General features: G+C 71.6%; 44 protein-coding genes and 3 pseudogenes (2 of these 47 cut by a window edge). 19 read left to right on the top strand and 28 right to left on the bottom strand.

The annotated features are described in order from the left end of the window. Positions 1 to 1,386: pseudogene (locus tag SGFS_RS15765) on the top strand (hypothetical protein); it begins 135 nt to the left of the window's first position. Here the strand turns inward: SGFS_RS15765 and SGFS_RS15760 are convergent. From SGFS_RS15760 to SGFS_RS15750, 3 genes are all read right to left on the bottom strand, one after another. After that, complete coding sequence (locus tag SGFS_RS15760; protein ID WP_286250869.1) at positions 1,332 to 2,873, bottom strand: serine/threonine-protein kinase; 1,542 nt, start codon at positions 2,871 to 2,873, stop codon at positions 1,332 to 1,334. The pseudogene SGFS_RS15765 and the gene SGFS_RS15760 sit on opposite strands and share 55 nt — an antisense overlap. 264 nt (positions 2,874 to 3,137) lie before the next feature. Beyond that, the gene (locus SGFS_RS15755; protein WP_286250867.1) at positions 3,138 to 3,941 is read right to left on the bottom strand and encodes an SDR family NAD(P)-dependent oxidoreductase; all 804 of its coding nucleotides are present in this window, start codon (positions 3,939 to 3,941) and stop codon (positions 3,138 to 3,140) included. A 3-nt stretch (positions 3,942 to 3,944) separates the two neighbouring features. Further along, positions 3,945 to 4,529 carry an AMP-binding enzyme gene (locus SGFS_RS15750; RefSeq protein ID WP_286250866.1) on the bottom strand — a complete coding sequence of 195 codons (585 nt, stop codon included), beginning with the start codon at positions 4,527 to 4,529 and terminating at the stop codon, positions 3,945 to 3,947. A gap of 111 nt (positions 4,530 to 4,640) precedes the next feature. Between SGFS_RS15750 and SGFS_RS15745 the strand changes: the two genes are divergently transcribed. Both SGFS_RS15745 and SGFS_RS15740 read left to right on the top strand, forming a co-directional pair. Beyond that, positions 4,641 to 5,558, top strand: coding sequence for a LysR family transcriptional regulator (locus SGFS_RS15745; protein WP_286250864.1), 918 nt, complete (start codon positions 4,641 to 4,643; stop codon positions 5,556 to 5,558). A gap of 255 nt (positions 5,559 to 5,813) precedes the next feature. After that, positions 5,814 to 7,028: an MFS transporter gene (locus SGFS_RS15740; RefSeq protein WP_286250862.1), complete on the top strand. Its 1,215-nt coding sequence runs from the start codon at positions 5,814 to 5,816 to the stop codon at positions 7,026 to 7,028. Between the two features lie 103 nt (positions 7,029 to 7,131). Here SGFS_RS15740 and SGFS_RS15735 read toward each other — a convergent pair whose 3' ends face one another. Further along, on the bottom strand, positions 7,132 to 8,643 hold the full coding sequence (locus tag SGFS_RS15735) for an alpha/beta hydrolase (RefSeq protein ID WP_286250860.1): 1,512 nt from the start codon (positions 8,641 to 8,643) through the stop codon (positions 7,132 to 7,134). A gap of 260 nt (positions 8,644 to 8,903) precedes the next feature. On the opposite strand from SGFS_RS15735, the gene SGFS_RS15730 reads away from it, so the two are divergent. After that, on the top strand, positions 8,904 to 11,135 hold the full coding sequence (locus SGFS_RS15730) for an ATP-binding SpoIIE family protein phosphatase (protein WP_286250859.1): 2,232 nt from the start codon (positions 8,904 to 8,906) through the stop codon (positions 11,133 to 11,135). A gap of 60 nt (positions 11,136 to 11,195) precedes the next feature. On the opposite strand, the gene SGFS_RS15725 is transcribed toward SGFS_RS15730, so the two are convergent. From SGFS_RS15725 to SGFS_RS15715, 3 genes are all read right to left on the bottom strand, one after another. Then, positions 11,196 to 11,441, bottom strand: a complete 246-nt coding sequence (locus tag SGFS_RS15725; protein WP_286250856.1) for a hypothetical protein — start codon at positions 11,439 to 11,441, stop codon at positions 11,196 to 11,198. Between the two features lie 322 nt (positions 11,442 to 11,763). Continuing rightward, on the bottom strand, positions 11,764 to 13,392 hold the full coding sequence (locus SGFS_RS15720) for an MFS transporter (protein ID WP_286250854.1): 1,629 nt from the start codon (positions 13,390 to 13,392) through the stop codon (positions 11,764 to 11,766). Positions 13,393 to 13,494: 102 nt separating this feature from the next. Next, entirely contained in the window at positions 13,495 to 14,391 is an 897-nt protein-coding gene (locus tag SGFS_RS15715) for an AraC family transcriptional regulator (protein WP_286250851.1), read from the bottom strand. Positions 14,392 to 14,489: 98 nt separating this feature from the next. Between SGFS_RS15715 and SGFS_RS15710 the strand changes: the two genes are divergently transcribed. Then, positions 14,490 to 15,248, top strand: coding sequence for a nuclear transport factor 2 family protein (locus SGFS_RS15710; protein ID WP_286250848.1), 759 nt, complete (start codon positions 14,490 to 14,492; stop codon positions 15,246 to 15,248). 13 nt (positions 15,249 to 15,261) lie between these two features. After that, positions 15,262 to 15,585, top strand: a complete 324-nt coding sequence (locus SGFS_RS15705; RefSeq protein ID WP_286250846.1) for a MoaF-related domain-containing protein — start codon at positions 15,262 to 15,264, stop codon at positions 15,583 to 15,585. A gap of 120 nt (positions 15,586 to 15,705) precedes the next feature. On the opposite strand, the gene SGFS_RS15700 is transcribed toward SGFS_RS15705, so the two are convergent. Both SGFS_RS15700 and SGFS_RS15695 read right to left on the bottom strand, forming a co-directional pair. Beyond that, a complete protein-coding gene (locus SGFS_RS15700) occupies positions 15,706 to 17,220 on the bottom strand; it encodes an MFS transporter (protein WP_286250844.1) in 1,515 nt (504 codons plus the stop codon). Positions 17,221 to 17,357: 137 nt separating this feature from the next. Further along, positions 17,358 to 18,521, bottom strand: a complete 1,164-nt coding sequence (locus SGFS_RS15695; RefSeq protein WP_286250843.1) for an oxygenase MpaB family protein — start codon at positions 18,519 to 18,521, stop codon at positions 17,358 to 17,360. A gap of 271 nt (positions 18,522 to 18,792) precedes the next feature. Here SGFS_RS15695 and SGFS_RS15690 point away from each other — a divergent pair, with 271 nt between their 5' ends. Further along, the gene (locus tag SGFS_RS15690; RefSeq protein ID WP_286250841.1) at positions 18,793 to 19,416 is read left to right on the top strand and encodes a TetR/AcrR family transcriptional regulator; all 624 of its coding nucleotides are present in this window, start codon (positions 18,793 to 18,795) and stop codon (positions 19,414 to 19,416) included. A 124-nt stretch (positions 19,417 to 19,540) separates the two neighbouring features. On the opposite strand, the gene SGFS_RS15685 is transcribed toward SGFS_RS15690, so the two are convergent. Continuing rightward, positions 19,541 to 20,398, bottom strand: a complete 858-nt coding sequence (locus tag SGFS_RS15685) for a PaaX family transcriptional regulator (protein ID WP_286250840.1) — start codon at positions 20,396 to 20,398, stop codon at positions 19,541 to 19,543. Between the two features lie 52 nt (positions 20,399 to 20,450). Next, entirely contained in the window at positions 20,451 to 21,860 is a 1,410-nt protein-coding gene (locus SGFS_RS15680) for an alpha/beta hydrolase family protein (protein ID WP_286250839.1), read from the bottom strand. Between the two features lie 310 nt (positions 21,861 to 22,170). Here SGFS_RS15680 and SGFS_RS15675 point away from each other — a divergent pair, with 310 nt between their 5' ends. Next, the gene (locus SGFS_RS15675; protein WP_286250838.1) at positions 22,171 to 22,836 is read left to right on the top strand and encodes an SDR family NAD(P)-dependent oxidoreductase; all 666 of its coding nucleotides are present in this window, start codon (positions 22,171 to 22,173) and stop codon (positions 22,834 to 22,836) included. 248 nt (positions 22,837 to 23,084) lie between these two features. Continuing rightward, on the top strand, positions 23,085 to 23,894 hold the full coding sequence (locus SGFS_RS15670) for a VOC family protein (protein ID WP_286250837.1): 810 nt from the start codon (positions 23,085 to 23,087) through the stop codon (positions 23,892 to 23,894). A 99-nt stretch (positions 23,895 to 23,993) separates the two neighbouring features. On the opposite strand, the gene SGFS_RS15665 is transcribed toward SGFS_RS15670, so the two are convergent. The 3 genes and pseudogenes from SGFS_RS15665 to SGFS_RS15655 all read right to left on the bottom strand — a co-directional run. After that, positions 23,994 to 25,352: a DUF3500 domain-containing protein gene (locus SGFS_RS15665; protein ID WP_286250836.1), complete on the bottom strand. Its 1,359-nt coding sequence runs from the start codon at positions 25,350 to 25,352 to the stop codon at positions 23,994 to 23,996. Continuing rightward, positions 25,349 to 26,051: pseudogene (locus SGFS_RS15660) on the bottom strand (sensor histidine kinase); the annotation flags it as partial. The pseudogene SGFS_RS15660 and the gene SGFS_RS15665, both read right to left, overlap by 4 nt. After that, positions 26,051 to 26,343: pseudogene (locus SGFS_RS15655) on the bottom strand (response regulator); the annotation flags it as partial. The pseudogenes SGFS_RS15660 and SGFS_RS15655, both read right to left, overlap by 1 nt. A 227-nt stretch (positions 26,344 to 26,570) precedes the next feature. Between SGFS_RS15655 and SGFS_RS15650 the strand changes: the two are divergent. Continuing rightward, positions 26,571 to 27,926, top strand: a complete 1,356-nt coding sequence (locus tag SGFS_RS15650) for a phosphatase PAP2 family protein (RefSeq protein WP_286250835.1) — start codon at positions 26,571 to 26,573, stop codon at positions 27,924 to 27,926. A 10-nt stretch (positions 27,927 to 27,936) separates the two neighbouring features. On the opposite strand, the gene SGFS_RS15645 is transcribed toward SGFS_RS15650, so the two are convergent. Continuing rightward, positions 27,937 to 29,271: an MFS transporter gene (locus SGFS_RS15645; protein ID WP_286250834.1), complete on the bottom strand. Its 1,335-nt coding sequence runs from the start codon at positions 29,269 to 29,271 to the stop codon at positions 27,937 to 27,939. A gap of 206 nt (positions 29,272 to 29,477) precedes the next feature. On the opposite strand from SGFS_RS15645, the gene SGFS_RS15640 reads away from it, so the two are divergent. Genes SGFS_RS15640 through SGFS_RS15630 form a run of 3 tightly spaced genes read left to right on the top strand, consistent with a single transcriptional unit; the run spans position 29,478 to position 33,396 of the window. Further along, a complete protein-coding gene (locus SGFS_RS15640) occupies positions 29,478 to 30,575 on the top strand; it encodes an acyl-CoA synthetase family protein (RefSeq protein WP_286250833.1) in 1,098 nt (365 codons plus the stop codon). Further along, positions 30,575 to 31,954, top strand: a complete 1,380-nt coding sequence (locus SGFS_RS15635) for an aldehyde dehydrogenase family protein (protein ID WP_286250832.1) — start codon at positions 30,575 to 30,577, stop codon at positions 31,952 to 31,954. The genes SGFS_RS15640 and SGFS_RS15635 overlap by 1 nt, the downstream gene beginning before the upstream one ends. 17 nt (positions 31,955 to 31,971) lie before the next feature. Next, a complete protein-coding gene (locus tag SGFS_RS15630) occupies positions 31,972 to 33,396 on the top strand; it encodes an aldehyde dehydrogenase family protein (RefSeq protein WP_286250831.1) in 1,425 nt (474 codons plus the stop codon). Positions 33,397 to 33,652: 256 nt separating this feature from the next. Here SGFS_RS15630 and SGFS_RS15620 read toward each other — a convergent pair whose 3' ends face one another. The 11 genes from SGFS_RS15620 to SGFS_RS15570 all read right to left on the bottom strand — a co-directional run bounded on the left by SGFS_RS15620 (position 33,653) and on the right by SGFS_RS15570 (position 43,943). After that, positions 33,653 to 34,465 (bottom strand): 2-keto-4-pentenoate hydratase, encoded by an 813-nt coding sequence (locus SGFS_RS15620; RefSeq protein WP_286250830.1) that lies wholly within the window; start codon positions 34,463 to 34,465, stop codon positions 33,653 to 33,655. A 5-nt stretch (positions 34,466 to 34,470) separates the two neighbouring features. Then, positions 34,471 to 35,409 carry a 3-carboxyethylcatechol 2,3-dioxygenase gene (locus tag SGFS_RS15615; RefSeq protein WP_286250829.1) on the bottom strand — a complete coding sequence of 313 codons (939 nt, stop codon included), beginning with the start codon at positions 35,407 to 35,409 and terminating at the stop codon, positions 34,471 to 34,473. A 9-nt stretch (positions 35,410 to 35,418) separates the two neighbouring features. Next, a complete protein-coding gene (locus SGFS_RS15610; protein ID WP_286250828.1) occupies positions 35,419 to 36,408 on the bottom strand; it encodes a zinc-binding dehydrogenase in 990 nt (329 codons plus the stop codon). Between the two features lie 137 nt (positions 36,409 to 36,545). Further along, the gene (locus tag SGFS_RS15605; protein WP_286250827.1) at positions 36,546 to 36,926 is read right to left on the bottom strand and encodes a GNAT family N-acetyltransferase; all 381 of its coding nucleotides are present in this window, start codon (positions 36,924 to 36,926) and stop codon (positions 36,546 to 36,548) included. Continuing rightward, positions 36,923 to 38,503 carry an acyl-CoA synthetase gene (locus tag SGFS_RS15600; protein ID WP_286250826.1) on the bottom strand — a complete coding sequence of 527 codons (1,581 nt, stop codon included), beginning with the start codon at positions 38,501 to 38,503 and terminating at the stop codon, positions 36,923 to 36,925. Before SGFS_RS15600 ends, SGFS_RS15605 begins: the two co-directional genes overlap by 4 nt. A 106-nt stretch (positions 38,504 to 38,609) precedes the next feature. Then, entirely contained in the window at positions 38,610 to 39,431 is an 822-nt protein-coding gene (hcaB, locus tag SGFS_RS15595) for a 3-(cis-5,6-dihydroxycyclohexa-1,3-dien-1-yl)propanoate dehydrogenase (protein ID WP_286250825.1), read from the bottom strand. Then, entirely contained in the window at positions 39,431 to 40,297 is an 867-nt protein-coding gene (locus SGFS_RS15590; RefSeq protein ID WP_286250824.1) for an alpha/beta fold hydrolase, read from the bottom strand. The genes hcaB and SGFS_RS15590 overlap by 1 nt, the downstream gene beginning before the upstream one ends. Positions 40,298 to 40,315: 18 nt before the next feature. Beyond that, positions 40,316 to 40,873 carry a 3-phenylpropionate/cinnamic acid dioxygenase subunit beta gene (locus tag SGFS_RS15585; RefSeq protein WP_286250823.1) on the bottom strand — a complete coding sequence of 186 codons (558 nt, stop codon included), beginning with the start codon at positions 40,871 to 40,873 and terminating at the stop codon, positions 40,316 to 40,318. 213 nt (positions 40,874 to 41,086) lie between these two features. After that, positions 41,087 to 42,298 (bottom strand): NAD(P)/FAD-dependent oxidoreductase, encoded by a 1,212-nt coding sequence (locus SGFS_RS15580; RefSeq protein WP_286250822.1) that lies wholly within the window; start codon positions 42,296 to 42,298, stop codon positions 41,087 to 41,089. Continuing rightward, positions 42,295 to 42,642 (bottom strand): bifunctional 3-phenylpropionate/cinnamic acid dioxygenase ferredoxin subunit, encoded by a 348-nt coding sequence (locus tag SGFS_RS15575; RefSeq protein ID WP_286250821.1) that lies wholly within the window; start codon positions 42,640 to 42,642, stop codon positions 42,295 to 42,297. The genes SGFS_RS15580 and SGFS_RS15575 overlap by 4 nt, the downstream gene beginning before the upstream one ends. Next, the gene (locus tag SGFS_RS15570; RefSeq protein WP_286250820.1) at positions 42,639 to 43,943 is read right to left on the bottom strand and encodes an aromatic ring-hydroxylating dioxygenase subunit alpha; all 1,305 of its coding nucleotides are present in this window, start codon (positions 43,941 to 43,943) and stop codon (positions 42,639 to 42,641) included. The genes SGFS_RS15575 and SGFS_RS15570 overlap by 4 nt, the downstream gene beginning before the upstream one ends. A gap of 197 nt (positions 43,944 to 44,140) precedes the next feature. Here SGFS_RS15570 and SGFS_RS15565 point away from each other — a divergent pair, with 197 nt between their 5' ends. Next, complete coding sequence (locus SGFS_RS15565) at positions 44,141 to 44,983, top strand: IclR family transcriptional regulator (protein ID WP_286250819.1); 843 nt, start codon at positions 44,141 to 44,143, stop codon at positions 44,981 to 44,983. A gap of 41 nt (positions 44,984 to 45,024) precedes the next feature. Here the strand turns inward: SGFS_RS15565 and SGFS_RS15560 are convergent, their stop codons facing one another. Further along, complete coding sequence (locus SGFS_RS15560) at positions 45,025 to 45,594, bottom strand: helix-turn-helix domain-containing protein (protein WP_286250818.1); 570 nt, start codon at positions 45,592 to 45,594, stop codon at positions 45,025 to 45,027. Positions 45,595 to 45,842: 248 nt separating this feature from the next. Between SGFS_RS15560 and SGFS_RS15555 the strand changes: the two genes are divergently transcribed. Further along, positions 45,843 to 47,177: an MFS transporter gene (locus SGFS_RS15555; protein WP_286250817.1), complete on the top strand. Its 1,335-nt coding sequence runs from the start codon at positions 45,843 to 45,845 to the stop codon at positions 47,175 to 47,177. An 86-nt stretch (positions 47,178 to 47,263) separates the two neighbouring features. Here SGFS_RS15555 and SGFS_RS15550 read toward each other — a convergent pair whose 3' ends face one another. After that, the gene (locus SGFS_RS15550; protein WP_286250816.1) at positions 47,264 to 48,520 is read right to left on the bottom strand and encodes a cytochrome P450; all 1,257 of its coding nucleotides are present in this window, start codon (positions 48,518 to 48,520) and stop codon (positions 47,264 to 47,266) included. Positions 48,521 to 48,822: 302 nt separating this feature from the next. Here SGFS_RS15550 and ccrA point away from each other — a divergent pair, with 302 nt between their 5' ends. The 4 genes from ccrA to SGFS_RS15530 form a co-directional block, all read left to right on the top strand. Next, a complete protein-coding gene (ccrA, locus tag SGFS_RS15545; RefSeq protein ID WP_286250814.1) occupies positions 48,823 to 50,178 on the top strand; it encodes a crotonyl-CoA carboxylase/reductase in 1,356 nt (451 codons plus the stop codon). After that, positions 50,175 to 51,995, top strand: coding sequence for a 3-hydroxyacyl-CoA dehydrogenase family protein (locus SGFS_RS15540; protein WP_286250812.1), 1,821 nt, complete (start codon positions 50,175 to 50,177; stop codon positions 51,993 to 51,995). Before ccrA ends, SGFS_RS15540 begins: the two co-directional genes overlap by 4 nt. Positions 51,996 to 52,291: 296 nt before the next feature. Further along, entirely contained in the window at positions 52,292 to 53,842 is a 1,551-nt protein-coding gene (gene hutH, locus SGFS_RS15535; RefSeq protein ID WP_286259944.1) for a histidine ammonia-lyase, read from the top strand. Between the two features lie 23 nt (positions 53,843 to 53,865). Beyond that, positions 53,866 to 57,671 carry the 5' portion of a type I polyketide synthase gene (locus SGFS_RS15530; RefSeq protein ID WP_286250810.1) on the top strand. The gene runs 3,508 nt beyond the window's last position, so only the first 3,806 of its 7,314 coding nucleotides appear in the window; its start codon is at positions 53,866 to 53,868; its stop codon lies beyond the right edge, outside the window.

The raw sequence follows: 57,671 nt of genomic DNA, 5'->3' as shown, positions 1-57,671 counted from the left end.
AGCCAGGTCAGCCCGCACGCGCCCGCCGCCTTCTTCAGCGCACCGCGCGCCCGTGGGGTCCCGCTGCTGGTCGCGCCCGTCGCTGCATGGTCGTCGTCCACCGTGCTGCTGCGCGTGTACCTGGCCCTGCTGGCCGGATTGGGCTTGTACCTTGCCCTGCGTGCCTGCCGGGGACTGTTCCTGGTACGGGTCCTCGCCCTAGCGGGTGCGCTGTTCACCACCCTCTGGGTGACTCTCTTCTACGGCCCGCAAGCCATGCCCAACTAATGGGTCGCGATCGGCGCCCTGATCTGCGTGGGTTGCTTCCTGCGGGCCCGGGCCGATCTCGGGGACCGGGGTGCGCTGTGGGGTGTAGCCGCCGGGGCCGCCATGATGGCCTGGATGCGGCCTGGCGACGCGGTGTGGGTGACCCTACCGCTGCTGGTCCTGTCGGCGGTCGTACGGCGATGGCGGAGCCCTCGGCTGTTCGTGGCATTGGCGGCGGGGCTCGGCACGGGGGCCGGGGCCTGGGTGTTCGAGTCGCATGCCTCCTACGGCGGTCTGGGGCAGCGTCTGTCCGATGCCTCCCGGATCCAGGGCGGGCGGGGCTGGAACTTCGCCGTCGACGACCAACTGCGCAGCCTCGTGGGACGTACCTTGTGCCGCCCCTGCACCGGAGATCTGCCACACGTGGCGGTCATGGCGTGGTGGTTCGCCCTGCCGGTGCTCGCCGGGTTGGGGCTGGCTGTCGCGATCAGGGCCGGTCGTGGTGCGCCGACGCTCGCGTTGCTGGCTTGCGCCGTGTCGGCCGCCGCCCCGTATCTCTTCCTCATCGGCTACGCTGCGCCGCGCTTCCTGCTGCCCGCCTACGCGCTGCTCGCGATTCCGGTCGGCGACGCGCTCGTCTGTCTGGTGACCGGGCCGAATGGGGCCTGGCGGCCGGTGGTTGGGACGGTGGTGGTGCTCGGGCTGGTCGGGCATGTGTCGGTGCAGTATGTGGTGCTGGCGCACACCGTCAAGGGGACCGTCGCCGTGCGGGATGGCTGGAGCCGTACGGTGATGGAGCTGAGTCGGTTGGGGGTGCGGCCGCCGTGCCTTCTCACCGGGCACAATGCCATTCCCATCGCGTTCTATGCCGGGTGCGCCTCCGCGCACACCAGCGGTAACAACGCCAACGTGACCCGTGAGGGGATTCTGCGTGGTGCTGAGCGCATGCCGGCGGCTGTGCTTGTGGCGCCGGGAGGTGGGCCGCCCGAGTTCGCGCGTGGGTGGCCGTCCCATGTGTTCGGGGAGCTGCGGGTGCATGTGGCGCCGGGGCGAGAAAGCCCTTGGCGTCCGCCCCCCGCAGTCGGTCAGGAGGCGCTCGTGATGAAGCCGTCTCTGACGCTGTCGAAGATGGGGCGGTAGGTGTCCCAGTCGGCGCTGGGAGCCGAGACGGAGATGTCGTACTCGCGTTCGCCCTCACGGCCGAAGCCGAGGTCGATGGAGCGGAATGCACGGGCCCGGCCCTGGAAGGTGAACTCCCAGATCGCCGCCGACTGCCCCCGGAAGGTGGTCTTCTGCATACGAAGCTTCCGGTACGTGTTGGGGTAGTTGACCTTCGTGTTCGCCTCGATGTCGGCGAGGTGGGCAATGGGGTGCGAGCCCGCAGGATCCACGACGCCGATCCTGATTTCGGCCAAGCGGGTCGGGTCGACGTAGGTGACCTGCTCAGCCGTCCGCCTGTTCGGCTTCCAGCTGTCCGGCACGGGGAAGGAGACCCCGAGGCTCTCCTCCGTGACCAGGTGGAAGCCGTCGGGGAGGGGGGAGGGGGAGTACGAGGGGGTCGCGGCACCCGTGTTCTGCCGGGCGGCGGAGTCGTTCGTGGTGTTGTCCGCCCGCAGGTAGAGCGTAGCCCCGACGACCGTGGCCACGACGGCGAGCGCGACGCCGAGCGGCACCAAAACCCGCTTGCTGCGCGCCGGGCCTTGTCTCCCCCATCGTCCGCGCCCCCGCCCCGCCTCCGGCGGCTCGGCGCCCGAACCCTTCACGGACGGCTTCGGCAGCGAGATCGTCGACACCCCGGACCGGACGGTCCGCAGGGCCTCCTCCGTCTGCTCCGCAGAGGGCCGCTCCTCGGGCTCCTTGGACAGCAGCGCCTCGACCAGCGGTTCCAGCGCGCCCCCCTGCTTCAGAGGCTCCAGGGGGTCCACCGCGATGGCGTACGCGGCCTCCATCGCGGTCAGGCGGCGGAACGGGGGCCGTCCCTCCACCGCCTGGTACAGCGTCGCGCCCAGCGCCCACAGGTCCGAGGCCGGGCCCGGCTTCTGGCCGCGGATGCGCTCGGGGGCCATGTAGTGGATGGAGCCGACCATCTCGCCGGTCTTGGTCAGCGTGGAGGCGTCGGCGGTCATCGCGATGCCGAAGTCGGTGAGGACGATCCGGCCGTCCGCGCCCAGCAGCACGTTCCCGGGCTTGACGTCACGGTGCAGTACGCCGGCGGCGTGGGCGGCGCGCAGCGCGGCGACCATGCCGAGGCCGATCCGGGCCGCCTCCTCCGGCGGCAGGGTCTGCCCGTCCTTGAGGAGATCGGCGAGCGTGGGCGCCGGGACGTACTCCATGACGATGCAGGGCCGCCCGTCGCCGTCCCCGTCGACGTCGTCCACGACATCGTGGACGACGATCACGTTCGGATGCGCGATACGGGCGGCGCTGCGGGCCTCGCGGCGCGTGCGCTCGTACAGCGTGGCCAGCTCGTCCGGGGAGAGGTGGGGCTGGACATGCAGTTGCTTCAGCGCGACCTGGCGGCCGAGGACCTCGTCCTCCGCGCGCCACACCGTACCCATGCCGCCCCGGCCGATCCGCTCCGTGAGCCGGTAGCGCCCGGCGACGAGCCGCCCTTCGTCCGACACCACGTGCCCTCCGCCAGCCCCGCCTGTGTTCGATTCGCCCGGCCACAATAACCGGCTTCGGGGCCTCGCCCGTGCGGGGTGGATCACTGTTGGCGGCGGCCGCGGCGGCGGCCGCGAAAGTCGGCTGTTCCACTTGAGCCGTCGGCACCGAATCCCGAAGCACGCCGAGAGCACGCTCCCCCACTCTCGGCTCCGCGCGAGCGGGAGGTACCCCCACGCCGCCGCGCGGCCGCCCTTCGGGCGGACGACGGGATGTGACGACAGGTCCTAGCGGGCGGTCCACCCCCCGTCCACGGTGAGGGTGGTGCCGGTGACGAAGCGTGCCGCGTCCGAGGCGAGGAACACCGCCGCGCCGCCCAGTTCCTCGACGGCACCCACCCGGCCCAGGGGAGTGCCGCCCACGATCCGTTCGCCCCAGCGGCTGGCCAGCAGGCCCGAGCTGAGGTCGGTGTGGAAGTAGCCGGGGGCGAGGGCGTTGACCCGTACACCACGGTCGGCCCACTCCACGGCCAGGGCCTTGGTGAGCGCCTCGACACCGCCCTTGCTGGCGGCGTACGCGGCGATCCGCTCGAAGCCGGTGCGCGCGTGCACGGACGAGACGTTGACGATCGAGCCGGAGCGCTGCGCCAGCATGACCTTCCCGGCCTCGCGGCAGCAGTAGAAGGTGCCCTGCAGATTGATGTCGAGCACCCGCTGCCAGTCCTCGTCATCGACGAACTCGCTGCGGGTGAAGTGCGGGCTGACCCCGGCGCAGTTGACGGCCACGTCCAGTCGTCCCGTCGTGCCGGTGATCCGCTCGACCATGGTCCGTACGGCGTCCGAGTCGGCGACGGAACCGGGAAGGACGAGGACCTTGCCGCCGTGCGCGGCGAGTTCGGCCTCCAGTTCCTCCAGGTCGGACGCCGTGCGGGCCGTCACCGCCACGGTCGCGCCGGCCTGGGAGAGGGCGACCGCGATCGCGCGGCCCAGTCCCTTGCCGGCGCCGGTCACCCAGGCGGTCTTGCCGTCCAGCCGGAGATCGCTGCTCACATCGGAGGCACGCGCCATCCCGGTTTCCTTTTCCTCGCTCATGTCTCAGCCCTCCGCCGGGATGGCGCGCAGGGTGCGCTTGAGGACCTTGCCCGAGGGGGTGCGGGGCAGTTCGTCGACGATGTCGAAGCGGACCGGCACCTTGAACTTGGCCAGCCGTGTCCGGCAGAACTCGCGTAGTTCGTCGGCTCCGGCGTTCTCGTCGGGGCGGAAGACGACGAAGGCCCGCGGGACCTCGCCCCAGCGGGGGTGCTGGAGGCCCACGACGGCGGCTTCCAGGATGGCGGGGTGCTCGTACAGCACGCGTTCGACCTCGGGTGTGGCGATGTTCTCGCCGCCGGAGACGATCATGTCCTTCTTGCGGTCGTCGATGTAGAGGAAGCCGTCCTCGTCGACTATGCGGACGCGGGTGTGCGGGACCGGGCGGCCGACCGAGCCGAGTTTGGTCAGGGCGTGTTCGCGGTCGAGGAAGGTGTCGCCGGAGACGGTCTCGGTCAGTCCGTAGGCGTCGGCGAACCAGGCGTTGGGGAGATCACGACGGCGGGGAAGGGGCTTGTCCGGGGCGGAGAAGGTGCCGAGGGCGAACGGTCCGGGGTAGGGCGCGGAAAGGGCCGCGGGTTTCACGAGCATGTCCTCCTGATGACATGCGACTAATCTGGCCCCGCATCTCGTAATCTGGGAAATAGATTCCGTGGATGCACGTCATCCACTGCGTTTATGTCCCTGCTGGGAGCGTGTGTCGTGAACCTGGCCAGCCTCGACCTCAACCTCGTCGTCGCCCTGCGCGCCCTCCTGGAGGAACGCAACGTCACCCGGGCCGGTCGGCGGATCGGCCTCAGCCAGCCCGCGATGAGCGCCGCCCTCGCCCGGCTGCGCCGCCACTTCGACGACGAACTGCTCTCCCGCGACGGCGGCCACTACGAGCTGACGGCGCTGGGCCAGGTCCTTCTTGACCGCACCTCCACCGCCTGTGACCTCCTGGAACGCGTCTTCTCCAGCCAGGCCGCCTTCGACCCGGCGGTGGAGACCCGCGAGTTCACGATCGTGACCTCCGACTACGCGGTGACCGTCTTCGGCACCGAGCTCGCCCGCGCGATCCATGAGGAGGCGCCGGGTATCCGGCTGCGCTTCGACCAGACCCCGGCCGGGATCGTCGAGAAGGCCGGCACGGTGCTGAGCACGACCGACGGACTGCTCATGCCGCACGGCATCATCAGCGGGTTCCCCGCCACCGACCTGTACCAGGACAGCTGGGTCTTCCTCGTCGCCGAGGACAACGACGAGGTCGGGGACCAGCTCACGCGGGACGATCTGGCGCGCCTGCCGTGGGTGACGTACCGGCGGACGTACGACGCGCCGGCCGTTCGGCAGCTCGGGATGCTCGGGGTCGAGGCGCGGGTGGAGGTGTCGGTGGACAGCTTCCACGTACTCCCGTTCATGGTCGCCGGCACGCGACGTATCGCCCTGGTCCAGGAGCTTCTCGCGGAGCGGCTGCGGGGGGCGGCGCCTGTGCGGATCATGAGGCCGCCGTATGACGCGGTGCCGCTGCAGGAGGCGTTGTGGTGGCATCCCGTGCATACGCATGACGCGGCGCACATGTGGCTGCGGGAGGTGGCGGGGAGGGTGGGGGCGGGGGTGGCCGCGGCGGCGAAGGGGTGACTTCTCCGCCCTCGGCGAGGGAAAGGCCTGGTCGGACGCGGAGTGGCGCGGCGGTATCCACCCGGTGGATCCGCGCGATCCGGTACTTCGATCACGCGGAGGCTAGGCGCCGGGCCCGCCCTGGCCCATAGTCGGGGCAGTCCCCGGCGCCCACCGCTCGGGCCCGGGACATCCCTCGGGTGCACCGGTGCCCACCACCCGGCACCGACCACCCGGCAGGAACACCCCACCCACCACCGCCCGTGGAGCTTTCGCATGCCCCTGCCCACCGCCCCGGCACCCACCACACCCGCCCGTCACCACGACGGCAGCCGCCCGCGCGCCGCACTCCTCATGGCCGGCAGCTGCCTGCCCGTCCTCGGCGCCGTCCTGATCGCCCCCGTACTGCCGAGAATGCAGGACCACTTCTCCTCGGTCCCCGGCGCCAAGACCCTCGTCCCCGTCGTCCTGACCGTCCCCGCGCTCGCCCTCGCCCTGCTCGCCCCGTTCGCCGGCGTCATCGTCGACCGCCTCGGCCGCAAACGCCTGCTGGTCGTCGCGACCGCCCTGTACGCCGTGTTCGGCACCGCCCCGCTCTGGCTGGACTCGCTCGGCGCGATCGTGGCCAGCCGCGTGCTGGTCGGCATCGTCGAGGCAGCCATCATGACCTGCTGCACCACCCTGATCGGCGACTACTACACGGGCCGCGTCCGGGACCGCTATCTCGCCCTGCAGACCATGTGCGCCTCGGCCTCCGCCACCGCGTTCTTCGCCCTCGGCGGCGCCCTCGGCTCGGCAGGCTGGCGCGCACCCTTCTGGATCTACGCCGTCGGCCTGCTGCTGGCACCCGCCATGGCCGCCGCCCTGCCCAAGCCCGCCCCGGACGCGGCCAAAACCCAACTCGCAGAGGACAAGCAGCCGTTCCCCCTCCGGCGACTCGCCGGCATCTGCGCCCTCACCGTCTTCGGAGCCATGGTCTTCTACACCGTGCCCGTGGAGATGGCGTACCTGATGGACGACCTGGGCGTGACCTCCACCGGGTTCATCGGCCTCGCGACCGCCCTGGCCAGCGCCGCCACCGTCGCCGGATCGATCGCCTTCACCAAGCTGCCGGGCGGGCCGGAGGGCCGGCTGCCGCTCGTCTTCGCCCTGTGCGGGGCCGGATTCGTGGTGATGGCCCTGTCGGGCAGCCCGGCGCTGCTGGTCGTGGGCGGTGTGCTCAACTGCCTCGGCACGGGTGTCCTGCTGCCGTCCCTCCTCACCACGGCCATGGCCAAGCTGGACTACGCCGACCGCGGCCGCGGCACCGGCCTGTGGACGGCGGCGTTCTTCGCGGGCGAGTTCATCTGCCCGCTCGTCCTCATCGGCGCCGAGACCGCGGTCGGCAGCCTCGCCGCCGCCGTGGGCCTGCTGGGCCTCGCCTCCGCCCTGGTCGCGGTCGGCCTGCTGCTCAAGGCACGGCGGGTGACGGTCGCGGAGGAGAACGCCTGACGCACCCACCCCCACGCCCACTCCGCCACGCCGTCAGTCCGCCCCCGCCGACACCCGCAACCCCGCCGACACCCACCCCGGCGGCTCGTAGGGAGCCGCTCCCTCAGCGGCAGGTGACATCGCGGGCAGGCAGCCGGCCCCCGGTCAGATACGTGTCCACCGTGCGGGTCACACAGGTGGGCGCCCCAGGGAAGCCGTAGACGGCGTGGCCCCGGCCGCCCGCGACGTACACCAGACGTGAACCGTGCAGGGCGCGATGCATGGCCCGGCCTTCGGGCAACGGGGTCTGGGAGTCCCACTGGTTGTGCACCAGCAGGGCCGGGACCCTGTTGTCGACGCGGGTCGCCGGTTCCGAGCCGCGCGGCCAGAAGGCGCACGGCGTGATGTTCGACGCGAAGTCGCCGTACACCGGGTACCGGGCGCCGTCCCGGACCGCGTCGTGCCGGTAGCGCGCCGGGTCGCCGGGCCAGGACGCCGAGGCGTCACCGCAGACGACGGCCCAGTTGAGCGCGGTGACATTGTCGTCCGTGGCCTCCGCCGGGCCGGTCGGCGCCGGGTCCGGGCGGGTGGCCCGGGCCTTCCGCAGGGCCACGATCTCGCGGGCCGCGAGCTCGGGGTCGGTGAAGAACTCAGGCCGCAGCCACTCCCGGATGTCGGCGCCGGTCAGGGCCCGCCCCCGCTGCTCCTCGTCGGCGCCCTCGTACCGCAGCGGCGTACGGTCGGCACGCGCGACCAACCGGAAGAACGCGGCCCGGACCTTCGCGGGCGTGTCGCCCAGGTGGTAGGTGCCGTCCTTGCGGGCGATGCGGCGGCTCCAGTCCCGGAACGCGGGCTCGGCCCCCGTGGCCATGGCCCGGACCGTTCCCCGGCCGAAGGGACCGGGATCGGGCGAGCTGTCGAGGACGACGCGGTCGCCGCGCGCCGGGAACATCTGCGTGTAGACGGAACCGAGATAGGCGCCGTAGGACCAGCCGACGTACGAGATCCGCCGCTCGCCCAGCACTCCCCTCAGGACATCCATGTCGCGGGCGGTGTTCCGGGTGTTGATGTACGGCAGCAGCCGGGCTCCGCCACGGGCGGCGCACTTGGTGGCGACGGCACGGGCCCGCGCGGTGTCCTCGGCGAACGCGGCGGCACGGTAGGGGCGGTACGGGGCCAGCTCGTCCTCGGTGAGGCCGCAGCGAAGGGGGCTGCTGGTGGCGAGGCCGCGCGGGTCGAAGCCGATCAGGTCGTAGCGGTCCAGGACGCTCCTGGCGAGCGTGTCCCTCATCTGCAACGGGTCGCCCAGGGCCGCCGTACCGGGGCCGCCGGGGTTGGACAGCAGTACACCGCGCCGCTTGGCGGGCACGCTCGTCCGTATCCGCGAGATCCGCAGCTTCAGCGTCCGGCCCTCGGGGCGGGCGTAGTCGAGGGGCACGGTGATCGTGGCGCACCGGTACGAGGCGGGGGAGTGCGGCTCGCAGCGGCGCCAGGCGGGCCGCTGGCCGTAGTAGCGGGAGAGTGCGGAGGCGTGGTCCGACGCCGTCGCCGGGCGGTCCACGCCCTGCGCGGCGGGCACGCAGAAGGCCGCGAGCAGTCCGCCCGCGGCCAGCGCCGCCTTGAGTGCCGTACGCATGGAAGCGCTCATTCCTTCCGGGAGGGGGTTCCGCCGACGGAACGCCGGTCGGCGGGGGAGTGCCGACCGGCGTACGGCGGCCGACATGGGGGGCTGACCACCGCGCACCCACTCTCGGCCCCGCAACCCACCGTCCGCCTCGGCCGAAAGGCCGGGAAACCGGCGGCCACGGCACCCGCGAACCAGCCGAACGGCCGAGTCCTTTCGTTCCCGAGCCGAGCCGTGATGCGCGTGCTCAGGCGCGGCGTAACGTCGGGAGTGTGGACTTCACGGTCGTCGACGGTCTGGTGGCCCGGGCCGCGCGGGAGCTGGGGCGTCGCGCGGACCGGCTGATCGCCGACGTGGAGCTGCTGCTCCGCCGTGACCTGCCCGAACTGTGGGAGAACCCCGACATCATGGCGTCGGAGAACGTCGCCGAGCACGTCTTCACCGTGCTGTCCGGCCTCGAGCGCGGCATCACCCCGGAGCGGATCGAGGCGCCGCCCGAAGAGGTGCGGCGCGTGCGGCTGTTCGCCCGCCACGGCACACCCATCAGCACGATGCTGCGGGCCTTCCGACTCGGGGAGAGCGTCGTCCTCGACCGGCTGCTCGCGGTGTTGCCCCGGCTGACCGACGACGCCGAGCTGATCAGCGCGGCCTCCCGCAGGCTGGTCACGACGGCCACCGCGTACATCGACCGCACGTCGGAGCAGGGCGTCGTCGCGTTCCAGGAGGAGCGGGACCGCCGACTGCGTCGGCGGCTGTCGATGGTCAGCGAGGCGAGCGTACGCATCGGGACGACCCTCGACATCGACCGCACCACCCAGGAACTGGCCGACTTCGCCACCGGGCACGCGGGGTACGCGGGGTACGACGGGCCCACCGGACACGCGGGGCGCGACGGGCAAGCGGGTCACGCCGGGGACCCCGAGCGCACCGGCCGGCCACGGCACCCCGACCCCTTCGCCGACCTCGTCACCGTCGACCTGCTCGACGCCACGCCACGCGGCCCCGACACCCCGGCGCACGCCCCGCTCGCCCTGCGCCGCTGTGCCCAGCGGTGGGCGTCGGCCGCCGACCCGGCCGCCGCGACGATCGAACCCCGGCAGCCCCACGTCTTCCCGGACGGATCACCACCGGCCCGCGCCCTGGCCACGGGCGGCCCCTCCCGCCACCACGATCCCACCGACGGCAGCCACTCCACGCTGGTCGTGCCGCTGCACGCCCGGGGCGCCACGCTGGGCGTCGCGCAGTTCTCCCGGCACCGCAACCCCGAACCCTACGACGACGAGGATCTGCTCCTCGCCCAGGAGATCGCGGCCCGGGCGGCGGTGGCCGTCGACAACGCCCGTCGCTACACACACGCCCGCGCCACCGCCCTCACCCTCCAGCGCAGCCTGCTCCAGCAGCAGATCCCCCGGCAGTCCGCCGTCGAGGTCGCCTGCCGCTATCTGCCGACCGAGGCGGAGACCGGGGTGGGCGGCGACTGGTACGACGTCATCCCGCTCTCCGGCGCCCGCGTCGCCCTGGTCGTCGGTGACGTCGTCGGCCACGGCATCCACGCCGCCGCCACCATGGGTCGGCTACGGACCGCCGTACGCACCCTGGCCGACATCGACCTGCCGCCCGACGAACTCCTCACCCACCTCGACGACGTGGTGATCCGCCTGGCCGCCGAGGCCGCGTCGCCCGACCCCCGAGCCGACCCCGGCCCGCCGACGGGCACGGAACCCCCTGGTGTCATCGGCGCCACCTGCCTCTACGCCGTCTACGACCCGGTCTCCCGCCGCTGCACCCTCGCCCGCGCGGGCCATGTGCCGCCCGCCCTGGTGATCCGGGGCGGGACCGCCGAGCAGCTCGATCTGCCACCGGGGCCGCCGCTGGGCCTGGGCGGGTCGCCGTTCGAGGCGGTGGAGGCGGTCCTGCCCGAGGGCAGCCTCCTCGCCCTGTGCACCGACGGCCTCCTCGAAGCCCACGACCACGACCTCGACACCGGCCTCACGCTGCTGTGCGAGGCCCTCGCCCGGCCCGCGGATTCCCTGGAGGCCACCTGCGACACCGTGCTCGAATCCCTGCTGCCCACCCGCCCCGACGACGACGTGGCCCTCCTGCTGGCCCGCACCCGCGCCCTGGGCGCAAGCCAGGTCGCCACCTGGGACGTGGCGACCGACCCGGCCGCCGTCGCCGGGGCCCGGGCCGACGTCGCCCGGCAGCTCACCGAGTGGGGACTGGAGGAACTCGACTTCACCGCCGAGCTGGTGGTCAGCGAACTGGTCACCAACGCCATCCGCTACGGCCGGCCGCCGATCAGGCTGCGCCTCATCCACGACGGCACCCTGCTGTGCGAGGTCTCCGACGACAGCAACACCACCCCGCACCAGCGCCGCGCCCGGGTCTACGACGAGGGCGGACGCGGCCTGTTCCTGGTCGCCCAGCTCGCCGAGCACTGGGGAACCCGCCACGCCCGCCACGGCAAGACGGTCTGGGCCGAGCTGAGTAACTCGGCGGCGTGATCCGGCCTTCCGGCCTTCCGGCCTTCCGGCCTTCCGGCCTTCCGGCCTTCAGCCGGAGCGTCAGGCGCGCGGGATCCGGGCCAGGGCGTTGGCGCGTTCCATCTTCAGCCGCTCGGCGGTGGTGAACGTCTCGTTCAGCTGGGGAGCCGGTGAGACAGCGGAAGCCGGGCCCGGCCGCGTCGCCCGGCGTAAGTCCCGCACACGGACGGGCCTGATCGAGGCGGCCCGGCACAACTCCTCGACATCAAGCCGAATCTGCCCGCCGACCGGGCCACCGACCGTCTCGCCGCCAACCTCCTGCGCCATGTTCGGCCTGCCACCGGAGGAGGCCCGGCACCTGGCGACGCGCCGGGGGAGGGGAGGGAGCCGGTGTGCGGTGGCGGTCCGCGCGAGGACCGGGCGGGGGCGGCCGTCGGTTCCCGGTCGGCTGCCCGCGCCTGCCCGGTCCCGTGCCGTGGTCCTGCGAGACCCGGCGGGACGGAGGACGGTGCCGGGCGTCCCCTCCCGGCACCGTCCGGGGTCGTGCGCCGCTCAGGCACGATCCCTGGTGGGCCGTGCGCCGCTCAGGCACGACCCGCTCTGGGGGTGGAGGAGTCCGGACGGGCGTCCGGCCGACCTCCGTGAGGGCTCAGGCGGCGCCCGCGCCCTCTTTCAGCTTCTGCGCCTCGAGCGTCTCCGGCACCGGCTCCGCCTCCGGCTCGGGCTTGTCGGCCTTGCGGCGCCCGGGGAGGATCACGAGGACGACGATCGTGCCGACGGTCATGATGACGCCGCCGATGAGGCTGGTGTGGGCGACACCGTGGGCGAAGGCCTGGTGGACGGCGTCGACAAGGGCCTGCGCCTGCTGGGCACCGCCGGCCGGGTTCTTCGCGACCTCCTGGGCGACGGCGAGCCCGGCGCCCGCCGACTCCTGCGCCGTGTGCAGGGCGTCCGCCGGCAACTGGGCGCCCACCAGGTCGGTCAGCTTGTCCTTGTACGCGGTGCTCAGCAGCGAGCCCAGCAGCGCGATACCGAGGGAGCCGCCGAGCTCCAGCGAGGTGTCGTTGGCGCCGCCGCCCACGCCCAGCTCCGACTCGGGGAAGGTGTCCATGATGGTGTCGGTGGCCGGCGAGACGCTCAGACCGATCGCGAAGCCGAGCATCAGCATCGTGGGCAGGAAGCCGCCGTACGTCGAGCCCGACTCGATCCGGGTGAGCAGGAGGACTGCCGTCGCGCCGATCGCCATGCCGGTGACCACCATCGGCTTCACGCCCAGCTTCGGGGTCAGCTTCCCGGTGATCGCGGCACCGACGAACACGGCTCCGGCCAGCGGCACCAGCCGTATGCCGGTCTCCAGGGCGTCGTAGCCGAGGATGAACTGCAGGAACTGGGTGGAGTAGTAGATCGCGCCGAACGTGCCGAAGAAGAAGAACAGCACCGCGATCATCGAGCCGCTGAAGGGGCGCAGCAGGAACTTGCGGACGTCCAGCATGGGGTGCGGGTGGCGCAGCTCCCACAGGACGAAGGCGAGCAGGCCCACACCGGCGACGACGGCCGCGGTGACCGGGCCCTTGCCCCAGCCGAAGTGCGGGCCCTCGATGATCGCGTAGACCAGGGAGCCCACGGAGACGATGGAGAGCAGCCCGCCGACGTAGTCGATTCGGCCCATGCCCTCCGCCTTGGACGGCGGTACGAGGAAGAACGCGCCGACGACGGCCACGAGCGCGATGGGCACGTTGATCAGGAACGTCGAGCCCCAGGCGTGGTCCTCCAGCAGCCGGCCCGCCAGCAGCGGTCCGGCTGCTATCGCGAGGCCGGAGGTGGCGGTCCAGGCGGTGATGGCCTTGGTCCGCTCGCGCCTGGGGAAGGTGGCGACCAGCAGGGAGAGCGTGGCGGGCATGACGACGGCCGCGCCGACGCCCATGATCGCCCGGGCCGTGATGACCAGGTTCGTCTCGTCGACCAGGCTGCCCATCACGGAACCGCCCGCGAAGACCAGCAGACCGGCGACGAGCGCGCCACGGCGGCTGTACTTGTCGCCGACCGCGCCCAGCACCAGCATCAGCGCCGCGTACGGGACGGTGTAGCCGTCGATGACCCATTGGAGGTCACTGCTGGACAGGCCCAGATCCGTGGTCATGTCCGGGGCGGCCACGATCAGCGAGGTGTTCGCCATGACCACGATCAGCAGGCTCAGGCACAGCACCAGCAGCGCCCACCAGCGCCGCCGGTACGGGCCCGTCATCTTCTCGACGGGGGTGTTCGCGAGGAGGGACATCGGAAGCTCCTAGAGGGAAGCGGCAGCTTCGGAGCAGTTATTTGCTCACTGATGTGCAGACTAATTTGTTGCTCACCAGTGTGCAAATTGGAGGTGAGGGCGTCAGCTCTGCGCCTCCCGGAACGTGCCCGGGGTCTGTCCTGTCGCCCGCGTGAAGAACTTGCTGAAGTTGGTGGGCTCGGTGAAGCCGAGGCGGTGGCTGATCGCGGCGACGGGCAGGTCGGTGTGGGCCAGCAGCCGCTTGGCCTCCAGGGCCACACGGGCGTCGACGAGCTGTTTCGCGGTGTGCCCGGTGGCACGTCGGCAGGCACGGTTGAGGGTCTTGAGGGAGTAGCCGAGGCGGGCGGCGTAGTCGTGGGCCTGGCGTACGACGGCGAAGGAGCGCTCCAGCTCGTGCCGGAAGCGGCGGTACGGCTCCTGCGCGGCCAGGGTCCGTACGCCGCCCTCGGGGGCGGGCAGCCGGGCGATCCGCAGCAGGGTCACGGCCAGCAGTTGGCGCAGGAGTTCCCTGGTGATCTCCGGCTCCCGGTCGGGCGGTCCGGCGTACTCCGCGGCCAGGTCGGCCAGGGTGCGGCGAAACCGGTCGTGGTCTAGGGCGTCGAGCTGCCAGGAGGCCGGGCCGAAGGGGTCGTCGGTCACCCGGGCGGTCGACGGGAGCCGGGGCGGGAAGGCCGGGGTGAACAGGACGATCGTGGCGTCCAGGTCCGCGGGGCCGCCGCCGGGGGCCGTGGGCAGCCGCTGCACCTGCCCGGGGCGGATGTGCAGCAGCGTCCCCGGCCGGCAGGGGTGGTCCACGAAGTCGACCATCCCGGTGCCCTCGCCCCGGTGGACCAGGGTGAGGTGATGGAAGTCCAGCCGGTTCAGCCGTGTGAACTGTGCGCCCGGCAGACGGTCCCTGAGGTCCGCGAACGTGAGGATCTCCAGGCCCAGATCAGGCCGCGTCGGATTGCGATAGTCCCGCTGGACCACCGGAGCTTGTCCCGTTTCCACCATAGGCATGCCCGACTCTACCGTGCGCCCACCGGGGTGGGCGGCGAGAGTGGACTGCGTGCCGGTGAGCAAGGTGTCACCGGAAAAGCGCAGATCGGAGGCGTGCTGTGAGCAGCAAGGAAATCGTCGTCAACGCAGCGGGTGAACTCTTCGGGGCGAAGGACCCGAGCGCGGTGGACCGCTGGGTGGCCGCTGACTACCGTCAGCACAGCAGCCTGGCCGCGGATGGTCCGGAGGCCCTGCGCCAACTGGTGGCGGGGCTGCCGGAGGGCTTCCGCTACGAGGGTGCCCGGGTGATCGCCGACGGTGATCTGGTCGCGCTGCACGGCACTTACCACGGCTTCGGGCCGCATCCGCTGGTGGCGTTCGACCTGTTCCGCGTCGACGCGGACGGCAGGCTGGCCGAGCACTGGGACGCGCTCACCCCGGTCGTCACGGACACCGCCTCCGGCCGCTCGCAGACCGACGGGCCGACCGAGCCGGGCGACCTGGACCGGACCGAGGCCAACCGCGCGCTGGTCACCGAGTTCGCCGAGAAGGTCCTCGTCGGCGCCGACTACTCGGTGCTGACCGACTACATCTCCACCGAGACGTACCACCAGCACAACCCGGAGGCCGCCGACGGCCTGGACGGCTTCGGTGCCGCAGCCGGCAAGTGGGCGGAGCAGGGCAAGAACCTGGTCTACAAGACCGTCCACAAGGTCCTCGCCGAGGGCGATCTCGTGCTGCTGCAGTCCGAGGGCGAGTTCGGCGAGGCGGTCGCCTACTGGGACCTGTTCCGCGTCGCGGACGGCAAGATCGTCGAACACTGGGACGTCATCGCCCCCGTACCGGCCGAACTCCCGCACTCCAACGGCCTGTTCTGAGCGGCGGAGGGCAATGAGCAACCTGACCTACGCGGGGAAGACCTTCCGCTTCACCGTCGACAACGGCGTTGTCTTCCACAACACCTACGCGGCCGACGGCACCACTCTGCACTACGAGACGGTCGCCGGGCCGACGAAGGGCGCGGTCGAGGACGTCGACCTGCACGCCGCCGAGGTCGTCCCCGGTGTCTTCGTCCTCGGCTGGCTGGAGAAGTCCGGCATGACCATCACCCACGCCATGAACCTCAACACCGGGACGGTCCACGCCTTCTGGACCTACGAGACCCCCGACGGCCGGGTGGCCGAACTCCACACCGGCACGCTTGAGGAGATCTGAGCGCGCGGTTGCCCGAGAGACAGGCCGAAACGGCCCGCCGGAGGTGCCCGGCGGGCCGTTTCGGGGATGTCGGGGCCTGGGGGAGGGGGACCCCGACGAGGCCTGGGAAAGCTCACGACCTCACATGTGCACCACGGGTGCCGCGTCCGGGTTGTGGACGGGCGCGCCGCGCCGGTACATGAGGCCGCTGATGATCACGCCGGCGGCGAAGAAGGCGGCCGACCACCAGTACGCGGTGGAGTAGGCCTCAAGTCCGGCACCCGCGAGAACGGCGGGGTCCTTGGGGTTCTTGCCGACGAGATAGTCGGCGGCGGCGCTGGTGGAGAGGGTGTTGAGCAGCGCGGTGCCGAGGGAGCCGCCGACCTGCTGCATGGTGTTGACGGCCGCCGAGGCGACGCCCGCGTCCTCGGTGCGCACCCCGTCCGTGGCCAGGCTCATGGCGGGCGCCATGATCAGACCGAAGCCGAGTCCCGCCAGGACCAGTGGCGGCATGATGTCCGTCGCGTACGAGCTGTTCAGGTCGAGGGCGGTCAGCCAGACCATCGCGGCGGCGGCCATGCCCATGCCCAGCGGCACCACCGGCTTGGGGCCCATGCGCGGGATGACCACGGTGGAGGCGAGCGTCGAGGTGAGCATCAGCCCGCCGATCATGGGCAGGAAGGCCAGCCCGGTCTCGATGGGCGTGTAGCCGAGGCTCTGCTGCAGGTAGTAGGTGAGGAAGAGGAACACCCCGAACATGCCCGCGCCGATGATCAGGACGGAGACGAACGAGGCTCCCCGGTTGCGGTCGAGCAGCACACGCAGCGGAAGCAGCGGGTGCGGGGAGCGGGTCTGCCACCAGGTGAACGTGGTGAGAAGGGCGGCTCCGGCGACGAGGAAACCCCAGGTGGCGGGCGAACTCCAGTCGTGGCTCTCGGCGTTGGAGAACCCGTAGACCAGGCAGAACAGACCGGCGGAGACCAGGACGGCACCCGGGACGTCGATCTTGGCGGACTTGTCGCGGCTCGCACGGCCGAGCAGGATCGCCCCGCCGACGAAGGCCATCGCGGCGAAGACCAGGTTGACGTACAGGGTCCAGCGCCAGTCGAGGTGCTCGGTCAGCACACCGCCGAGCAGCAGGCCGACGGCACCGCCCGCGCCGGCGATGGCGCCGTACACGCCGAAGGCCTTGCCGCGCTCCCTGGGATCGGTGAACGTCGTGGTCAGCAGCGACAGGGCGGCCGGGGCGAGCAGCGCGCCGAACACACCCTGCCCGGCGCGGGCGGCGACGAGCATCTCGAAGCTGCCGGCCGCGCCGCCGAGGGCGGAGGCGCCGGCGAAGCCGACCAGGCCGACGAGGAAGGTCGTCTTGCGGCCGAACAGGTCGGCTATACGGCCGCCGAGCAGGAGCAGGCTGCCGAAGGCGAGCGCGTAGGCGGTGACGATCCACTGCCGGTCGCCGTCGGAGAAGCCCAGGTCCTGCTGGGCCGACGGCAGCGCGATGTTCACGATCGTCGCGTCCAGCACCACCATCAGCTGGGCCACACCGATCACGGCGAGGATCCACCAGCGATGGCGGTGCGGTGGGTCGGCGGCCGGGGCGGGGGGCTGGGCGTCCGTGTCGGGCAGGTCGACGGAGGCTGAGGTTCGGGGCATGACGAATCTCCAGTAAAGGTGATGAGGGGTGAAGACGAGGTTCGGTGCCGGGGGCGGGACGGCTGCGTCGATGGAGCTCGTCACGTGATGGTTCGGCCGCGCGGACGTGGGGGGGGCGGGGCGGGGCGGGGGACGGATCAGGCTGCCGGTACGCCCGGGCGATCCGCTCCCGCCCACGGCCGGCCGGTGAAGCCGCCGGGGAGAACGGCGGCGATCAGCTCGGGCCCGGGCCCGTCGAGTGCCCGGCGGCGGGCCTCCCCGGCCGAGGCGGGCGAGAACGTCTGCCAGTAACGGGACTGGCGGTTGAGCTTGCTGATCAGCGGCAGCAGGTGGTGTGCGGCGGGGACCGGGACGCCCAGCCGCTCCGCCTGCTCCTCCCCGATGGACCGCCGGAGCACGCTGTGGACGAGGTCGCGCAGCTGCTCCTCGGACAGCACGGCACCCGGCGCACCGGCCATCGCGCGGGCCTGTGCCTCGACCATGGCCGCGGTCAGGGCCCGGGAGTTCTCGTCGGGGGCGGCCGTGGTGGAGTCCAGGAAGTCCCGCAGACGGGCGGCGTCGGCATGGTCGACGACGTCCTTGCAGTAGTTCTCGTCCAGGCCCAGCAGATGGCCGACGTACGACCAGTAGCGGTAGAGCTGGAACTGCTCCTCGGCGTCGAGTTCGATACCGACGGCGGCCAGCGCCCGGAACGGGACGTAGGTGAGGCCCAGCCACATCCGGGCGAGGTCGGTCTGGCCGATCGGCAGCCCCCACTCGGAGGTGTCCCAGCCGCCTTCGAGCGCGGTGATCCGTATCCGGGCGTGGAGCAGCCGCCGCTGAACGGCCGCCACATAGCCGGGGGCCCCGCGCAGCAGCCCTCCCGGGCGCATGGTCTGCCGTACCCACACCGCGCTCTCCACGAGCCGGCGTGACGCCATGGCCGTGGGCTCGCCCGTCCGGGCCAGCAGCCGGGCGACGGCCGGGGACGCGTAGCTGTGCGCGAGCGCGCTGGTGAGCGAGCAGAGCCCGAACCACATGGGCGGTACGGACAGGCTCACCACATCGCCCCGGTGCGGCATCAGCGGGTCGGCCCACGCCGGGGCGGTCTCCGACTGCTCCAGCAGTAGGGCGATCGCCTCGGGGGGCTGCTCGTCCAGGCTCGCCAGGCCGTGCCGGAGCCCGGCGTCGAGGGCTCGCCGGGCCGGGCCGCCGAGGGCGTCCAGCTCGGCGACGACGGCGTCGGCGAGGGGGTCCCCGGCGGTGAGCATCAGGTTGATCACGCGCCCGGGGGTCGTGGGGGGTGGCTGGTGTGCGGTCATGGGGCTCTCCATGCGAGAGAAACGCTCTGACACCTGTCAGATTAGCTGTAATCTGACAGGTGTCAAGTAAGGTGCTCGTGGGCTCCTGACCGGTGTTCACGTCCTTAGACTGTGTGCGGGGAGTCATCGACCAAGCCGTTGACCTGGCCATTGACCGGGCCATCGACTGACCGGGCCATCGACAGGGCCATTGACCGAGACGGAGGCAAGGGTGGGAGCACAAGCCGAGTCCGCTCGACGACCGGGGCGACCCGGCGCGGACACTCCCGCGGTGCCCGAGGAGGACGTCGTCCTGCTGCGTGGCCTGGACGCCTTCGCGGAGCTGGGCTACGACCGGGCCTCCGCCCGCGAACTGGCCCGCCGCCTGGGCGTCAGCCACAACTTCATCAACGACCGCTACGGCTCCAAGGCTGCCTTCTGGCGCGCGGTCGTCGACGCCGCCATGGGGGCGCAGCTGGCGCTGATGCCGCCGGTGGACCCCACGGCCGACGACGCCGAGCAGGTACGGCAGTTCATCTCCGGGCTCTACCGGACCTCCGTGGTGACGCCCCAGCTCGGCCGGATCTTCGTCGACGAGTTCGGCCGGGACACCGAGCGGCTGGACTATGTGTACGAGCGCTACATCGCCCCGGTCCTGAAGGGCGTGATGGCCAGCATCGAGCGGCTCGTCGCCACCGGACGCATGGCGTCCGTCCCGCTCGACGTGCTGTTCTTCGCCATCATGGGCCCCATCAGCGGCATGGTCGAGGTACCCCTGGCGCGACGCCTCGGCCGGTCCGACGACGCCTCACCGGAACAACTCTCGGACACGGCCGAGGCGTTGGCGACGCTCGTGATCAACGGGCTCCTGGCGACGGGGCGGGGGGCAGGGAACGGGCGTGCGTCTGCTGGGTGAGCTGCGGGGGGAAGCGCGGGCCGGCGCCATGGACGAGGCGGCCGGGTGACACCCGCTAGGGAGTGTTTCGACAGTCCCGTCTGCCCCGCCCTCCGGGCGGACGACGCCACTTTCGAAACACGCCCTAGCGGGACGGAATGGTCTCCAGCAGCCCGTGGGCCATGCGCCGCGCGGGCTCCGTGGTCTGTTCGGCGATGCGTCGGAAGGTTTCCTGGGCCGGGCCCGCGGGCCAGCGGGCGGGGAGGTGGCGGGTGGGCAGTCTCGGGTCCGTGCGGATGGTCCAGAGCCACTCGCTGACCAGCCGTAGCCGCGTCCCGATCGGATCGTCACCGGGCCCGCCGTCGAGCCGTGCCGTCCACCGCTTGTCGAAGGTGACGTAACGGGCCGCGATGCTCTCCAGGTCCCAGGTGTCCCGGATCATCAGCTCGATGTCGGTGGCGACGTCGGCCCGTGCGTGGAAGATCTTGACGTGGTCGGCGAGCCCCAGCTCGGAGACGACGCCGGAGATGTCGACGCTGCCCGGGGCGATCCACAGTCCGCTGTAGAGGGCGCCGAAGCCGGACCAGGTCAGCCGGGAGCGCAGGTCGTGGCGCTGGCGCTTCCAGGAGTCCGGCAGGGAGAAGCCCAGCAGGGTCCAGGAACCGTCCCAGTCGTCGTTGACCGCGCCCTGCTTCCAGATGCGCGTACGGCCGTCGTGCAGCACGCGCAGTGCCTGCGGCGTCAGTCCGAAGTACATACGGCGACCGTCGCGTTGCCGCCGCAGCAGCCCCCGGTTGACCATCCGCGTCAGCGTGGAACGTACGGCCTGCTCACCCACCCCCACACGGCCGAGCACATCGATGATGCTGCCCGAGTAGACACACATGCCGTCGTCGTTCTCCTCCAGCACGTGGTTGCCGAAGAAGGCGAGCATGAGGGACTGGGGGCGCGGCTGTGGGCCGTCCGAGGTGTCCGGAGCGTCCAGGATGTCGTCGTTCTCCACGGTGGCAAGGGTACGGCCGCCCACCGACAGCGAGGCGGGCGGCCGTACCGTGTCACTGCCCGTCTGCGGGGTGGGCGAGGTCGTACGGCCGCAGATACGGCGTCGGGCGGTACGCGACATAGCGGGCCGGGGTCGTGGAATCGGCCGCCGCCGCACGGGAGTTGAGGGACTCCGCGTCGGTGCCGTGCCACTTGCCGGTGCTGATGCGGTCCTCCAGGGTGTGCAGGGCGGCGACCTGTTCGGCGGGGCTGAAGGTGCAGTGCCCGGCGTTGTCGACGTTCGCCTGCCGCAGGAGAGAGGCCGAACCGGCGGCGGTGACCGCCCGGCGCAGGGCGCTCTCCGTCTGCACGGGGACGAGCGCGTCACCGATGGTGTGGATGGAGAACTGCGGCTTCGTCAGCTCGCCGGTGAAGGAGCTGGTGCGGCTCATCCACGCGACGGCGTCCGGGTCGGCGCTGACGCGCGGGGCGCGGTCGAGGGCGGCGAGATCCGCCTTCAGGGACAGCCCGGCCTTCTTGTACAGCTCCTTGACCTCCTTGCGGACCGAGGACCGGCCGAGCAGCTTCGCGTAGTCGACGCCGGTGTTCCAGGACATGTTGCCGCCCGCGCGGACCTCGGCCTCCTGTCGCCGGCTGAACGCGGCGATCTTCAGCAGGCCCTTCACGGCGTCGTACTGGTTGGCCTGCTGCGCGTCCCAGTCGTCGGCGGCGGGCCGTGCTTGCGTCGTCTGGTTCCAGACGGGGATGTTGTGCAGGGCGGCGGCCAGCGCGATCCGGGCCCGCCCCTCGGCCGTCGTCTGCGCCGAGTCGACCACGGCCGTCATGGCGTCCGCCGCGCCGGTGGCGGCGGCCTGATCCTTCAGACCGGTCAGCGGGACGTCGGAGTCGGGTGCGAGGAGCGTCTTGATGGCGAAGACCGGGTCGAGCGTGTTGTTCCAGTTGGCGACACCGCCGTGGACCAGCCCGCACATCGACAGCGAACCGTCGATCCGGTCCGCGTGCCGCTCGGCGATGGCCGTGGTGACCAACCCGCCGTACGACCTGCCCCACGCGATGGTGCGGCGGGCCGCCCCGAAGCGGTCGTTGAACGCGGCGAGCGTCGCGAGCTGATCCGGCACGGCGTCCGTCACCGCCCAGCCGGTGGTGGCGTAGGAGGAGCCGATGAGCGCGTAGCCCTGCTCCAGCAGAAGGGCCTTCGTGGTGGCGTCCGGCCCGTTCTGGGCGGGGTTGGGCGAGCCGGCCTGGGTGTAGCCGTGGCTGAAGAGCAGGACGGTGCCGTTCCAGGCGGCGGGCACGTCCATCATGTACGTCGCGCCCGAGGGGAGTTGGCCCTCGACGTGGCTCGCGGTGTCGGCGGCCACGGCCGTCGAGGCGGGCAGGGCGGTGACGGCGAGCAGAAGGGCCGCCGCGCAGGCGCTACGACGAGCGGTCGTGCGGCGAGCGGGGCGGGTGCGGGGCATCATGCGGGGACCTCTTCCGTGTGGGGGAGCGGTGGGGAACGGTGGGGGCGGTGCCGTGGGGACGGGGAGGGACATGATGAAGTTAGGCGTCTCGATAGCCGTCGTCAATAAAGTGCCCAACATTGACAGGTGGGGGACAGGTACGGGACTCCTCGCGTGCCCGATGAGGCGAGCGTCGGCACGGCGGTCCACGGCGACAGGCCCGCGGCTCAACCTCGCTGAGGCCCGCCGCGCGGCAATGCCCGTTCTCGTAACGCGGTTGATCCATCCTCAGGGGCGACACCTGCGCCCGACCGCCCCGAAGGGAAACACCATGACCACCATCGTCGTCATCGGAGCCGGCCCCGGCCTCGGAGCCGCCGTCGCCCGCCGCTTCGGCCGCGAGGGCTTCGACGTGGCGCTCGTCGCCCGCGACCCGGAGCGGACGAACGCCCTCGCCGCAGACCTCGCCCGCGAGGGCATCACCGCACGCGGCTTCGCCGCCGACGTACGCGACCGGAACTCCCTGGCAGCCGCCCTCGACGCGGCACACGCGACGCTCGGCACGATCGAGGTCCTGCAGTACAGCCCGGTGCCGCACGCGGACTTCATGCGACCGGTCCTCGAGACCACGGCGGACGACCTCGTCGGCCCGCTCGAGTTCTCCGTCCACGGCCCCGTCACCGCCGTCCGGCAGGTCCTGCCCGACATGCGCGAACTCGGCCGCGGCACGATCCTCCTGGTCAACGGCGGCACCGCCGTGGTCCCGCACCCGGACCGGGCGGGAACATCCATCGCCTTCGCCGCCGAGAGCGCGTACGGCCGCCTGCTGCACGACACGCTGGCGGGCGAGGGCATCCATGTGGCCCAACTGATCATCCCCGGCGCGATCGTCCCCGGCCACCCCCGCAAGGACCCGGCGGTCCTGGCGGACACCTTGTGGACGATTCACCGCGACCGCCACGAATTCCGCCACTTCGCGGACGACTTGGAACCCTGAGCACCCCGAAGGGGCGCGGGGAACGGCGCGAACTGCCATGACGATCCCGCGCCCGCCGGCGAACCGGTCCACCCGAGCTCTCCCGCGCGCGAGGCGGGGGCGAAGGGGCGGCAGCCCCTGGGGGATGGGACGGGTAGGGGCGGCGGGGGTGGAAAACCCCGCCGGACCACCGTGACCGCGGCCGACGCGCGATTGTCGGTACCCGATGTCAGGCTGAGGTCACACCCGACCTGCGAAAGGGAACCGCCGTGATCACCACCGACGCCACTCCCGGCACCCCCTGCTGGCTCGACCTCGGCGCCCCCGATGTCCAGGCCGCCGCGGCCTTCTACGGCGCGGTGCTCGGCTGGGAGTACGAACCGATGGACGTGGGGGAGGACGAGGCGCAGGACATGGAGGGCGGGGCGTTCCGGAAGGACGGCAAGACCGTCGCCGGGCTCGGCAAACTCACCGAGGAGGGCGCGCGCTCGGCCTGGATGATCTACTTCGGCGTCACCGACGCGGACGCCACGACCCAGGCCGTGGAGCGCGCGGGCGGCACGGTACGGGTGGCGCCGAGGGACCTCGGCGACTGGGGCCGGATGGCGCAGTACAGCGACCCGCTGGGCGGCCAGTTCGCCGTCTGGCAGCCCGGGAAGAACCCGGGCTTCGAGCTGGTGGACAAGCCGGGCTCGCTGTCCTGGACCGAGCTGTACACGAGCGACGCCGCGGCCGCCAAGGAGTTCTACGGCGATGTCCTCGGCTGGCGGTTCAGCGACATGGCGCTGCCGGGCGGCGGGGGCACGTACAGCCTCATCACCCCGGCCGACCTCCCCGAGGAGCGCATGCAGGGCGGCCTCATGCAGCTCCGCGAGCAGGACCTCGCCCTGACGAACGGACGGCCGTACTGGCACCCGGTCTTCGCCGTCGCCGACTGCGACGCGGCCGTCGCCAAGGTCACCGAGAACGGCGGCAGCGTACAGATGGGACCGGAGGACGCGGAGGGCGTCGGCCGACTGGCCGTCTGCGTCGACCCGTCGAAGGCGGACTTCGTGGTGCTCACCCCGGCCCAGAGCTGAACCCGCGGCAAGCGGCCGTGGACCCGGTCGGCGAAGGCGTCGCCGTACGCCACCGTGCCAACGGCCCTCTCCCGTCCAGGGACCCCACCTGTGACCGGCTCATCGGTGATGCGGCGAGGTCAGATAGTGCTGCCTGATGAGCTCCTTTCCGTAGTCGTTGCCGTTGGGGGTGCGGATGACGGAGTGGACGTGCTTCTGGGTGGGTGAGCCGCCCTGGCTCGCCCCGTACGCGCCCGCGAGCGGCCCCGGGGACGGACAGTCGACCTCGACCCAGACGACGGGGCTGTGCACACGCACGTAGAAGGCGTCCTCGTCCCCGGTGCCACCGGCCCAGGTGACGTACGTGTCGGCGATGTGCTTGCGGACCTCCGCCATGCGCACCTCGGCCGCGTCCGCCTTCGCCCGGCCGACGAACGCCTGGACGATGCCGAGGAGCTTCTTCTTCTGGGCGGCGGTGAGGGCGTTGCCGCGCAGCCCCTCGTACGCCTGGACCGTGTTGTCGGAGAACGCGCCCGCCTTCATCGACTCGTTCGACTCGTTCGACTCGTTCGACTTGGTCGAGGAGGCGATGGCGACCTGCTGCTGTGCCTCGGTGAGGGAGTTGATGAAGGCGAGGCTCGCGACGACCTCTTCGTGGCAGACCGTGACCGTCTCGCCGTCGATCTCCATGGAGGTCGGCTCGGACCCCCAGAAGCAGGGGCTCATGACGACCTGGTCGCCGAGGACGAAGTAGTTGACGACCAGGTGGTGGCCGTCGAACTGGAAGCCCCAGGGCTCGTCGGCCGAGGGCGTGCCCATCACGGTCCAGTAGAAGGCGTCCTCGTTGAAGGCGCCGGTGTTGTCGATCGCCTCGCCGGCTGCCTGGTTGATCCGGCGGATCTTCTCGGTGGTCTCCAGGCCGTCGGCGCTCAGTGCGGCCTTCAGCAGGGCCGTGCCGAGGGCCTTCTGGTCGTCGCTCAGGTCGGCGAGGGAGACGCCCTGGCGGTCGTAGGAGTCGATGTTGCTCCACAGCCGCCACTCGGTGGAGTGCACGGTGAACTGCGTCGAGGTCCGCTGGGCGTCGGTGAGTCCGGCGAGGAAGGCCTTCGCGGCGGTGCTGACGGGTGCGGTGGAGACACCGGTGGAGTGGATCGTGAACAGGTCGTCGACGCGCTTGCCGTCGGTGGTGAGGTCGAAGAAGTCCTCGGTGATCGACTGGTTTCCGGGGCCGCCGGTGCCGCCGCCCGGGCCGCCACTGGGGGCTCCGCTGGGGGCGGGGCTCGCCGTCGCGTCGGCCGTGCCCGTGGTGTCGTCGGCCGTCGCCGCCCAGGCGCCCGCGCCGCCCATGGTCACGACGGCCGTGGCGCCACTGGCGAAGAAGACCTTGCGCATGAAGTCGCGGCGGTTCGCGTGAGCACGGAGGCTCCTCGCGGTCTGTGGCTCCCGGGCCGCCGGTTCCCCGCCGTCGAGCTCGGTCATCGTCGCTGGCTCCCTTCGTCATGGGGCCGTCCGGAGCGGACGGCCGCAGGACCACCACAGTGGGGGAGCCAACTGAGGCCGAACTGAACCGGAGGCGATACGTCCGCCGAGATCGGCGCGCGGACGCGCCCTCGGAGCGGGTCTGACCTGTGTCTCTGTGGAGCTGCTGAGAGTTCGTGGACAGCGGTGTCGATCGGTTCAGCGGGGCCGGTCGACGACGGGAAGCGTGACCGTGAACTCCGTGCGCCCCGGCTCGCTCTCGACGTCGATGCGGCCGCCGTGCGCCTCGGTGATGGCCGCGGCGATGGCCAGGCCCAGGCCGGCGCCGCCCTCCGCGCCGGGGGCGCGGGAGCGGGAGGCGTCGGTGCGGGTGAAGCGTTCGAAGACCGAGGGGAGGAGGACCGGGGGGATGCCGGGCCCGTTGTCGCGGACCCTGATGACGCCATGGGTGTCCGTGGCCTCCACGACGACGGTGATCTTCGTGCCCTTGGGGGTGTGGACCCGCGCGTTGGCCAGGAGGTTGGCCACCACCTGGTGGAGCCGGGACGCCTCGCCGACGACCGAGGCGGGGATGTCGAGGCGCAGTGCGAGCTGCCAGTCGTGGTCGCCGCCCGCGGCCTGCGCGTCCCACACGGCCTCGGCGACCAGTGTCGCCAGGTTGACCTCGGCGGACCGCGACGGCCGCCCCTCGCCGAGTCGCGGTGTTCCAGCGCGTCCCGGGCGGTGAGCATCAGTACGGGCAGCCGCGCGTTCTCGCGTCTGAGCCGGCGCAGTACCTGCACCCCGTCCACATCGGGCAGCATCCCGTCGAGTACGACGATGTGCGGGGCGCAGCCACGCGCGAGCCTCAGGGCGCTGGCCCGTCCGGCGCCGCGAAGGGCCGCCATCCCGCTTCGGTGACGGCCGCGGACAACAACTCGGTGAGCTCGGGCTCGTCATCGACGATCAGCACACGAACCGTGCCCTGCCGGCCCGCAGAGGTACCAGTCATGTCCTGATCTTCGCTCCGGGGGCTGTGCGGAGGCTGTGCGGGAGCTGAGCCGTGGAAGGTCGCAATAGGCCATGGAACCAGGCGCGGGCGCAGGCACTCCTACTTGATGCCGGTGCGCGGCCCCGCCGGCGCCGTCGAAACCCACTTGCACCGCTCCGATAACATGACCGATCGAACTCATGACTTGACCGACAACTGACAAATCGGCCTGACGACAATTGATATCCATGGCATCGCGGGTGTTTTCGCGAATAAAAGGCAGACCGGCGTTCGCCCTATGGCGTCAGCCACGGGCGATCCTGTGGACCACGGGGGGTGTGGCGGGCCTCGGATTCCTCATCGCGCTGGAGATTTCCGCGCGCCGCTACGGCCTGCCTGGGCCGATCACCAACCAGGTGCAAGAGCTGATATTTCCCCCCGCGTCGGGGCCGCTGTTGTATGCCGGAATGGCGTTGATGATGGTGGTGCTCTCCTGGCGGGAGCGGTTCATCGCCGCCGGTGTCGCGATCGCCGTCGACATCCCCTTCTTTCTGGCGCGATGGGCTCTCGACGCCAAGATGACCTTCGGCAACGGCGCGTTGTGGGTCATGCTGGGCTACGCGGTCATCGCCCTCACGCGCCGCACCGGCCCGGAACGTGTCCTGCTGCTGAAGGGCGTCGGGCTGGGCCTGCTGCTGGTGGCCGGCCGCAAGACCGGTGACACCTGGCTGCTGATCACGGCGAAGACCCGCCCGGCGGTGCTCGACCCGTACATGGCGACCGCCGATCACGCGCTGGGCAACCCGTCGTGGCTGATGGGCCGGCTGGTCAGGGCCACGGGCCCGTTCGGCGAACTTCTCCTCGACCTCGTCTACGGGCAACTCGCGGTGGCCGCGGTCGCCGTCGCGCTCTACCAGCTGCGTACCGTGGCGGTCGAGCGCCGCTTCCCGAGCCACCATCTGGTCCGCACTTTTCTGGTCATCGGCCTCCTCGGGCCGGGCATCTACATGATCTACCCGGTGGTCGGACCGATCCTCGCCTACGGCACCGGCGCGTTCGGCACCGGCGGCGAGCAGTGGGCCGCGGCTCTCCTGTGGCCGGACGCGCCGCTACCGGTCACCACCCCGCACCCGATGTCGTTCGACGACATCACCCCGCGCAACTGCATGCCCAGTCTGCACACGGCGTGGGCCACCGCGATCTTCATCCATTCCCGCAACGGCCCACGGGCTCTGCGATTCGCGGGCACGTTCTGGCTGATCGCCACGCTCACCGCGACGCTGGGATTCGGCTACCACTACGGTGTGGACCTCATCGCCGGCGTGGTGTTCGCCGTCACGATCGAGGCGGCGCTGCGCTCGCTCCAGCGTGGCTGGGACCGGTCGGGAATCCAGCTGGTCGCCTATGGCACAGCGGTCTTCGCCGCGCTCCTGACGTCCTATCGCTATCTGCCGGTGGAGATGGCCGAACACCCGTGGATGTTCGGACCACTTCTCCTTCTGGCGATGGCCTCGGTGGTCTACGGCTACATACGGACCACCAGACTCTGGGACCCGAAGGCCGCACCGCTACGGCAACTGGAACCACGACCCGAATTGGTTTGACCGAGCTGCGTCACACGCTGAAGTCCTTGTCGCGGGTCTCGGGCAGGGCCAGGACACAGCCCAGGCTGACCAGGCACAGCACGCCGGCGTAGAGGCCGAGGACGAACGGCGACTGCCAGTGCGAGGTCAGCCAGGTGGCGACCAGCGGGGCGAAGCCACCGCCGAGGGTGACGGCGAGGATGAAGGTCGCCGAGGCTCCGGTGTAGCGCAGCCGGGCCGGGAACAGCTCCGGCAGGAACGCGGCCATGGGCGCGAACATCATGACGAACAGCACGAGCCCGATGGTGAAGGCCCCGGTGATCAGTATGGCGTTGCCGGTCTGCAGGGAGCCGAACATGGGCAGGGCCCACAGGGCGCACCCCGCCGCGCCGGCCAGCATCACCGGGCGTCTGCCGACCCGGTCGGCCATGATCGCCACCGGCACGGTGACGGCCGCGTCGGCCGCGGCGGCGATGCTCGCGGCGGTCAGCATCGTGGGCTGCGGGATGCCGAGGGCAGTCGGCCCGTAGGAGAGGCTGTAGACGGTCGTCAGGTAGTAGATCGCGGAACCGCCGATCGCCGCGCCCGTGCCGAGGAGCAGCTTGCCGGGGTACTCCCTGATCAGGACGCCGAGCGGGAAGCGGGCGGGGTCGCCGGTGGACCGCTCGTCGAACACGGGGGACTCGGCGACCCGGGACCGGACCCAGAGGCCGACGGCGATCAGGGCGGTGCTCAGCAGGAACGGGACACGCCAGGCCCATTCGGCGAAGCCGTCCTTGCCCACGATCGCCAGCGTCGGCAGGATCACGGCGCTGGACAGCAGGAAGCCGAGTGCCGGGCCGGCCTGCGGGATCGACGCGTACAACGCGCGGCGGCCGGGAGGCGCGTGCTCCGCGGCCAGCAGCACGGCTCCGCCCCACTCACCGCCCATGCTCACGCCCTGCAGCAGGCGCAGGACGATCAGGAGCACGGGGGCGACGAGGCCCGCGGTCTCGTAGGTGGGCAGCAGTCCGACGCCGACCGTGGACAGGCCCATCAGGACCAGGGAGAGGAAGAGGGCACGCTTGCGGCCGAGCCGGTCGCCGATGCTCCCGAACACCACCACGCCGACCGGTCGGGCCACGAACGCGGCGGCGACGGTGAGGAAGGCGGCCAGCGTGGACAGCGTGGCGTTGCCGGAGGGGAAGAAGGCCGGGCCGAGGACGAGGGCGGCGGCCGTACCGTACACGGCGAAGTCGTAGTACTCGATGATCGTGCCGACGAGGCTCGCGACGGCGACCCGCGACGCGGAGGATTTCCGTGCGGCGGCGGGCGTGCTCGTCGCGGTGGCGCCGACCCGTTCGGTATCGCTGGTGATCTCGGACATGGAGCGGCTCGCTTCCGGCCAGGCCCGGATGCTCAGTGATCCAGGACACACGGTAGGAGGACTGAGCGGGGACTGTAGTGCTCCGGTCACCGGCGGAAGTCTCCATGTGCCGCCCTGCGGCACGCGTCCTTCCCGCGTCACCCCCTCCCCGCTGGAATGACCGCACCGAGCGTGGCCCGCACGAGGGGCGAGACACCGGAGGCGTCATGATCGACGATATCGACACCGTTCTCGACAGGCCGATCGGAGACGGCCATGACCCGGGCGAGTTCATCAGGGCGGCGATGCGATGGCACTTCGACCCGAGGACAGGGTCGCCGTTCTGGCTGGCGCGGGCGAAGACACTCGATTTCGACCCGCTGACCGATGTCCGGGGGGTCGATGATCTGGCGTTGTTCCCCAACGTGTGCGACGAGCTGCGCGACGTACGCGTCGAGGACCTCGTTCCGCGCGGTTACGGCGACAAGCCGGAGATCTGCGGGATCTTCGAGAGCGGTGGCACGACCGGCCAGCCCAAGCGCGTGGTCCTCCTGCGGGACTGGTTCCGCAAGTCGCAGGAATGGCTCGACTCGACCCTGGACGCGCACGGCGCGCCGAGGGGCGCGAACTGGCTGATGATGTTTCCCACCGGTCCGCACATGGGCGGCTACGCGTATGCGCGGCTCGCCAAGGATCGCGGTGGCCACGCGTTCTCGATCGACATGGACCCGCGCTGGGTCAAACGACTCATCTCCTCCGGCCGCACCGAGGACGCCCGCGCCTACGCCGACCATCTGCTCGAACAGGCCCGGCACGTGTTACGCAGCCAGGACGTGGGCGTCCTCGCCATCACGCCACCGGTACTCGAACGCCTCGCCGTCGACGACGAGTTGACCGACCTGGTGCGGGACAAGGCCAGGGCGATCATCTGGGCCGGCGCGCACATGGACGCCGGCACCCGTGACGTGCTCGGCAGCGAGGTCTTTCCCGGCCTCCCGCTCATCGGGTTCTTCGGCAGCACGATGATGCTGCACAGCTGCGGACAGCGGGTCACCGAGGACGCCGGGGAGTGCGTCTTCGATCCGCCGGCACCGTTCATCACCTTCCGGGTCGTCGACCCCGACAGCGGGAAACAGGTCGAACACGGCGCCCGCGGCCGGGTGGTGGTCAACCACGTCAGCCGGAGCTTCCTGCTGCCCAACAACCTCGACCGCGACGAGGCCACCCGTGTGCCGGGGCCGCGAGGACAGGTGGGCGACTCCCTGGCGGATGTGACCCCGGTCCAGGTCTTCGACGGCGAAGCCGTGATCGAGGGAGTCTACTGATGAGCGTGATGAGCGACCTCGTCCGACTCGACGCACTGGGCCCCGGCGGCGCGTACCGGTCGAAGAACATCCAGACCGTCAAGGACATCTACGGCGCGCCGTTCGCCGAACTGAGCCTGGTCCCCCCGCTCTTCGTCGCCAGGACCATGTCGGCGCTGCGCAAGGCCGACCCGCTGCCGCTGGAACAGCGCCTGGACGCCATCGCCAGGGCGGGCAAGGCCTTCGCCACCGAAACCGTCGGTGGACTGTCCGTCACGGAGTACCAGCACGCGGTGTGCCGGGTGTCGGGCCTGCCCTGGATCACGACCGAGATGGCCCTCGAATACACCGTGCAGTACACGGATCTCGCCTACCTCAGCTCCCAGGAGGCCCGGCCCACCGGGGCGGTCAACGACTGGCGCGACCCGCGCACCCGCAACGGCGGCGGCGTGTGGGCCCGTCGCGGAAACGTGTTCGCCGTCCACGCCCCCGGCAACACGCCGAGCGCCCACACCCTGTGGCTGCAGTCCCTCGCCCTCGGCTACCGGGTGGCGGTGCGGCCGTCGAGCCGCGAACCGTTCAGCTCCCACCGGTGGATCACCGCCCTGCGCGACGCCGGTTTCGGCGCCGACCAGGTCGCCCTGCTGCCGACCGACCACGCCACCGCCGACGAGGTCGTGCGGGGCGCGGACCGGGCGATGGTGTACGGCGACGACGAGGTGGTGCGCAAGTACTCCTCGATGGCGACGGTGCTGCCGCAGGGGCCGGGGCGGTCGAAGTTCCTCGTCACCAAGGACGCCGACTGGACGTCCTACCTGGACACCATCGTCTCCTCGGTCAGCGCTCACGGCGGAGCCGCGTGCATCAACACCACCGCGGTGTTCGTCGAGGGCGACCCGGCACCGGTGGCACAGGCGATCGCCGAGCGGCTCTCCGTACTCCCCAGCCTGCCGCCGCAGGACCCCAAGGCGGTGCTGCCCGTGAAGCCGATCGAGGAGGCCCGCCGGATCGAGCAGTACCTGCTGGCCAAGGCCGCCGGCACCACCCCCTGGCTGGGCGGCGACGGGATCGTCGACGACCTCGGGGACGGCACCGCGGTGCTGCGCCCCGCCGTGCACCAGGTATCCCGCCCCGATGCCCCACAGACCCGTGTCGAGCAGCGCTTTCCCTGTGTGTGGGTGGCGCCGTGGAGCCCGGAGGCCGGGGTCGAGCCGCTCAAGGACACCGTGGTGCTCACCGCCGTCACCGACGACGAGACGCTCGTGGACCGGCTCATCGACGAGCCCAGCATCGCCAACGTCTACCTCGGCGACCACCCGACGTACTGGCTTCCCCCCGGCATCCCGCACGACGACTACCTCGAATCGTTCCTGATGCGCACGAAGGCCTGTATCCGCTGACCAGGGAAGTGACGTCGGTGATCCACCCCGAACCCACCCATCGCATGCTCATCGGCGGCCGCCTCGTCGGCGCCGAAGGCGGCCTGCTGAGCGTGCTGAATCCCGCCACCGAGGAGATCGTCGGCCACGTCCCCGACGCCGGCGACGCCCAGCTGGACGCCGCCGTCTCAGCCGCGCGACGGGCCTTCGTCACCTGGCGCGCCACACCTGTGGACGAGCGCCGCGCCGTGCTGGCCGCCTGCGCGTCGACCGTCCGCGAGCACACCGGGGAACTGGCCGTACTGCTCACCACCGAGCAGGGCAAACCGCTGGCCGACGCGCGCATCGAGATCACGACCTTCGCCGACTGGCTCGACGCGCACGCCGCCATGGAGTACCCCGACGACGAGATCACCGAGACCGGGACCCACCGCGTCCGGGTGCGCCGCGTACCGCTCGGCGTCGTCGCCGGCATCGTGCCGTGGAACTACCCGGTCGTCCTGGCCGCCAAGAAGATCGGCCCGGCGCTGCTCGCCGGCAACACCATCGTGGTCAAGCCCTCGCCGTACACACCGCTCACCACGCTGCGTGTCGGCGAGCTGCTGGCCGATGTCGTACCCGCCGGCGTCGTCAACATCATCAGCGGTGGTGACAGTCTCGGCCCGAGACTCACCGGGCACCCGGGCATCCGCAAGATCGCCTTCGTCGGCTCCAGCGCGACCGGCCGCAAGGTCATGGCCTCCGCCGCCCGCAACCTCTCCCGCGTCACCCTGGAGCTGGGCGGCAACGACGCCGCGATCGTGCTGCCCGACGTGGACGTGGACGAGGTCGCCAGGCGGGTCTTCTGGACCTGCTTCGTCAACAGCGGCCAGCTCTGCATCGCCGCCAAGCGGGTCTATGTGCACGAGGACGTCTACGACGCGTTCGCGGAGCGATTCGCCGAGCTCGCACGGTCCGTCAAGGTCGGCAACGGCATGGAGGACGGCGTCCAGCTGGGCCCCCTCCAGAACCGCGCGCAGTACGAGAAGGTCGTCGGCCTGATCAAGGCGACCATCGGCTCCGGCGCCAGGCTGCTGGTCGAGGGCGCGATCCCGGACGGCCCCGGCTACTTCGTGCACCCGACCGTGGTGGACGACCCCGCCGACGACGCGGCGATCGTCACCCAGGAGCCGTTCGGCCCGGTCGTCCCCCTGCTGCGGTTCCGGGACGTCGACGACGTCGTCCGCCGCGCCAACGACTCCGAGTACGGGCTCGCCGGCACCGTCTGGAGCCGCGACATCGCGGCGGCCGAGGAACTGGCGGCGCGGATCGAGGTCGGCACCGTCTGGATCAACCAGGAGGCGATCCCGACCCCCGACCTGCCCTTCGGCGGCCACAAGGCCTCCGGCATCGGCGTCGAGAACGGCCTGGAAGGCGTGCTGGAGCACACCGACATCCAGGTCCTGTCCATCCGTAAGGCATGAGGCCGGCCGGGCGGACCGCGCCCGGCGGGCCGTCCGTGCCGCCGGGGCTGCGGTTCAGCTCGCCGAGGCCGCCTCGCCCGGAGTGGCGGAGGAAGGAGGAGCGCTCGCCTCCGCAGCCGAGGGTGAGCGTCTCGTGGTCGACCTGAACAGGGCGGTCACGGACACGGCCGACCAGGTCGTCGGCCGTGTCCCGGAGGGCGAGCAGGCCGCAGCCGTGTCGCCACGTGGGACCCGATGACGACGACCTCGGTCTTCGTCACGTGTCGCCCTTTTCGGAGAAGGCGGCGGTGACCTCACCGAGCGAACTGATCTCGGCGCGCACGCGGGTGCCGGGCGGGGCGGGGACCATGGGGCCGAGCGCGCCGGACAGGACGACCTGGCCCGCGCGCAGCGGCTCGCCGAACTCCCTTGCCGTGCGGGCCAGCCAGGCCAGCGCGTTCAGCGGGTCACCGAGGCAGGCGGCGCCGTTGCCCTCGGAGACGAGCACGTCGTCCGCGTACAGCCGCATGGTGGCCTCGCGGGGCTCGAACTCGTCGAGGGTGAGCCGGCGTTCGGCGAGTACGAACAGTCCGCTGGAGGCGTTGTCCGCGACCGTGTCGGTGAGGCGGATGTCCCAGTCGGCGACACGGCTGTCGACGATCTCCAGCGCGGCGACCGCGTGGTCCACGGCCGCCCGGATCCGTACCGGGTCCAGATCGCCGTCGGCCAGGTCCTCCCTCAGCACGAAGGCGATCTCCGCCTCGGCCTTGGGCTGGAGCAGCCGCCCGGACGGCACCTCGGGCAGGCCCGAGACGTCCATGTCGGCGAACAGCACACCGAAGTCGGGCTGGTCCACGCCGAGTTGACGTTGTACGGCCGGTGAGGTCAGGCCGATCTTACGGCCGACGACGACCGCGCCGGCCGCCAGCCTGCGACGGGTGAGTTCCCGCTGTACGGCGTAGGCGGCGGCGACATCGTGTTCGCCGAGCAGGTCCCGTACGGGTGGGACGGGCCGTCCCTCGTCCAGGGCGGCAGCGAGGCGGGCGGCCGCCCTGGCCACCGCGTCCGTGTCGGCCGGCGGATACGCCATGCCGGTCACCGCCCTTCCGCGGTGGCCACGGCGAACCCGGCGATCCACGCGGGGATGGCCTCGTAGAAGCGGGAGGTCATGTCGTACGGGCCGGTCGCGGCGAGGGACGCGAAAGCGGCGATCCACGCCCGGACCTCGTGGGCGGAGCCGCCCGCCTCCTCGGCCATGCCGTCCACGGTCCAGGAGTCGAACTCCGCCAGCTCACCGCGTTCGAGGTGGTCGAGGAGGCGGTTGTCCCAGGCGGGGTTGATCGGGATCATCGCGGTCGATCCGGCGGCGTAGTCGCGGCCCGCCTGGACGACCCGCTGCTCGCCCTTCGCGCGCTGCTCGGGGGTCGGCGGCCGGCCCTCGATGAGCGCGTCGGCGACGCGGGGCGGCGCTCCGTCCAGCACCGGGACCGGCGGGTCGTGCGAGAGGCCGCCGGAGGCGAGGAACAGCACGCGGCGGTCGAGTGCGGCGGCGGCCTCACCGATCGCCGTGCCCAGGGCCCTGATCCGGCTGACCGGGCCGAGCGGGGTGGCCACCCCGTTGACGAAGACGGGCACGACCGGGACTCGGTCGATGCCGCCGAAGAGGACTTCGAGGGGCTGGGCGAAGCCGTGGTCGACGGTCATGCGGGCGGAGACGGTGAGGTCGATACCGCGGTCGAGCACGCCCTGGGCCAGGGCCTTGGCGGCGGCGGTGTCGACGGACAGCGGGCCGGCGGCCGTGCCGAAGTCGCCCACCGCGTGGGCCTCGGTGGCCAGGCAGAACGGGGGCATCTCCTTGTAGAAGAAGCCGTTGTAGTGGTCGGGTGCGTAGAGCACGACCAGGTCCGGGTCGAAGGCCCGGATGAAGGTCTTCGCGGTCTCGACGGCCTCGTCGACGCGGGCCAGGACCTCGGGCTCCGGGTCGTTCTTGCCGATGAGGGGCGAGTGGGACAACCCGACGGCTGCTGCGGGCATGGGCGTTCCTTACTTCTGCGGGCGGGAGTCCGACGGATGGATGACGAGCTTTCCGGTCAGCCCGCCGTCGATCATGAGCTGGAATCCCTTGTGGATGTCCGTGAGCGGCAGGGTCCGGTCGATCACCGGGCGGGTGCCGGTCGCGTCGAGCATGCGGAGCATCGCGACCAGTTCGGCGCGGGTACCGCCGGTGGAGCCGAGGATGCGCTGCTGGAGGTAGAAGACGCGGCCCAGGTCGGCGGGCGGGTTGGTGCCGCTGGTGGCGCCGGCGATCACGACGGTGCCGCCGGGACGGAGTGACTTCAGGGAGTGCGACCAGGTGGCCTCTCCCACCGTCTCGATCACCACGTCGACCTTCTCGGGCAGCCGCTCCCCGGTGGGTACGGCGGCCCTGGCGCCCCAGCCGAGGGCTTCGGCGCGCTTGTCCTCGCTGCGGCTGGTGGCGTAGACGACGGCGCCCGCGGCCACCGCGAGCCGAATCGCGGCGGAGGCGACACCGCCGCCCGCGCCCTGGACGAGGACCCGGTCGCCCGCGGTGATCCTGGCCTGGGTGAACAGCATGCGGTAGGCGGTGGTCCAGGCGACCGGCAGACAGGCGGCCTCGTCGAACGACAGCCACGCGGGCTTGGGCACCAGGTTGCGGGTGGGGACGGTCAGCCACTCGGCGAACGAACCGTCGTGCCGTTCGGACAGCAGCGCCCGGTTCGGGTCCAGCGTCTCGTCGCCGCGGCCGGCGTCCGGGTCGCCCAGCACCGGGTGGACGATGACCTCGTTGCCGTCCTCGTCGTATCCGGCGGCGTCGCAGCCGAGGATGATCGGGAGCCGCTCGGGCGGATGGCCGACGCCCCGCAGGGTCCACAGGTCGTGCATGTTCAGCGAGGAGGCCATGACACGCACCCGGGACCAGCCGGGCTCGGGTTCGGGTTTCGGTACGTCGCGCAGGACGAGCCCGGACAGGGGATCGGTGGCGCTCTGGGAGATGGCGATAGCGGCAAGCACGAGGGTTACGGTGACCGGTGACCGGGGCCGGGCTCCACTGGTCGTGCCGCTGTACAGCACGGGCGACCTGTGAAAACGCCGGGGCCGACGGCCAGGTCTGCTGCCTGTGCCGTCGGCCGTCGTGGCGGGAAGCGGGATCAGTGGGGCATGTCGTCCAGGGCTGTGGGTAGTTCGGCGATCTCGGGGGGTTCCACCGTGTACAGGACCACGCTGCCGTCCGGCAGGTCCGCCTCCGCGACCCGGCGGAAGCCGCCCGCCTCGAAGGCAGCCTGGGCGGCGATGTCGTCCTCGGCCGGTGCGGCGACCACGCGGCGGCAGCGCGGATCGGCGGCGAACAGCGCCGGGACGAGGTCGCGCAGCAGCCGGCCGGCCTCGGCGAGGTCCTGCCGTACCAGGCGTACGGCGAGGTCGTGCGCGCCGTACGGATAACAGGCCCGCAGGGGGTGGTCCCGCACGCGGTACAGCCGGAGGCCGGGCGGCAGCGGCAGGTCGAGAGCGGTGATCACGGCGGGGCTCACACGGTGTCGGTGGCGGGCGCGGCCTCGGCCATGCGGCGCAGTTCGGCCTTGGCGAGCTTGCCGCTGGCGTTGCGGGGCAGTTGGTCGACGAGCAGGAGTCGGGTGGGGAGCTTGTAGCGGGCGAGGTGCCGGCCGGCGAACTCCCGTACGTCCTCCAGTGTCAGGACCGTTCCGGAGGCGCAGGTGAGGACGGCCTGGACGGTCTCGCCCCACTTGGGGTCGGGGACGCCGATGACGGCTGCCTCCAGGACGCCGGGGCAGGCGGCGAGGACCCGCTCCACCTCGGCGGGGTAGATGTTCTCGCCACCGCTGATGATCATGTCCTTGAGCCGGTCGACGATGTAGTAGAAGCCGTCCTTGTCGCGGTGGGCGACGTCACCGGTGTGGAACCAGCCTGCGTCGTCGAAGGCGGCGGCGGTGGCCTCGGGGTTGTTCCAGTAGCCGGGGGTGACGTTGGGGCCGCGGACGCAGATCTCGCCGCGTGTGTCCGCCTCGTCGATCCTGGCTCCGGTGCCGGGGTGGGTGAGACAGATCTCGGTGTACGGCATCGGGGCGCCGGCCGAACCCGCCTTCTCCTGGGTCAGCCCGGCGGGCAGATAGGTGGCGAAGGGGGCCGTCTCGGTGAGCCCCCACGCCTGCTGGAGCAGGATCCCGCACTCGGCGTAGTCCTTGATCAGCTGCGGAGGCACGGGCGCTCCCGCGACGACGGCGGAGCGCAGGGCGCTCAGATCGGCGTCGGCGAAGCCGGGCACACGGGCGAGGGCGGCGAACATGGCGGGGACGGCGAAGAGACCGTTCACCCGGTACCGGACGAGGTCGTCGAGGCACTGGGCGGGGTCGAAGCCGCGCCGCAGGACGACCGTGCCGCCGCGCAGCAGGGTGCGCAGGGTGAGGGCGTTGAGGCCGCCGATGTGGAAGAGGGGGGCGGCGGCCAGGTTCACGTCGTCGGAGCGGGTGTCGACCATGCTGTCGACGTTGACGGCGTTCCACCACAGATTGCCGTGCGTGAGCATGACGCCTTTGGGGCGGCCGGTGGTGCCGGAGGTGTACATCAGGGCGCCGAGGTCGTCGTCGTGCAGCGGCACCGGTTCGCGGGTGGGCCGCCCGGGGCCGAGCAGCCGCGACAGCGGCGTCCAGACGTCCGAGGCAGCCGTGGCGGCGGCCGGGCAGGCGGGGTCGGTGTCGACGAGGAGGTGGCGACGGGCGGGTACCTCGCCGAGGATCGACTCCACGAGTTCACGGTGGCCCTCCTCCACGACGAGGGTGTGGGCACCGCTGTCCGTGAGGATGTGGCGTACCTCGTCGGCGGCCAGGCGGAAGTTGACCGGGACGAAGACGGCGCCGAGATGCGCGGCGGCGAACAGGGTGTGCAGGAAGACCGCGCTGTTGAAGCCGAGGTAGGCGATGCGGTCGCCGCGGCGCAGCCCCTGCTCGGCGAGCCCGGCGGCCAGCTCGACCGCGGTGCGGCTGAGGTCGGCGGCGGAGAACTCCTGCCCTTCGTAGACGAGGGCGGTGGGCGTCGGGTACTTGGCTCTGCGGTGCAGGGCGACTGCGGGGCTGATGTCGACGGCGGCCATGGCGGCGGCTCCTTCAATGGCTGTCGTGCTCGGTGGCTGTCGTACGGATGCTCGATGACTGTCGTACTCGATGTGTGACGGCCGGCGTACGGGAAACGGAGGATTTCTACAGACCGGTGCCGCCGGCGGCGGTACGGAAGCCTCGTACGGCGATGCCTCCGTCGGCCGGGATGACGGCTCCGGTGACGGTGGCGCTGTTGGCGCGGGAGGCGAGCAGGACATAGGGGCCGGTGAAATCCTCCGGCTCGACGCTGGAGTCGTACAAGGGGATGAGGGGCGGCTGTGCCTCGCCGGAGGCCTCGTTCCTGGCGAAGGAGGCGGCCAGGGTGCGGTGGTGCAGGCCGAGGCTCTCGGGGCCGCTCAGCTGGGTGCGCATGCCGCCGGTGGCGACGCCGTTGACGCGGATCTTGGGTGCCAGTTCGTAGGCGAGCTGGCGGAGCAGTCCGAGGCAGGCGTGTTTGCTGGCGGTGTAGAGAGAGCCGCCGCCGTCGGTGTGGAAGGAGGCGTTGGACAGGGTCATGACGATGCTCCCGCGTGTGGCGGCCAGCTCGCGCCAGGCGGCCTCCACGGCCAGGAGATAGCCCTTGACGTTGATGCCGAACAGTTCGTCGAACGCGTCGGACAGCTCCTCGCCGGTCAGCCGGGTGACGCTGCGGTGGTAGTCCCAGATTCCGGCGTTCGGGACGAGGATGTCGAGTTTGCCGAAGCGCTCCACGGTGGTCTCGACGGCCCGGTGCAGGTCCTCGGGGGAGCGCACGTCCCCGGTGACGGTCAGCACGCCGTCCGGGAGGTCGCCCGGCCGCCCCGTGTCCCGGTCCAGTACGGCGACCCGCGCGCCCTCGGCCAGATACCGCAGGGCGACCGCGCGGCCGATGCCGGAGCCGCCGCCGGTGATCAGGGCGACGTCGCCCTCCAGCCAGCCGCCCATCACCGGGCTCCGAGGAAGTCGGTGACCAGGCGCTCGAACTCGGCCTGCCGCTCCAACTGCACCCAGTGGCCGCAGCCGCCGAAGACATGCAGCTGGACGTCGCGGATCTGCTTGAGCATCAGCTGGGCCCCGTCGAGGGTGATGGTGCGGTCGTCGCGGCCCCAGAGGAGAAGGGTGGGTGCCTTGATCCGGTGGACGCGCTGCCAGAGCGGGTCCATGCCGTGGCGCTTGGCGAAGGCCGCGTTGTAGGCGTGGTAGAAGGCGATGTGGGACTCGTCGAGGGAGGCCTCGTAGCGGGCCTGGACCGTGTCCTCCCAGCGCTTCGGCTCGGCCGTCATGACACGGATGAAGTCCCGCATCTTCTTCACGGTCGGGCCTTCGCCGTTGTAGTAGCGGAACATGGCCTTCTGGCCCTCGGTCGGGGTCGGCCCGAACGGCAGCCAGCCGCCGCCCGGCGCCATCAGCACCAGCTTCTCGACCCGCTCGGGGGCGGCGAGCGCGGTCGCGATGGCGGCGGCACCGCCGAGGCTGTTGCCCAGCAGGTGGAAGCGGTCGACGCCGAGCGCGTCCAGGGTCTGCAGCAGGGCGTCGACCGTGATCTCGGTGATGCCGCGGGCGTCGAGGTCCGCCTCGGTGGGCCGGTAACTGCCGCCGAATCCCGGCTGGTCGGGCAGGACGACCCGGAAGTGCGGGGTGAGGGCGGCCAGGTTCTGGCGGTAGTTGGCCACGGCGCTCGCGCCGGGGCCACCGCCGTGCAGCATCACCAGCACCGGCCCCTCGCCGGCCTCGCTGACCGCGACGGTCCCGAGCGTCGTGTGCACGGTGTGCTCGACGAGCTTCGGCTCTTCAGTCTGTGCAGTGCTCACGTGGGTCTCCGTCGGTCATCACAGGAAGGTGCTGATGTTCTTGGCGAGCAGGACGTTCTGGTCGAGCAGGATCGTGCGGCGGGCGATCAGCAGGCCGCCGTCCCCGGTACGGCGCAGGGTGTCCGTGCGACCGCCGGCGTAGATGTCGACCTCGCGCTCCAGCCGGTTGCGGTAGCAGAGGAACGCCGACTCCGCGATGTACTCGCCGGGCTCGTCGGCCGCCCTGACCAGGACGTTGGTGATCAGGTGCCGGGTCCTTGAGGGCGGATCCTCGGCCCAGGCCATGCCCGAGTCGAAGCGACGGATCCGCCAGGCCAGACTCGCCTTGGTCTCGTCGAAGATCGCCACCTCGCCGGGCGACCCGTCCGCCAGGGCCTGCTGACGGCGCAGCCGGTTCGTGCGCACCGGCGCCCAGTAGTGCAGATCGTCGGCGAACAACTCCAGCCAGTCCGCGTACCGGTGCTCGTCGAGCAGCCGCGCCTCGACGGCGTACAGGCGCTGCACCTCGAAGTGCAGCCGGATGTCGTCGTACGAGACGGCCGAGGGAGTCGTCGACTCCGGGGGGTGGATGCTCATGGGGTGGGTCCTCCTGCGGTCCGCGCTCGGGGGTCATTCCAGCGCGGAGGGGGTGGTTTGGGGAGCGGGTGTGCCGGTGGACGGCACGGCAAGGTGGCGCCGTGAAGGGGCGTGAGGAACCGCGCGACCGGCCACAGACAGCCCGCGGCAGACAACCGACATCACGTGGCAGCCCCTGATCCGGCCGTCCGGGGCGCGGCCCCGGCAACACCTTCAGCGGAGCAGCGCACGCAGATCCGCGCCCTCATCGGCCAGCCGCCCCGCGTCGACGACGATGCCGCGGTCGACGAGCCGCCGCGCGGCCTTCGCGTCCCGAGCCCGGTCGATGGCGGCTGCGGCGACCACCTGGTCCGCGCGCAGCCCGAAGACCGTGAAGGCTCCGCTGCCGGGGTCGCCCCGCACCACGGTCCGCTCGGCCAGAGCCATCGTGCCGACCGCCTCCAGCCGCGAGCCATGGCGATCCGACCAGAACCACGGCGCGCCGTGCTCCGGCACCGGCAGCCCCAGAATGCCGAACGCGGCGGCCTCGCCGTCCCGCTGGGCGGCCTCCCAGTGCTCGTGCCGTACGCGATGGCCTTCCCGCCGGGCGACGTCGCCGACGGCGAAGACGTTCGGGTGGGAGGTGCGCCCACCGGCGTGGACGACGATCCCGTTGTCGACCGTCAGCCCCGCCGCCTCCGCCAACTCCGTGGCCGGCCGGATGCCGATGCCGACGACCACCGTGTCGGCGGCGACGACCCGGCCGTGCCCGACCAGGTGCAGCAGAACCCCCGCCGACCCGCGCTCGACGCGCTCGACACCGGCCGTGATCACCTCGATGCCCTCGTCGGTGTGCCGAGCGTGCAGCGCGCCCGCGATGTCCTCACCGACCACCGCGGCCAGCGGCACGGCCACCGGGTCGATCAGGGTGACCCGGCAGCCCAGGGCGTGGGCGACGGCCGCGGTCTCGGCGCCGATCAGCCCGGCCCCGACCACGGCCACCCGCGCGCCGGGCAGCAGACGTTCGCGCAGCCGCTCGGCGTCCTCCCAGGTGCGCAACGGGTGTACGGCCGGGTCGTCGCCGCCGGGCACGGGGAGTGGACGCGGGGTGCCGCCGGTGGCCAGCACGATCCGGTCGGCGTTCACGACCGACCCGTCGGCCGGCTCCAGGCCACCCGCGTCCCTGCGGATCGCCCGGACCGGGGTGCCCTCGCGCAGGTCGACGCGCCGCTCCTCGTACCACTGCTCCGGGCGCAGCAGGACGTCCTCGCGTCGGGCCTTGCCGAGCAGGACGTCCTTGCTCAGCGGGGGCCGGTCGTACGGCAGTCCGCGCTCGGCGGAGTACAGCACCAGTTCGCCGTCGTAGCCCTGGGCGCGCAGTGCGTCGCAGGTCGAGACGGCGGCCAGGCCCGCGCCGACGACGGCGATGCGCCGCGGGTGGTTCATGCGGTGGCCCCCTGGCCGGGGTGCAGCCAGACGGCGTCGTCGCGGACCTCGACCCGGTGGGTGCGGGCGGCGACGGTGGCGGGCATGCACTGCGGTTCGCCGGACTTGAGGCAGAAGCGGGCGCTGTGCAGCGGGCACTCGACCTCGCCGTTCTCGATCCAGCCTTCGGAGAGGGATGCCTGGCCGTGGGAGCAGGTGTCGTCGAGGGCGTAGTAGGCGCCGTTGTCGTGGAAGACGGCGATGGCGTCACCGTGGCCGGTGCTCTCGGCGGGTACCTTCAGCGCCTCGCCGTCCTCGATGTCGCCCACCTCGGCGACGCGGATACCGGTGCTGGTCGTGCTCATGGGGTGTCCTTCTCCGTGACGTTCTCGTGCCAGGCGGGTGTGTTCATCAGGTCGCGCCAGCGGGTGTAGAAGCCGCGGGCGGCGCCGTCGCTGTAGAGATGGCCGGTGGTACCGGGATGGATACCGTCCTGCGTCTCGAGTCCCAGGCCCATCTGGTAGTTGAGGGTCATGGAGCCGGACACGAAGCCGTGGGCGGTGGCCTGGACCTCCGACCAGTTCTCGCCGTCGTCCTGCTCGAAGATGCCCGTCGGTCCGAACGTGCGCAGGTTGTAGATCCGCTGGGCGTCCTTGACCTCGTCCGGCATCGACCTGTCGACGAGCGTCCAGGCCCACACCTCCATCCGGTCCGGGCCCTTGGGATGCCAGACACGGATGGAGCCGTTGACCGGCAGATAGGAGAAGTTCGGGAAGACCGTGCCGTGGCCGGTGGTCATCGGGCCCTCGACGCGGGCGTCACCGAGACGCTCGCGCAGCGCGTCGTAGTCGTACCAGTCGTGCACGACCCGGTCGTCGAAGCGGCTCTTGGGGTGGGTGGGGAAGCCGTGTCCGTGGCCGAGCGGATCGGTGTACTGCCGTCCCGGTGTCTGCACGATCTCGGTCTTGGGCCCCTTGCCCGTCGGCGACATGACCATCAGCGCCGAGGCGTGCGAGATGTTGACGTGGTACCAGTCGGAGGCGAACTGCTCGGCGGCGAGCTTCCAGTTGCCCTCCAGCACCCACTTGTGCACCCCGCCGACGACCTCGGTGCCTTCCGGGTCGCGGTCGAGCATGGCGTCCAGATACCAGGCGAGGCCGCCCAGCGCCTCGACCAGCGGCGGCGCCTCGGGGTTCCAGGTCGCGAAGACGAGCCCCTTGTACGTGTCGAGCTGCGCGACCTCGATCAGTCCCCACTTCTCCTGCTCGAAGTGGGCGGGGTAGTCCTCGCCGTTGGGTACGTTGATCAGCTTGCCGGAGGTGTCGTACGCCCAGCCGTGATAGCTGCACGTGAACGCCTTCGTGGCGCCCGCGTCGGCGCGGCAGACCCGCATGCCCCGGTGGCGGCAGGCGTTGAGGAAGGCCCGCAGCTTCCGGTCCCGGCCCATCGTGACGATGACCGGATCCTCACCCATGTACGTGGTGAAGAAGTCGCCCGGCTTCGCGAACTGGCTCTCGTGCGCGAGGAACAGCCAGCTCGGCGCGAACACACGGCGCAGCTCCTGCCGGTACAGGCCGGCATCGCCGAAGATCGTCCGGTCGATCAGGCCCCGGTCGAGGTCGAAGTAGGCGCCGACGTCGACGGACGGCTCACGGTGTCGCTCCATGGGCACAGCAGACGTCGGCCGGCGACGCCCTGCCCAGCCACCGTGCCGGGATGTGGAACAGCGCGGGGATTCGATTCAGCCGCATCGTGCGCGCGGGCTTCCCACCCGTTTACAAGCCGGAAACGGTCCCCTAGATTGGACGTGCGTCCATTTTAATGGAACGCCGGATCGTCGTGACCGCTCACCGGGAGCCCCCCATGCCACTCCACTCCCCCCTCCCGCACCACAACGCACCCGCACCGGACACCGCACCGGAACAGCGGACCGCGGTCGACAAGGCGCTCACCCTGCTGAAGTCCCTCGCCGAGATGGACGGCGAGATCGGCGTGAGCGAGCTGGCCCGCCGCACCCGGATGAGCAAGTCGACGACCTTCCGGCTGCTGGGCATCCTGCAGCGCAACGACCTCGTCGAGCGGGTCGGCAGCGACTACCGGTTGGGCGCTCAGCTCATCGACATCGGCAGCCGCGCCTACGGCCCCACCACTCCACTGCTTCAGGAGCGGTTGCTGCCCCACCTGGCGGATCTGTACGAGCTGACCCGCGAGACCGTCCATCTCGCCGTGCTCCACGGCACGAACATCGTCTACGTCAACAAGCTCCACGGTCACCGGGCGGCCCGCTCGCCCTCCCGGATCGGCGCCCGTCTGCCCGCCTACTGCACGGGGGTCGGCAAAGCCCTCCTGGCGTTCGACCACGACGCCGCCGAGGCCGCCATCGAGGCCGGGCTGACCGCGCGCACCGAGTACACCCTCGCCGACCCCTGCAGCTTCCGGGCCGATCTGCGCCGCATCCGCCAGGACGGCATCGCCTACGACCGCCAGGAAGCCGTCCTCGGCCTCACCTGCGTCGCCGTACCGATCATGGGGCCCGCCGGTCGCCCCGTGGCGGCCCTCTCCATCGCGGGCGCGGACCGCCGCTTCGACCCCGCCCGCTTCGCCCCGGCGCTGCGCCGCGTGGCGTACGAGGCGAGCCGGGCAGTCTCCTCGGCGAGGGCGCGGCAGGCGGTACCGGCCGGGATCGGCGCGCTGTCCGGGGCCTGACCCCGCCCGTCGGACGGCACCCGCCGCGGCGGGGCAGTCGCTCAGTGGCGGCCGCCGCCGTGGGTACGGACGACGGTCGTGCCGCTGGTGCCGGGCTGCACCCGGGGCACACTGACCACGATGTGCACCAGGCTCTCGCCGTCCAACGACTCGTACACGTGCGGCCGGTCGCCCGGGTAGCGCACGAAGTCACCGGCCGACAGCTCCACCGGCCCGTCGGCGGGACCGACGCGTACCCGCCCGCTGATCACATACAGGTGTTCCAGCGTCCCCACCGGATGCGCATCACACGGCGCCCCCGCGTCCTCACCGATCCGCACCACGTAGTTCTCGATGACACCGGACCCGTAGATGTGGTCCAACGCCCGGGACTCATAGCCCTCGTGCCGCTCCCAGACGACCTCGTCGCCCCGCTGCACGGTCATCACCTGTTCGCGTTCCGCCACCAGCCTGGTGACCGGCACACCCAGCGCCGCCGCGATCGAGAACAAGGTGTCCACCGTGGGATTACCCGTCCCCTGCTCCAGATTCGACAGCGTCTGTTTCGCCAGCCCCGCCTGTCGGGCCAACTCAGCCAAAGACAGACCACGCTGCTCTCTGAGAAAGCGCACATTACGCGCCACCACACCATTACCTGAAGACACAGCACCACTCTAGGCACAGGTCAGAGAGCAGCGGACCCCGGCCACGGTCGGCACTTCGACGGAGTGCCCACGGCGCGGCCGCCTCCCGCGTGCCGCAGAACGGCACATCCGCGTGCGCGGGTTTCGGCCAGGCCGCACCTTGCTGGCACCAAGTCCCCACTGTGGTGCGGATCACCGGCATCCGAGGCCGCAGTCCCAGCAGAAGTGAGCCGCTCATGTCCGAAAGCGTCAGACCGCTCGCACCCCCCGACACCGCCCCGAGCGACCGGAGCGGTGACAAGCGCACGGTGTCACGGGTCGCCGTCGCGAGCCTCATCGGAACCACGGTCGAGTACTACGACTTCGCCGTGTACGGCACCACCGCCGCACTCGTCCTCGGCCCGGCCTTCTTTCCGGCAGGCAACACCACGCTCCAGACCCTCGCCGCCTTCCTCACCTTCACCGCCGCGTTCCTGGCCCGCCCCGTGGGCGTGGTGCTGTTCGGCACGATCGGCGACCGACTGGGCCGCAAACGGGCACTGGTCATCTCACTCCTCCTGATGGGCGTGGCGACGGTGGGGGTCGGGCTGCTTCCGACGTACGAGACCGCCGGCCTTCTCGCCCCCGTCCTGCTGGTGGCGCTCCGCCTGCTGCAGGGCGTCAGTATGGGCGGCGAGTGGGGCGGCGCGGTCCTGCTGGCCGCCGAGCACGCGCCCCCGGGGCGCCGGGCGATGTACGCCTCGATACCCCAGGTGGGCCCGCTGCTCGGCTTCCTGCTGTCCAGCGCCGTGATTCTGCCGACCCTCTCGATCGCCGGCCGGGACGGCTTCGCCGCCGGGGCCTGGCGCGTGCCCTTCCTGCTGAGCGCCGTACTGATCGTCATGGGGCTGTGGGTACGTACGAGGGTCACCGAGTCCCCGGTGTTCGCGGAGCGGGGACGCACCACGGGTGCCGCGCCCCGGTTTCCGCTCGGCGCTCTGCTCAGGGAACACCCGGGCCGGCTGCTGCTCGGGATCGGCGCGGGCATCGGCGGCTCGTCGGTCTACTACCTGACGATCGTCTACAGCATCTCGTACGGGCCGAAAGCCCTCGGCATCTCCCAGAGCACCATGCTGGCCGCCGCGAGCGCGGGGGCCGTCGCCGCGGCCGCCGTCACCGTGCCAGCCGCCCGGCTGGCCGACCGGGTGGGCAGACGGCCGGTGATCCTCGCGGGCGCGATCGGGTGCGTCGTGTGGGCGCTGCCCATGTTCGCGGCGCTGAACACCCGTGACGGGCTCGTCATCGCGGGCGCGTTCACGGTCGGCCTGGCCCTGTTCTCGTTGATGTTCGCACCGATCGCGGCGTTTCTGCCGGAGCTGTTCCCCGCCCGCCTGCGCTACACCGGCGCGTCCGCGACGTTCATCCTCGCCAACACCCTCGGCGGCGGTTTCGCTCCGCTGGTCGCCACCTGGCTGAACAGCCACTGGGCGTCACCGCTGGTGCTCGGTCTCTACGCGGGCGGGATGTGCCTGATCAGCCTGGTGTGTGTGCTGGCTCTGCCGGAGACCAGGGACGGGGAGTTCGACGTCTGACCGGTGTGGGGGCAGACACAGGGTGGCCGCCCACGCCGGGCGGCCACCGTGCTACGCGGTGGCAGGTTCTCGCCGCAGGCCAGGTGTCAGGTAGTCCTCGGCAGGGCCGGGGCGTCGAAGACCATCTCCAGTGTCTTGAAGCGACGCAGCACCGCCCCCGGAAAGAGTTCGGGCTCGAAGCCGGGCCTGACCCGGAGGTTGGGCAGCCGCTTGTACAGCTTCGCGGCGGCGACCTGAATCTCGAGCCGGGCCAGGTTCATACCGACGCAGAAATGGATGCCCTGACCGAACGGCAGATCCAGCGGCAGGTTCGCCCAGTCACGGTCGATGATGAACTCGTCCGGCCGGTCGTAGACCAGCGGATCATGGCTCCCGGCGCTGATGACGGCGAAGGCCTTCTCACCCGGTTCGACATCGAGGCCCCCGAGTCTGGTCGGCTTGGCGCAGGTGCGCCACAGACCCGAGATGGGTGACTCGAACCGCAGTGACTCCGCTGCCAGGGAGGGCGACATCCCCTCGACGTCGGACAGGAACAGCGCCTTCTGCTCGGGGTACCGGTCCAGCAGATAGGCGGTGTTGCCGATCGCCCCGATCGTCGTACCGATCCCCGCCACGTTCAGCAGCTGGATCATGCGCGCGATCTCGCCCACCTCGAAGTAGTCGCCGTCCACCTGGGCGAACGACAGCTGGGTGATCAGGTCGTCGCTGCCCGGCCCGGCCGCCCGCTTCGCCCGGATCATCCCGCCGAGGTGGTCCAGCCACTCGTTGAGCTCGGTGCCGTACCCGCCCTCCGCCCGACCGTCCATGGTGTCGGTGACGAGCTCCTCCATCCGCTGCGCCGACCGCGCGTACTCGTCGCGTTCACTCTCCGGCACGCCCAGCAGCTCGCATATGTGACCGGCGGCCATCCGAGCCGCGAAGTCGTCGTACATCTCGAAGGATCCCCGGTCGGAGAGCTCGTCGACGAGGTCATCCGCGAAGCGTTCGCTGAAAGCGCGCATGTTCTGGATACGGGACGCCGACAACGCCTTGACCAGCAGTTTCCGTTGGCGGGTGTGGCGCGGCGGGTCGGCCCAGCCGAGCACCTGCTCCTGAGGCGGCAGCGGCTCCTTCAGCGGCCAGATGTTGCCGAGCGCGCTGGACCACGTCTGGTGTCCGGCCAGCACCTCCTTGACTCCCTCGTAGGTGCTGATCTGCACCGCGTCCAGCTCGGCGTTGCGGGCGACGGGGCAGCGGGCCCGGTCGTGTGCGAGCTCCTCCCAGGGTTCGGTGGTCTTGGCCGTGTACGGCCTGTACCGCGGCTGGACGTCCTCGACCGGCGCATCCGTGGGCCGACTGGTCATCTCGCTCTTCCTCTCGGTCGTCCTCGTTCGGTCGTGGTCCGCCGCGGCCGGGTGAACTCCCTTGCCAGGGAGATGAGTTGCGGAAGAACGGGCTGGTCCCGGCAGTCGGCGGTGCCCCAGCGTGCGCCCGCCCGTCCATGCTCCGCCTCTGCCCGTGCCGCTCTGCGGCACGGAGGGATGACATGTGAACGTTCAAGGTCATCTCCTGAATCGGGTCGTCAGTGCCTTCATCGCGCGGCCGGACCCGAACTCCGCCTGAGTCGTAACCGCTCGACCCCACTCGACACGTCACGGGATGGCATATGGATGAGATCATCGGCGCTCTCCTCTCGGAGGACCTCACACCGCGAGATGTGACGGGTCTGCGCCTGCCGGGGCACTACCGGGGCAACGTGGTGCGCCGGGAGGACACCGCGATGTTCGAGGGCATGCACTCGAAGGAGAAGGATCCTCGCAAGTCCCTGCAGGTGCAGGAGGTTCCGACACCGGAGCCGGGACCGGGCGAGGCCCTGATCGCCGTGATGGCGAGCGCGATCAACTACAACACCGTGTGGTCCTCGATCTTCGAGCCCCTGCCGACCTTCGGCTTCCTGGAGCGCTACGGACGCCTCAGCGACCAGGCCAAGCGCCACGACCTGCCCTACCACGTGCTGGGATCCGACCTGGCGGGGGTGGTGCTGCGCACCGGGCCCGGAGTCAACCGGTGGCGCGCGGGCGACCGGGTCGTGGCGCACTGCCTGTCCGTCGAACTGGAGAGCCCCGAGGGCCATGACGACACGATGCTGGACCCCGAGCAGCGCATCTGGGGCTTCGAGACCAATTTCGGAGGCCTCGCCGAGCTGGCGCTGGTGAAGTCCAACCAGCTGATGCCCAAGCCCGAGCACCTGACCTGGGAGGAGGCCGCCGCTCCGGGGCTGGTGAACTCGACCGCCTACCGGCAACTGGTCTCCCGCAACGGCGCCCAGCTGAAGCAGGGCGACAACGTGCTGATCTGGGGCGCGAGCGGCGGGCTCGGTTCGTACGCCACCCAGTTGGCGCTCGCCGGCGGCGCCAACCCCGTCTGCGTGGTCTCGTCGCCGCAGAAGGCGGCCATCTGCCGCTCCTTGGGCGCCGAAGCGGTCATCGACCGCAACGCCGAGGGCTACAGGTTCTGGAAGGACGAACGCACCCAGGACCCCAAGGAGTGGAAGCGGTTCGGCGGGCGCATCCGGGAGCTCACCGGCGGCGAGGACGTCGACATCGTCTTCGAACACCCGGGCCGGGAGACGTTCGGCGCATCGGTGTACGCGACGAGGAAGGGCGGCACCGTAGTCACCTGCGCGTCCACTTCCGGATACATGCACGAGTACGACAACCGCTACCTGTGGATGTCGCTGAAGCGCATCGTCGGCTCTCACTTCGCCAACTACCGAGAGGCCTGGGAGGCCAACCGGCTCATCACCAAGGGCAGAATCCATCCGACGTTGTCGAAGGTCTACCCGTTGGAACAGGCCGGGCAGGCGGCGTACGAGGTCCACTCCAACCTCCATCAAGGCAAGGTCGGCATCCTCTGCCTGGCGCCGCAGGAGGGCCTCGGTGTGCGCGACCACGAACTGCGCGCCCAGCACATCGACGCCATCAATCGCTTCCGCGAGCAGAAGGTGCGAGGAACGTCATGACGACCGATCAGCGACCCCACACCGCACCCCATACCGCACCCCTCACCGCACCCCTCACCGGCATCGTCGGCCTCGGCACGGTCGGCGAGGCGTTCCTCCGCCTGGCCCACCGGGCCGGCCACCGCATCGTGGCCGTCGACACCGACCTCGACGCACTCGCACGGGTCGGCGACCGCCTCAAGGCAAGCAGCGCGGGCTCGGCGGAGTCGGTCGTCCTCACACCTGACGTGGCGGCACTCGCGGACGCCACCGTGGTGATCGAGGCCGTGTCCGACGACCTGGCCGTCAAGACGGACGTACTGCGCCGTATCGGCGAGGTCTCGCAGGCCCCGGTCCTCACGACGACCTCCGCCCTCTCCGTCCCCCACCTCGCCATCGCGTCCGGCCGACCGGAGTCGGTCGCGGGTCTGCGCTTCCTCGTCCCGCCCGGACCCTCGGGCACGGTGGAAGCGGCACCCACCGCCCTGACCTCCCCGTCCACCGCGAGCGCCGCGGACCGGCTGATCGCCGAACTGGGCCTGACACAGGTCGAGATCGGCGCCGGACCGGCACAGGACGCCACCGCACTCGTGATGGCGTACCTGAACCGGTCCGTGGCCTTTCTCGACGCCGGCCATGCCACCCGCGACGACATCGACACGGCGATGCGACTCGGCTGCGGTCTGCCGGCCGGGCCGCTGCGCCTGCTGGACACCATCGGGCTGGACACGGCCCAAGCGACCCTGACGCGACTGCACCGGCAGACGGGCGACGCCTCCTTCATCCCGGCCCCGTTGTTGACCCGCACGGTCGACTCCGGCCGCCTGGGACGCAAGACCGGCGAAGGCTTCTACAGCTACGACACCGAGGGCAACGAGGCCACCGTGGGCAGCAGGGGCAGCAGGGGCAGCAGGGGCAGCGGGGGCAACGAGGGCGGCACAACCCGGGACAGGCCCGTGGACCATCCCCCCGCCGTCCGCCGACCGGTGCGTACGGTCGCCGTCCTGGGCTCCGGCGTCATGGCGCGCGGCATCGCGGAGGTCACGGCGACCGCGGGCCATCCCACCGTGCTGGTGGCGCGCAGCCGGGAGAAGGCCGAAACGGCCCTCGCGGCGATCTCCGAATCCCTGACCCACGCTGTCCGCCGCGGCCGGATGACACCCCGGCAGAAGGCGGCCGCCCTGCCGCTGCTCACCCCTGCCACGGACATACGAGCAGTCGCCGACCGCGATCTGATCATCGAAGCGGTGGCGGAAGACCTCGACGTCAAGCGACTCCTCTTCTCCCGGCTCGGCACGGTCGCCAAACCGGAAGCCGTCCTGGCGACCACCACGTCCAGCCTGTCCGTGACAGCCTGCGCGAAGGCCGCCGGACGGCCCGCCGATGTCGTCGGCATGCACTTCTTCAACCCGGCACCCGTACTGCGACTCGTCGAACTGGTCCGCACCGACGACACCTCCGACGACGTGTTCACCGGCGCCCAGGCCTTCGCCGCCGGCCTGGGGAAAACCACGGTCACCTGTCCCGACCGCGCCGGCTTCATCGTCAACTGCCTCCTCTTCCCCTACCTCGGCGCGGCGGTCGATCTGCTGCGGCGCCCCGGCACCGACATCGAGGCCACGGACAGCGCCGTCCGGAACGGCTACGGCCACCCCATGGGCCCCTTCGCGCTCCTCGACACGATCGGCCTGGACGTCGCGCTGGCCATCCAGCACCGCCTGTACGACCAACTCGCCCACCCCGAGCAGAAACCGGCCCCCCTCCTGGAAGACCTCGTCGCCACCGGCGCACTGGGCCGCAAGAACCGCCGGGGCTTTCGCACCGCCGGCCGACGCTGACGCGAACCCCGTCCCCGTCCCCGCACGTGCCGCTCCTCGGCACAGAGGGATGACATGTGAACGCTCGACATCATTTCCTGGGCTCAGGCGGCCGGCGCCTCGCTGGACACCGCGCTCTCCCTCTGCCGCGGACCTGTCCCGGAGGGGCTGTGGGCTGCCGCTTCTTGGTGAAGACCCTCCGCTAGCCGAGCCCCCCACGTGACCAGCTCGATAGGAAGAAACGCCATGAAGAGGCAACTCGAACGCGACTTCGTCCGACCCGAGACCGCCGAGGCGGAGGCGGCCGCCTGATGGGTATGCCGCGCCACACCGTGACCGTCGGGACCGGACCGCTCTCCTTCGTCGACGTCGCCGCCGTCGCCCGGGAAGGCGCGACGGTCTGCCTCGGTGACGACGCCTTCTCGGCACTGGAGAAGGGCCGGGCCGTCGTGGAGGAACTCGCCTGCGCCCCGACACCGTCGTACGGGATCTCGACCGGGTTCGGCGCTCTGGCGACCCAGCACATCCCGCCCGAGCAGCGGGCTCAGCTGCAGCGGTCTCTGGTCCGCTCCCACGCGGCCGGCTCGGGGCAGGAGGTCGAGCGGGAAGTCGTACGCGGAATGATGCTGCTGCGGCTCTCGACGCTCGCGACCGGCCACACCGGCGTGCGGGTCGAGACCGCGGAGCGGCTCGCCGCCATGCTGTCGGCCGGGATCACACCGGTGGTGAGCGAGTACGGCTCGCTCGGCTGCTCCGGCGATCTGGCACCGCTCGCCCACTGCGCGCTGGCGCTGATGGGCGAGGGCGAGGTACGCGACGCGTCGGGTGCCCGCATGCCCGCCGCCGAGGCGCTCACCGCCGCCGGCCTCAGCCCGGTCGAGCTGCACGAGAAAGAGGGCCTCGCCCTCATCAACGGCACCGACGGCATGCTGGCCCAACTCGTCCTCGCGATCACCGATCTATGGCGGCTGCTGAAGACCCTGGACATCGCCGCCGCCATGTCCGTCGAGGCACTGCTCGGGACCGACAGGGCGTTCGCGCCCGAACTCCAGGCACTTCGGCCCCATCCCGGTCAGGCCGCCGCCGCGGCCAACCTGGTCGCCGTCATGGCCGGTTCCGGTGTCGTCGCCTCCCATCGCGGGCCGCACTGCACACGCGTGCAGGACGCGTACTCCCTGCGGTGCACGCCCCAGGTCCACGGCGCCGCACGTGACACCGTCGAGCACGCCGCCGCCGTGGCCGGCCGTGAACTGGCCGCGGCCATCGACAACCCGGCCGTGCTCTTCAGCGACGGACGGGTGGCGTCGAACGGCAACTTCCACGGCGCGCCCGTCGCCTACGCGCTCGACTTCCTGGCCATCGCGACCGCGGACGTCGCCTCGATCAGCGAACGCCGAACCGACCGGTTCCTGGACGTCGCCCGCAACCACGGCCTGCCGGCGTTCCTCGCCGACGACCCCGGGGTGGACAGCGGTTACATGATCGCCCAGTACACCCAGGCCGCGATCGTCTCCGAGCTCAAGCGTCTGGCGGCACCCGCGTCGATCGATTCCATACCGTCGAGCGCGATGGCGGAGGACCACGTGTCCATGGGATGGGGCGCCGCCCGCAAACTGCGGCGTGCCGTCGACGGCCTCACCCGCGTCGTCGCCATCGAGATCCTCACCGCCGCCCGCGCGCTCGACTTACGCGCCCCCTTGACGCCGTCCGCCGCCACCGGCGCGGTCGTGGCGCTGCTGAGGTCCTCCGGTGTGCCCGGTCCCGGCCCTGACCGGTACCTGGCGCCCGAGATCGACAACACGGTCGAACTCGTCGGCTCGGGCGCCGTTCTCGCCGCAGTCGAGTCAGTGATCGGAGCCCTTTCATGACCCAACCGCGAGAAAGGGCAGGCATGCCCGCGACACGCAGTGCCGACCTGGTCCGCCCGTTGCCCGAGCTGCTGCGCGAACACGCGGCGCTGCGCGGGACCAAGGCCGCGTACTCCGACGCGCGCCGGACGGTGACCTACACGGAACTGGAACGGCGTACGGCCCGGCTCGGCGGTCACCTGGTCGCACTCGGCCTGCCCCGGGGCGCCCGCGTGGCGATCCTGCTGGGCAACCGCGTCGAGATGGTGGAGAGCTACCTCGGTGTCAACCGGGCCGGCTGCGTCGGCGTGCCGGTCAACCCGCACTCCTCCGACGCGGAACTGCTGCACATGCTCACCGACAGCGACGCCCACGCGGTGATCACCGACACCGCGCACGCCGACCAGGTGCGCGCGGTGCTGCCGGCCGGTCCACGCCACCTCGTCGTCGTGGGCGACTGCCCGGACGCGATGTCCTACGAGGACCTGGCCACGAGCGAGCCGGCCGTCCCCGCACGTGACGACCTCGGTCTGGACGAACCGGCCTTCCTGCTCTACACCTCGGGCACGACGGGCCGCCCCAAAGGCGTGCTGTCCACGTTGCGCGCCGCGCTGTGGAACGTCGCCAACTGCTATGCCCCGATCGTCGAACTCTCCTCGGCGGACACGCTGTTGTGGCCGCTGCCGCTGTTCCACACCCTCGGCCACCACCTGTGCGTGATCGGTGTGACCGCGGTCGGCGCCACGGCGCATCTGATGGCGGGGCTCGACGCCGCCGAGGTGCTCGACGAACTGCGCTCGCGGCCCTACACCTTCCTGGTCGGCGTGCCGACCGTCTACCACAACCTGGTCCATGCCGCCGGTGCGGAAGGACTCACGCTGCCCGCGCTGCGCGTGTGCTTCATCGCGGGTGCCGTCAGCACGCCCGCGCTCGCCGACGCGTTCGAGGCCGCCTTCGGTGTCAGGCTCACCGACAGCTACGGCAGCACCGAGACGAGCGGGACGATGACCGCCATGCGGCCGGACGGCGAGCGGGTCCCCGGCTCGTGCGGTCCGCCGGTGCCCGGACTGGGCCTGCGCGTGGTGGACCCGGACACCGGCGTCGACGTGCCGACCGGTGAGGAGGGCGAGGTCTGGGTCAGCGGCCCCAACGTGATGCTGGGCTACCACAACCTGCCGGAGGCCACCGCGGAGGTGATCCGCGACGGCTGGTACCGCACCGGCGACCTCGCCCGCCAGAACGACGCCGGCTATCTCTGGATCACCGGCCGGCGCAACGACGTGATCATCAGGGGCGGGGAGAACGTGCACCCCACCGAGATCGAGGCCGTACTCGCCCAGGTGCCCGGTGTGCGCGAGGCCGCCGTGACGGCACTCGCGGACGAGGAGTTCGGCCAGGTCCCGGTGGCGCTGGTGGTGCCCGAACCCGACGGCGTCGACTGCGCGGAGCTGTTCGCGCGCTGCCGCCGGGACCTCGCCTACTTCAAGGTGCCGGTGGAGGTCCGCGCCGTGGCCGCGCTGCCGAGGACGGGCACGGGCAAGGTCGCGCGCAAGGCACTGGCCGAACTGCCCGGCCGGCTGCTCGCGGTCGCCGGCTCCCACGACGGACTGCACCTCATGGGCGCCGACGGTGAGTTGGCCCCGCTCCCGGGTGCCGGACTGCCCGCCGGGGCCGGGCCGCTCGCCGGCCGCGACGTGGCTCTGACGGGAGACGCCGGAGACCTCGCCGACCTGATCGCCCACCATCTCGCGGCCGGCCACGAGGCCCGGAGCGTCGAGCCGTCCGGCACCGAGCACGACGTCACCGTCACGGTCACCGGCTCCACCGTGACGATCACCGCCGCCGGGTCCGCTCCCACCACCCTGGTGCTGGCGAAGGGGCTGACCGGCCACCGGATCCGCAACGCCGTGGACGTCGCCCTGAGCCGGCCCGGCAGCACACTCGTCGCAACCGTCTGGTCGATGTCGGCCACCGCGTCGGACCGGCTGCCGGCCAGGGTCGACCTGGCCGGGCTCACCGGGTCCGACCTCAGCAGGGCACTCGTCGACCTCGTCTCGGGCGAGGTCGCCCATGTGCTGGGCGAAACCGGTGGAATCGAGCCGGACCGGGCCCTGCGCGAGTACGGGCTCACCTCGGCGGACGCGGTCCGGCTGCGGGACCGGATCGCCGCCGCCGTGGCACTGCGCCTGCCCACGACACTGGTGTTCGACCACCCCTCGGTGCGTGCGATCGCCGGATACCTGCGCGGCGAGCTCACCGGCACACCCGAGCCGCACGCCACGACCGCCGCGTCGACCGGCACCGACGACGACCCCGTGGTGCTCGTGGGCATCGGCTGCCGCTACCCCGGCGGGGTCGGTTCCCCCGATGAACTGTGGCGGCTGCTGGCCGACGGCGCCGACGTCACCTCCGAGTTCCCCGACGACCGGGGCTGGGACCTCGACGGACTGTTCGACCCCGACCCCGACCGCAGCGGCACCTCCTACACCCGGCGGGGCGGGTTCCTCCGTGAGGCGGCCGACTTCGACCCCGAGTTCTTCGGGATCTCGCCGCGCGAGGCGCTGGCGATGGACCCGCAGCACCGGCTGCTCCTGGAGACCTCCTGGGAGGCGCTGGAGCGCGCCGGCATCGACCCGACGTCCCTGCGCGGCGAGCGGGTCGGGGTGTACGCGGGGCTGATGCACCACGACTACGTCACCGATCCGGGCCGGGTGCCCCGCGAACTGGAGGGCTACATCGGCACGGCCACGGCCGGTGGCGTCGCCTCCGGGCGGATCGCCTATGTGCTCGGGCTGCGCGGTCCGGCGCTCACGGTCGACACCGCCTGCTCCTCGTCGCTGGTGGCCATCCACCTCGCGGTGCAGTCGATCCGCCGGGGCGAGTGCGAGGTCGCGCTGGCCGGTGGGGTGGCCGTCATGGCGACGCCGCGCGCGTTCGTGGAGCTCAGCAGGCAGCGCGCGCTGGCCGTGGACGGGCGGTGCAAGGCGTTCGCCGCGGCGGCGGACGGCACCGGCTGGGCGGAGGGCGTCGGCATGGTGGTGCTGGAACGGCTGTCCAGCGCCCGCCGCGCCGGGCACCCGGTGCTGGCCGTGATCCGGGGCTCCGCGGTGAACCAGGACGGCGCGTCCAACGGCCTGACGGCACCGAACGGGGCGGCGCAGCAGGAGGTGATCAGGCTCGCCCTGCGGGACGCCGGACTGACACCGGCCGACGTGGACGCGGTCGAGGCACACGGCACCGGCACCCGGCTCGGCGACCCGATCGAGGCCGGTGCGCTGCTGGCCACCTACGGGCAGAACCGCGACACCCCGCTCTGGCTGGGCTCGCTGAAGTCCAACATCGGGCACACCCAGGCCGCGGCCGGGGTCGGCGGCGTGATCAAGGTCGTACAGGCCATGCTGCACCGCACCCTGCCGAAGACCCTGCACGTGGACGAGCCGTCGCCGCACGTCGACTGGGCGGCGGGAGACGTCCGGCTGCTCACCGAGAGCATGCCGTGGCCGGAGCGGGGCCGGCCGCCGCGCGCGGCTGTCTCCTCCTTCGGGATCAGCGGCACCAACGCGCACCTGATCCTGGAGGCACCGTCGGAGGAACCCGCACCGACGCCCGCCGCCGAGCCGCCCGCCACGGAGCCGTCCGTCGTCGCGTGGACGTTGTCCGGCAGGACTCCCGAGGGTCTGCGCAACTGGGCGGCCCGGCTGCTCCCCGTGGCCGAGGACGTCGCACCCGTGGACCTGGCGCACTCACTCGCGGTGTCGCGCGGCCACTTCACCCACCGCGCCGTCGTGGTCGGCGGCGACCGCGAGGAGCTGCTGGCCGGGGTGCGGGCCGTCGCCGAGGGCAAGCCGGC

It is taken from the genome of Streptomyces graminofaciens (assembly GCF_030294945.1).
Classification (GTDB): Bacteria; Actinomycetota; Actinomycetes; order Streptomycetales; family Streptomycetaceae; genus Streptomyces; species Streptomyces graminofaciens.
This window is presented reverse-complemented; position numbering and strand designations above follow the sequence as displayed.

Coding starts and splice junctions, on each gene's coding strand:
- SGFS_RS15755 (WP_286250867.1), bottom strand. CDS start 3,941: ATGAGCGAGGAAAAGGAAACCGGGATGGCGCGTGCCTCCGATGTGAGC.
- SGFS_RS15750 (WP_286250866.1), bottom strand. CDS start 4,529: ATGCTCGTGAAACCCGCGGCCCTTTCCGCGCCCTACCCCGGACCGTTC.
- SGFS_RS15740 (WP_286250862.1), top strand. CDS start 5,814: ATGCCCCTGCCCACCGCCCCGGCACCCACCACACCCGCCCGTCACCAC.
- SGFS_RS15735 (WP_286250860.1), bottom strand. CDS start 8,643: ATGCGTACGGCACTCAAGGCGGCGCTGGCCGCGGGCGGACTGCTCGCG.
- SGFS_RS15725 (WP_286250856.1), bottom strand. CDS start 11,441: ATGGCGCAGGAGGTTGGCGGCGAGACGGTCGGTGGCCCGGTCGGCGGG.
- SGFS_RS15720 (WP_286250854.1), bottom strand. CDS start 13,392: ATGTCCCTCCTCGCGAACACCCCCGTCGAGAAGATGACGGGCCCGTAC.
- SGFS_RS15715 (WP_286250851.1), bottom strand. CDS start 14,391: ATGCCTATGGTGGAAACGGGACAAGCTCCGGTGGTCCAGCGGGACTAT.
- SGFS_RS15705 (WP_286250846.1), top strand. CDS start 15,262: ATGAGCAACCTGACCTACGCGGGGAAGACCTTCCGCTTCACCGTCGAC.
- SGFS_RS15700 (WP_286250844.1), bottom strand. CDS start 17,220: ATGCCCCGAACCTCAGCCTCCGTCGACCTGCCCGACACGGACGCCCAG.
- SGFS_RS15695 (WP_286250843.1), bottom strand. CDS start 18,521: ATGACCGCACACCAGCCACCCCCCACGACCCCCGGGCGCGTGATCAAC.
- SGFS_RS15680 (WP_286250839.1), bottom strand. CDS start 21,860: ATGATGCCCCGCACCCGCCCCGCTCGCCGCACGACCGCTCGTCGTAGC.
- SGFS_RS15675 (WP_286250838.1), top strand. CDS start 22,171: ATGACCACCATCGTCGTCATCGGAGCCGGCCCCGGCCTCGGAGCCGCC.
- SGFS_RS15665 (WP_286250836.1), bottom strand. CDS start 25,352: ATGACCGAGCTCGACGGCGGGGAACCGGCGGCCCGGGAGCCACAGACC.
- SGFS_RS15650 (WP_286250835.1), top strand. CDS start 26,571: ATGGCATCGCGGGTGTTTTCGCGAATAAAAGGCAGACCGGCGTTCGCC.
- SGFS_RS15645 (WP_286250834.1), bottom strand. CDS start 29,271: ATGTCCGAGATCACCAGCGATACCGAACGGGTCGGCGCCACCGCGACG.
- SGFS_RS15640 (WP_286250833.1), top strand. CDS start 29,478: ATGATCGACGATATCGACACCGTTCTCGACAGGCCGATCGGAGACGGC.
- SGFS_RS15635 (WP_286250832.1), top strand. CDS start 30,575: ATGAGCGTGATGAGCGACCTCGTCCGACTCGACGCACTGGGCCCCGGC.
- SGFS_RS15620 (WP_286250830.1), bottom strand. CDS start 34,465: ATGGCGTATCCGCCGGCCGACACGGACGCGGTGGCCAGGGCGGCCGCC.
- SGFS_RS15615 (WP_286250829.1), bottom strand. CDS start 35,409: ATGCCCGCAGCAGCCGTCGGGTTGTCCCACTCGCCCCTCATCGGCAAG.
- SGFS_RS15600 (WP_286250826.1), bottom strand. CDS start 38,503: ATGGCCGCCGTCGACATCAGCCCCGCAGTCGCCCTGCACCGCAGAGCC.
- hcaB (WP_286250825.1), bottom strand. CDS start 39,431: ATGGGCGGCTGGCTGGAGGGCGACGTCGCCCTGATCACCGGCGGCGGC.
- SGFS_RS15585 (WP_286250823.1), bottom strand. CDS start 40,873: ATGAGCATCCACCCCCCGGAGTCGACGACTCCCTCGGCCGTCTCGTAC.
- SGFS_RS15580 (WP_286250822.1), bottom strand. CDS start 42,298: ATGAACCACCCGCGGCGCATCGCCGTCGTCGGCGCGGGCCTGGCCGCC.
- SGFS_RS15575 (WP_286250821.1), bottom strand. CDS start 42,642: ATGAGCACGACCAGCACCGGTATCCGCGTCGCCGAGGTGGGCGACATC.
- SGFS_RS15570 (WP_286250820.1), bottom strand. CDS start 43,943: ATGGAGCGACACCGTGAGCCGTCCGTCGACGTCGGCGCCTACTTCGAC.
- SGFS_RS15565 (WP_286250819.1), top strand. CDS start 44,141: ATGCCACTCCACTCCCCCCTCCCGCACCACAACGCACCCGCACCGGAC.
- SGFS_RS15555 (WP_286250817.1), top strand. CDS start 45,843: ATGTCCGAAAGCGTCAGACCGCTCGCACCCCCCGACACCGCCCCGAGC.
- SGFS_RS15550 (WP_286250816.1), bottom strand. CDS start 48,520: ATGACCAGTCGGCCCACGGATGCGCCGGTCGAGGACGTCCAGCCGCGG.
- ccrA (WP_286250814.1), top strand. CDS start 48,823: ATGGATGAGATCATCGGCGCTCTCCTCTCGGAGGACCTCACACCGCGA.
- SGFS_RS15540 (WP_286250812.1), top strand. CDS start 50,175: ATGACGACCGATCAGCGACCCCACACCGCACCCCATACCGCACCCCTC.
- hutH (WP_286259944.1), top strand. CDS start 52,292: ATGCCGCGCCACACCGTGACCGTCGGGACCGGACCGCTCTCCTTCGTC.